Source organism: Alteromonas sp. S005, assembly GCF_036864475.1.
Lineage (GTDB): Bacteria > Pseudomonadota > Gammaproteobacteria > Enterobacterales > Alteromonadaceae > Alteromonas.
Genome location: NZ_JAZETN010000005.1, coordinates 57,672 through 115,342 on the forward strand (window position 1 = coordinate 57,672; position 57,671 = coordinate 115,342).

Here is a 57,671-nt window from a genome sequence, read left to right on the forward strand (position 1 = left end):
CCCTGTTGCTGTGCATTGTCTTTGGCGCGGCGCACCATCTCTGCTACACCCTCTATCGCTTGTACCCTAGCACCTGACTTAGCAATAGGTAAGGTAAAATTGCCCAGTCCGCTAAACCAATCGGCTATACGTTCGTTGGGCAGTGGGTTTAGCCAGTCTATTGCTTGGTTAATCATTTTTTCGTTAACCACTTTGTTTATTTGAATAAAGTCATTGGCACTTGGTGAAATAGAGCAGTCATTTACCGTGGTCATAGTTAAATCAGTGCCATGCCCTACACTTCGAATTTGCCCTGTTTTATTCTCAAGCTTTAACTCTACTTTACCGGCAGTGGCAAGAGAGTACTCATTAACCATTTCTTTCACTGCATCGATAAGCTCTGCCTCAAGGGCTTTAGTATGTTTAATAACAAGGTGCGAAGTGTTATCGCCAGCAACGAGGCTTAAATGCCCAATATGTCGAGCTGACTCAAACCCTGTGAGCGCGTCTCGCAAAGGGCCAATGATATTAGATAAAGGGTCAACCAAGATTGGGCAGGTATCCACATTGGTTACTTTGTTGCTGTTCGCTTCGCGAAAGCCTAACTTAATTTGATTTGGGTTGCGGGCATCGATAGCCAATCTTGCTTTTCTGCGATATTGAGGACGTGGCCCCACTAACGGCGCTTGCCAAACGTCTGCTTTCATTGCCAATTGACGTTCCATCATCACTTTAAGGGCATTATCTCTTTGCTTGAGGGCAGCATCGGGCTTTATATGCTGTAGCTGACACCCGCCACATGCATCAAACACAGGGCAGAAAGGCGCTTGTCTTTCATCACTTGGCGAATGAATATTTGTCGCTTTAGCGTTAATAACTTTCTTTTTGCTCGTTAGCACCTCAATGTCGCAGGTTTCACTAACTAGGGCACCTTCAACAAAGATCATGGGGTTGCCGCGCACTACTCCATGGCCCATCCAGTCGATATCTTCGATTGTAACCGTATTGGAATTTATCTTCTTACTGGCTTGAGAGGCTTTGTTAGCTTTTCCAAACCGAAGTCCTGCGACCTGCGCATTCGCACTGGCACTATCTTTTTTTGCACTGCCACCTAGGCGGGAAGACGTTTTGCCTTTTTGTTTGCTGCGTGATTGTTTAAAAAGGTTTGCCAAGTGTGACTCCGGTAACTTGCTTTGCGTGGTTTGATATTTGTAGCGTTTTTTATAAACGCAGGCCAGATAGGTGTAATCTACCTAGGCTAATTCGGTCTGCGTTTTAGTAAGCCGTGTTTTTGTAAATGACTAGGATTCTAGTATAACGGTGGCGACGGCATAATGCTGCTCATCTGAAATGCTGATCACGCTTCGGGTAATGCCCCTTGCCTTACACATAGCAGCAAATTCACCAGAAAAATGAAGTTCTGGCGCCCCTAGGTCGTTGTTACGCACTTCTATGTGTTGCCAACTAATCCCATTTCCAATACCCGTACCAAGGGCTTTCACCGCTGCTTCTTTCGCGGCAAAACGTTTTGCTAAAAAGCGTACTGGTGTAGCGTGCTCGCTAAACGTCTGCCACTCGGTAGGCGTAAGTACACGCTTTGCCAAACGTTCGTTAGCGCTCTCGCCTTTACCAAGGCGAGCAATTTCTACAATGTCAGTACCTAGCCCTGCAATCGCCACGCTGTATTTGCCTTTTTACGTTAAATGCCCGCGCGAGCTTCAAGCATAAGCTTACGCATATCAGCCACTGCTGTGTGAAGCCCGTCGAACGCAGCGCGAGCAATGATGGCGTGACCAATGTTAAGTTCTATTAGCTGAGGAATAGCGGCAATTGGCTTAACATTGTGGTAGTGCAGACCATGTCCCGCATTCACCTTAAGCCCTAAACTGTCAGCATACTCAATGCCTTCAACTAAGCGAGCCAGCTCTTTGTGCTGCTCATCTTCATTGGTAGCTTCTGCGTATTGGCCCGTGTGAATTTCAATATAAGGCGCGTTACATGCTGCCGCTGCATCGATCTGTGCTTTATCTGCGTCGATAAATAAAGACACTAAGATATTGGCATTAGCAAGTCGCTCACACGCGGCTTTAATATTCTCGAAATTGCCCGCTACATCTAGACCACCTTCAGTGGTTAACTCTTCACGTTTTTCTGGTACTAAGCAGCAAAAAACAGGTTTTACTTCTTCTGCAATGGCTAGCATCTCATCGGTGACTGCCATTTCCAGATTAAGTCTGGTGTTAATGGTTTGCGCCAAAATACGTACGTCGCGATCTTTAATATGGCGGCGATCCTCACGTAAGTGAACGGTGATGCCGTCTGCACCTGCGCGCTCTGCAATGTCCGCAGCGTGCACTGGATCTGGATAATGTGTACCGCGCGCATTGCGAAGCGTTGCGATATGGTCGATGTTAACGCCTAATAGAATCGTGCTCATTTCACCACCTAACCTGTAAGAGCGAAAGAAGATGCGTGCTCTTCATGTTTAATAGATTATTTGAAGGGCGCAAACACCCTTATTTAGAAAGTGGTGATTGTAGCAAACTTTTTTATAGAAGGTGCTGTTTAAGCATTTGAGTTAAGAGAAAATAATCTAAAGCTATTAGCGTTGATAGCAGCTCTTGTCAAAAGCAAGACGCGTGAATATGAGCACTATAACAAAAGGCGCTGCACCTCATTAGTGGCTGAACACATCAACGCACTAGCGATGTTTCGGCATAAATAGTTCGCGGCTTTTAAGTGGCTTGTCGCCAATGAGCGGTTTAAGCAAGTCGCGACAAAGCACTTTAGCGACCTTTTTGCTTAGCGGGGTAAACTCCCCCTGGGACAAACTAAGCAACGCTTGCCCGGGAAAGCCTCGCATGCCCCTTGCACCAGCCATATCTTCGGGAATAGGCACAAAGCCCGCATCTATCTGAAAGTTATAGCTGCCTGTTTCTTCTATTGGCATTTCGTATTCTACGTCAGTAGTAAAGTCGGGCAGTAGCCCCATTTCATCAAGTAGTGCAAATTCGAACTGTCGCAAGGTCACTTCTATATCGCTATTATCACGAAGGGACAGCAACGCGTTTTCATAAGCATTATGAACGCCATCGCTGGCAAGCCCCGCTGGCATAACGCGGTTTGTTAGCTCGTTTACATACATGGCGCAAAATAGCGCTGTGCCTACGAGATTGATGGATGGGGCGACGCTTTCAACGTGGCGTAAGTTTTTTAACTCTGACTTACCGCTTAACTGTAGGCGAAGATGTTGGAAAGGTTGAAGCAAGCTCTTTTTATCTGATTTACTGTTTTTCACGCCCTTAGCTACCGCGCTTACACGCCCCTCCTCTAGGGTAAAAAAGTCAACAATATAGCTGGTCTCCCTGTAAGGGCGTCTATGCAGTACATAGGCATTTAACCATTCATTATTCATTGTTGTTCACTATTGTTCAGCACCGAATCGGTAGCTATTTAGGTGCAAGTTAAAAGGTGTAAGTCAAAAAAGGTCTATTTTAGCGGCAAGGGCAAATGACTTATTAGCTGCGTTTAATTCTTACCACTTTCATGGTTTCAAATTCAATGCCAGCCACTTCTTCAACATGGCGATAATAAGTTACGTTTACCCGTGCCCCTTTTAAGCTTTGATACTGCTGTTTTCGCCGGTAAATAAAAGGGACTTCAATGCCCTCTAGCATAATGGTGTGGCGTATCCAATCACTGTCTTTTTCTTCACGCTGAACGTGAGAAACCACTTTAACATTGTCGGTTTGATTAAGCTGACTGTGCTTTTCCACCAGCTTCTGTCGTTCGCTTTTCACCCTTGCCTCTTTTTCTTACTTTTTAGTTCTTTAGCTCGTATCGCTTTTTGACTAGCTAGGTTTTAGAAGGCTCAATGCTGTACCTGAATTAAATTCGCTTAAACTGCTTCTATTTGCTCGATAATAAGCTGTACAGTTTCTTGCCCTCTGAAAACGTTAATATCAAGACGGTAAGCAATATGTACACGTTTTACCATAGCATTGGGCCATGCTTTCAAATCAACGTTAAACGCAATAGCGTCTACTTCGTTGGCGCCGTCACCTTTCAACACCATTTTAAGGTGCTTTTGTCCCACTAAGCGCTGATCAAGTAGCGTAAATTCACCATCAAATAACGGTGACTCAAAACCCTGCCCAAACGGACCTGCCTGACGCAACAAATGAGCAAAAGGCAAACACAACTCCTCTGAAGATAAATCACCGTCAGAGAGCAGTGCATGATTGCCATCAAGCTTTTCCGTATGGGTACGAGCTACATCAACAAAAGCTCGTTCAAAATCTGAAAGCTTTGCGACAGGTAAACTCAACCCAGCAGCCATTGCGTGCCCGCCAAATTTCTCGATAACCCCAGGGTATCGCGTATTGACTTCATCAAGTACATCGCGAATGTGCACACCAGGAATGGAGCGCGCCGAGCCTTTAATCACAATATCGTCTTGATGAGCGAAAGCGATAACAGGTTTGAGATATTTCTCTTTTAAACGCCCTGCCACAATACCAATCACGCCTTGGTGAAAGTCTTCGCGATAAACCACCAGTGCGCTCGGCATATCGCCTTCATCCAGCGCCATCTGATCTAGTACTGTTTCGGCTTGCGCTTTCATACCGGTTTCAATTTCGCGGCGCTCCTTGTTAAGGGCGTCGAGTTCTGCCGCAATCATACGTGCTTGAATGGTTTCATCTTCTAATAAGCAAGCAATGCCTTGCGACATATCGTCTAAACGACCGGCGGCATTAAGTCGTGGGCCTACTACAAAGCCCAAATCGGTGGAGGTTAGGTGCGCGCAATCGCGGTTTGCCACTTCAACTAGCGCTTTAATCCCAGGTCGGCACTGACCAGCCCGAATACGCTGAAGACCTTGGTGAACTAATATTCTGTTATTTTTATCTAAAACCACAACATCGGCCACTGTGCCGACAGCAACAATATCTAACAAGGAAGCTAGGTTGGGTGGTGCAATACCTACTTTCTCAAAATACCCTAGCTGCTGTAGCTTCGCTTTAAGCGCAAGCATGATATAAAAAGCCACGCCCACGCCAGCTAAATTTTTAGAGGGGAATTCACAGCCAGGTTGGTTAGGGTTCACTATCGCATCAGCCGGCGGTAATGTATCACCTGGCAAATGGTGATCGGTCACAACAACCTGCATACCTAAAGATTTAGCATGGGTTACACCGTCAATACAAGATATGCCGTTATCCACGGTTACAATAACCTCGGCACCTAGTTTGGCTGCCTCATCGACAATAGGTACGCTCAGCCCATAACCAAAATCAAAGCGGTTAGGTACAAGGAAATCAACGTTGTGATAGCCCATGGCTCGAAGCGCCAGTATACATACCGATGTACTGGTAGCGCCATCGGCATCAAAATCGCCCACTATGATAACGCGCTTATTTTGCACAACGGCATTGGCAAGGATTTGCGCGGCTTGAGGCATCCCTTTTAATACGTTGAAGTGAGTAAGCCCTTTTAGGCCATTCTCCAAGTCATCCATATTTGCAATATTACGACCGCGATAAATCCTATCGATAACAGGGTGTAAATCTGAACTTAACGAGGGGCCGGTAACTTCGCGGCGAACAATAGGCAAAATCATGAAATACCACTAACCAATACTGTAATTGCAGTTGTCGATGCCAGTTCAGATAGGCTTTAAATAAAAAGACTGGAGTCAGGACACTGAATAAGTTAGTGCAGATTCCAAGTAAACGCCCGTGTGAACTGCACAGCAAAACTGTACGAAAAAACGCTAGAAAATATGGAAACGAATGATACCTCAGAAAACAAAAAAACGCACAAAGCGTGCGTTTTTTGGTATTAAAAAATTAGGAGGCTAATTAACTACTCGGTTTCTTCCAAAGCTTTTGCAAGAAGCGCAGCTGGCTGGTAACCCGGAATCAATGAACCATCGGGTAACACGATATTGGGTGTGCCGTTAACTCCTAGCTTTTGACCTAGCATATATTGCTCAGCCACTTTGTTCTTACAGCTGGCACTTGCCACATTACTGCCTGCTTTTGCTTTAGTTAACGCGTTTTGTGGGTCTTTAGCGCACCACACTGACACCATATCTTCATAGTTCTGGCTATTTAGCCCAGAACGCGGGAACGCAAGGTAATGAACCGTAATACCCGCATCATTAAGTTCGTCAATTTCGTTATGGAATTTACGGCAGTAGCCACATGTGATATCGGTGAACACGCTTATTTCGTGCTTTTCGTTTTCAGCCTTAAACGTGATAGACGACGACTCCATTGATGCTACGCCTTCTTTGCGCAGGCCTGAAAGCGCCAACTCTGTTTCGTTGCGCATTTCTTCATCAATATTAAAAACGCGAGCCTGAAGCAAATACTGCCCGTTTTCACTTACGTAAAACAAGCCGCGGTTTGTCGATACCTGAACTAAGCCAGATACGGGAGAATCGGCAATGGTTTCTACATCTAGCCCAAGCATTGATGTTAATTTATCGCGTATAGCGGCTTCGTCAGCAGCTTGCGCGCTCAACCCTAACAGAGAACCTGCCGCAACAACGCTGGCTAACAATACTTTCTTTACTGCTTTCACTAAATACTCTCCATTTTGCCATTAAAGTTCGCTTATACTTACTGGCTTAACATGCAACTGCTTTAACAGGTATCTTTTCACTTAAAAGCAATTGCTAAAATTTTTACATTTATAACGTTCAGACCGTAAAAGTTAGCAAAAAATTGCACATTAAACGCTAATTTTCTTTTAACCTCGGTGAATTTAACGTCAACATTTAAACGCAGCCGCGTTAAAGCATTAACGGAAAATGTATTTTCTAGAACGTTTTGCTTGGCTCGTATCCTATCATAGACCTTTTTATTTTATATACGTCATCACTGAGCCTCGTCGTATACAGAGCCTATTTTATAGCATTTTTGTTCAATAGTTTTTTGTTGGTTAGCCTCGAGGGTGATGGCTATGAATAAGCGTCTGCAACCGCTCAGTCGCCACATGGGTATAAATTTGGGTTGTCGATAAGTCGCTATGACCTAACAACATTTGTACTACACGTAAATCAGCGCCGTGGTTTAACAGGTGTGTCGCAAAGGCATGACGTAATGTATGGGGAGATAAATGCTGTTCAATACCTGCTTTTACTGCATAGTACTTAATGCGATGCCAAAAAGTTTGGCGCGTCATCTTTTGCCCGCGCTTGCTAAGAAAAACCACGTCAGATGTTTTTGTTGCAAGAATAGGCCGCGCAGTTTTTATATAAGTTAATAACCATTCGATTGCGTCTTCCCCAAGGGGCACTAAGCGCTCTTTATTCCCTTTACCAACAACTCTAACCACGCCTTGCTGAAGGCTTATTTGATCCATTGTTAACCCAATAAGCTCACTTACACGAAGGCCGGTTGCGTAAAGCACTTCAAGCATGCTCTTATCCCGACATTCAATAGGGTCGTCTGTTAAGGGCGCATTCAGCAAATCTTCAACTTGTTGCTCACTGAGTGAAGAAGGCAAAGCTTTGGGTGTTTTTGGATTAGAGAGCGCGGAAACTGGGCTATCTACACGCACCTGCTTACTGATTAGAAAAACGAAAAAGGCGCGAATAGCGCTAAGCGCACGTTGTGTACTGCGAATAGACAAGCCTTTATCATGGCGATAGGCAAGATAATCCTGAAGCTGTTCAGTAGTTAGCACAGCAATATCCTTCACGCCTTGATTATTACTGAAAATGGCTAGCTTGGAGAGGTCGGTGCGATAGCTTTGCTGAGTATGTTCTGACAGCCCTTTTTCGAGCCACAACATTTCAATAAAACCATCAATATGTGCCTGACTTGCCGCAGGCACATAGGTTAACTCACGTTCAATTTTTGCCATTTAGAAGCCACGCTTTTGCTTAATCAACTCATAAGCTGACTGAATATCTTGTGCCTTCTTTTTGGCAATCTCCATTGCCTGTTCTGGTAAACCTTTAGAGACCAGTTTGTCTGGATGATGTTCAGCCATACGCTTTCTGTAAGCTCGCTTTATTACTTTCTCATCGTCAGATGCCGCCACACCTAATATGTGATAGGCATCATCTAAGCTTTGCTGTTCTGAGTAGGCTGATTGGCTGTGCTGACGTTGACCTGAGTGGGTACGTTGCCCGGCTCCTGAGTGTGCCCGCTGCCTGAATCGAATTTCAGCTTCATACATTGAAATAAGATAATCTAAATCACGACGCCTAAACCCGAGTGGTTTCGCTACTTTTTCAAGTACATTGTATTCTTCTTGGGAAAGCTGACCGTCGGCAAACGCGGCTTGAATAAGAATTTCTAAGAATACTTGAAGGATATCCCGCCGGCCGTGGCTGGCATCATAGAAACCTTTCAACGTATCGACTAAAGGAAAGTCCCGTGCTTTGCCCTCTCTGAATGCGTCCTGCGCTTCGCGGCGTGCATCACCTGACAGACGCATTTCGTCCATTAACGCTGTAGCAATTTGAATTTCTCTATCTGTCACCTTACCGTCAGACTTAGCAAGATGACCTAATGCACTAAACAAGCTATGAAAAAAAATGGCTTGCTGCTTTAAATTATCCTGATCAGTAAAAAAGCGCCCAAAGCCACCTAGTTGATTAAAATCTTGGCGATAGGCTTTATCAAAAAAGTGGCCTATTAGTAAACCAAAGATAGCCCCAATTATGTGTTTGAAAAACATAAAGCCGAACAGGGCGCCGAGGATTTTTCCCCAAATTGACATCGCGTCTTTCTCCATTGGTGCACTGTTTAGAAAGTTGAAGTTACTGTCGTTAATTCACGCCGTGCAAAGCGCGTTAATCATCATATCAAATACATAAGTTAATTAACTAGGGCTTAAGCAGAACGAAATCAAGCTTACTGCCGCTAATTACCTCTGTCTTTGATGTGTTGTGCATATAAAAGCGCATTTTTTTGCCTGAATGGTTGGTTATTGCGACAGAAGTGCTTAGAATTGACCGCTTATATAAAAAGTAATAGCCAGTGAGCACTCTGCCTTTTCTGCAGCCAAAAGAAATAACAAGTGCAAGACCACTGGTTTTTTTAAATCGTTATGTCGAACTAACCGAGACGCAAGTCGTCTTATTTGGGTTTAAAAGCAACATACAACAAAACAGGCCACCCATTTACGCATGAAAAACACCTGCGCCATGCTTGTTTCCGCGACTCTTTTGCCTACGGTCGCGTTTGCACAGGAAACGACAGCTTCAAATTCTCAGTCAGTCTCAGATGCAGCCCCTCTTGCATTCTGCTCGGTCGAACCCGTTACTTTTAGCAGCCAAGCATTGATGCCTAAAGGCCATGTAAAGGTTGAAGCTAATCGAACGGAAATTATTCAAGATGCCGTAGCACTGTTTTCTGGCAATGTAGACATAACGTCAGATACCGCAATAATTAGCGCCTCCCAAGCGCAAGTCAATGAAACAAGTAGTGGGCGAGACCTCATTGCCAAGGGTGATGTGACTTACCAAGACGCACAGCTCAAAGTGGAAAGCGATGCAGTTACCCTTCGTTCTGAAGAAGAGCGTTTAGAGATGCAAAACACCCACTACAAACTAACGGGCTTTGTTGGACAAGGTGCCGCCAAAGACATCGTATTAGATACTGACACGGGAATTGTGCTCAAAGAAGTGAGCTTCACGACTTGTCCCGAGGGCGATGAAGACTGGATGATCCGTGCCAGTGAAATCAGTTTGGAAAAAGGAACCGTGTGGGGTCAAGCCAAACACACGCGATTTTACATTGCTGACGTTCCAGTATTTTATTTACCGTATTTTGCGTTTCCGGTAAGTAATGAAAGACAAACGGGCTTATTATTTCCCGAACTGACCAGCTCTAGTCGAACTGGTGTGGATTACACCCAACCTTTTTACTGGAATATCGCGCCTAACTACGACATGACCATTTCCCCGCGCTTGATGACACTGCGTGGTCTACAGCTAAATACTGAATTTCGCTACCTAACAGAACGTAGTCAGGGAAAAGCCTACGTTGAGTATTTACCAAGCGACTCGGATATTTCAGGTAATCCAGACCGCTATTTTTACCGCCTTGAACATCAAGGGTTAATTGCTGATAACTGGCTACTTAATATCGATTTTAATGGCCTGAGTGATGACAACTATTTGGTAGATCTGGGCTCAGATTACTACAGCCGTGCAGATACACACTTATATCGGAACATTGGATTGAGTTATTACTCACCAAGTCTCTCGGTCAGTGTGCAAATAAAAGATTTTGAAGTATTAGGTGATACGGCAGACAGCTATCGCGCGGTTCCAGAGATTAAAGTTAACTACAACAAATCGCTGGGTAAATACGTTGAGTTCAACCTTGACTCAGAAGTCGCTCACTTTGATAACACGCTAAATACTGCACCAACGGCAACGCGATTCCATATTGCGCCAACTTTGGCAGTACCGCTTCGCGCGGCGTGGGGGGAACTTGTTGCTGAAACCACAGTATTTCAAACTGTATACCAGCAAGATAATGTGGAAGACACTGATTTAAAAAAAGATGTAGAGCGTACTCTTGGTCAGGCTCGTCTTTACGGTGCATTATACTTTGAAAGAGATACATCTTGGTTTAGTGACGATATGTCGATGACCCTTGAACCAAAAATTCAGTATCTTTACACGTCTTATGAAGATCAAACCGCCATTGGTTTTTATGACTCTACGCCACTGTTGACCGATGTGGAAGGCTTGTTCCGAGGCCAAGAGTTCACTGGCCTTGATAGAATTAGCGACAACAACCAGATTACCCTTGGTGCCACAACGCGCATGTTAGACAAAAACAATCGGGAACAATTCGTTCTTAGTGTGGGTCAGATATTCTACCTTGAAGATAACAAAGTGGTTGCGGCGACCAAAAATCAAGACCGTTCGGCTCTTGCCGCTGAGGTAGATTGGCGCTTTAATCAAAATTGGTTCTTCCATACAGATGTGCAGGTCACCACTGACACTGATAAAGTTGACTTGAGTAGCGTGGGCATTGAGTACCGTAAAGATGATGCCCGCTTTATTCAATTGAGTCATCGCTATGTTCGCGATCTCAGTGGTGAAACCATTAATCAAATTGGTATTTCAGCAAGCTGGCCTATTTCCGAAAATTGGCAGTGGGTTGGACGTACTTACCGTGATTTAGAGCGCAATCGAAGTGTGGAAACTTACGCAGGTATTCAATATGAATCTTGCTGCTGGGCAGTTAGACTGGTTGCTCAGCGCAGTCTGAACAACCGCTACAACGACAGTGGCGTCCAGACAACCGACGATTTTGACTCTGGTGTATCGCTACAGTTTATTTTCAAAGGCATTGGTTCGTCGGGAACCCAAAGAAGCATGCTTCAAGACGGTATGTTTGGCTATCGTCAGCCTTATAGTTTAAATTAACCCGCAGTTGAGCGCTTATCGGCGCTTAAAAGCAATTAACCAATAATAAAAGAGTGTGTATGAAGTTCATTATCCGTGCATTGATGTTAGGTGCCCTACTCTCGTTTAACAGCGTGGCGCAAGAAGTAATGCTTGACCGCGTTGCTGTGATTGTTGACCAAGGTGTTATACTTGAAAGCGAAATTGATGCCCTTGTAAAAGAAGTTAAACGCAACGCTGAAGCCAATAATCAGCAACTGCCTTCAGATCGTGCGCTTCGTACTCAGGCTATTGAGCGTTTAATTACGAAGAGCCTTCAGCTACAAATGGCTGAGCGCATGGGTATTCGTATTAGCGATCCCCAGCTAGAACAAACCATTGGTAATATCGCATCTAATCAGAATGCAACCATTGAGCAACTTCGCGCACAATTAACTGCTGAAGGCATTGCATACGAAGACTATCGCGAAGACATTCGTGAAGAGATTATCATGGGTGAGGTTCGCCGCGCTAACGTACGTCGCCGTGTTTATATCACGCCACAAGAAATAGACACGTTAATTGATTTAATGGAACAACAAGGTGCAACGCAGGCAGAGTACCGCTTAGGTCACATCCTTATTGGCTTCCCTCCTGAACCAACAGACGAAGATATTCAGGCAGCACGAGAGCGCGCAGACAAAGTTATCTCTTTATTAGAATCGGGTTCTGATTTTGCTAAAATTGCCATTGCGTCATCATCAGGTAACGAAGCGTTAGAAGGCGGTGATATGGGTTGGCTAAACATCAATGCCATGCCTACGCTATTTGCTGAAGCGATTCAAGACAAAGATAAAGACGTCCTTGTTGGCCCCATCCGAAGCGGTGCTGGTTTTCACATTCTTAAGGTACTAGACACGCGCGGTATTGAGAAAGTAACGGTTGAAGAAGTCAATTCTCGCCATATTCTGGTTAAACCATCAATTATTCTAAGCGAAGAAAAAGCGAAACAGATGCTAGTGCGCTTTAAAGAAGAATTGCAAAACGGTGAAGCAGATTTTGCAGAGTTAGCCAAAGAGCACTCAGAAGACCCAGGTTCAGCCCTTCGCGGCGGTGAACTAGGTTGGTCTGACCCAAGCAACTATGTTCCAGAATTTAAAGATGCACTGTCACAACTTGAGCCTGACGAGTACAGCGACCCTGTTCGCACAGTTCACGGCTGGCACCTAATCCAACTTATCGACCGTCGTATGGACGACGCAACAGACAAGCGTAAAGAAGATAAAGCATATCAGCTTATCTTTAATCGTAAATTTTCAGAAGAAACCGAAAACTGGTTACGTGAGATGCGTGATGCCGCTTACGTCGAAGTAGTCGAATCTTAATAATAAGTTATTCATGAGCACACCTATTAAAATAGCAATAACACCGGGCGAGCCGGCAGGTATTGGGCCAGATTTGATCATTAAACTGGCCCAAGAAACATGGCAAGCCCAGCTTGTCGTGTTTGCCGATGGCGACATGCTAAAAGCACGAGCGAGCGCCTTAGGGCTTCCGTTGACGCTAATCGATTACGATGCAAATAACCCGCAGATACAAGCTGCGGGTTCGTTGTTTATAAAGCAGATAGACAAAACCGCTGACGTTATCCCCGGAACCCTGGATAGTGAAAACGGGCTTTATGTGGTTGAAACCTTACGTCAAGCGTGCCAAGCCAATATGGACGGTGACTTTGATGCCGTTGTGACAGGTCCAGTGCACAAAGGCATTATCAACAAAGCAGGTGTATCCTTTAGTGGCCATACAGAGTTTTTTGCTTACCAATCTAATACCATTGATGTGGTTATGCTGTTGGCAACTGAAGGGCTCAATGTAGCGCTTGCTACAACGCATATCCCCCTTGAGTACGTAGCAAAAGCTATCACTCGCGAGCGCCTGCACAAAGTTATTCACATTATCAATACTGACCTGAAACTAAAGTTTGGCATCAAAGAGCCACACATTTACGTATGCGGATTAAACCCGCACGCGGGTGAAGATGGCCATATTGGTACTGAAGAGATCCATACTATCGTCCCGGCGTTAAATGAACTGAGAGACGAAGGCCTTAAAATTACGGGTCCCCTTCCTGCTGATACGATCTTTCAGCCTAAATATTTAGAAAATGCCGATGTTGTCTTGGCTATGTATCACGACCAAGGCTTACCCGTGCTAAAATATAAGGGTTTTGGGGCGTCAGTGAATATCACATTAGGCTTACCTTTTGTTCGCACTTCAGTCGACCACGGTACTGCATTAGATTTAGCAGGTACTGGTGAAGCCGACGCCGGTAGTTTCAGAAAAGCATTGGAAAAAGCCATTGAGCTTGCACATCATCAACAATGAGTAAAACACACTTAGGCCATACGGCCAGAAAGCGATTCGGACAGAACTTCCTACACGATGACTACGTGATAGGTAAGATTGTTGCAGCCATCGCACCAAAAAATGAGCAAAACTTGGTAGAAATTGGGCCGGGTTTAGGCGCACTTACCGATCCTGTTTGTGAAGAGGTTGACGCACTAACGGTTATTGAACTTGACCGTGATCTTGCCAAGCGACTGCGACACCATCCATTTAACGGCGAAAAACTAACCGTTATCGAGCAAGATGCGATGACAATGGATTTCGGCGCACTATGCAAAGAAATGCCACTAAAAGACAAAAAGCTTCGGGTGTTTGGTAACTTGCCTTACAACATTTCTACGCCGCTAATGTTCCATCTTTTTGACCATGCTCACTGTATTGAAGACATGCACTTTATGCTTCAAAAAGAAGTGGTTAATCGACTAGCCGCGGGGCCAGGCTCTAAAAATTACGGCAGACTTTCAGTAATGGCGCAGTATTACTGCCACGTGATCCCTGTACTGAACGTTCCGCCCGGTGCTTTTAAGCCACCACCGAAAGTAGATTCTGCCGTTGTAAAGCTAGTACCGCATCAATCTCCACCCGTTGATGTTGAATCAGTGAACACGCTGGAACGTGTCTGTGCCCAAGCTTTCAATCAGCGCCGCAAAACAATTCGCAACTCACTGAAAGATAGCTTAGGTGAGGAAGAAATCCGTGAATTAGGGATAGACCCAACGTCTCGCGCAGAAGTGCTATCGCTTAACGATTTTGCCACTATAGCCAACGCTGTATCGGCGAAAGAGCACCAACAAGAGCTATAAGTTTCTCTATGGATGTACTTGATATAAAGGTACGGGTGAAAACCCGTCACCTTCCTGACCACCTCCCCTCTGACTCAAAGCAGTTTGCATTCGCCTACCACATTACTATTGAAAACAATAGTGAGCATACGGTACAGCTGCTAAGTCGCTACTGGAAGATAACCGATGCTAACGGTAAAACGTCAGAAGTAGAGGGCGATGGAGTGGTTGGGAAACAGCCAATAATGAAGGCAGGTGAAAATTTTGACTATACCAGCGGAGCAGTCATTGACACACCGGTTGGCAATATGGAAGGCTACTATGTAATGGAACTAGAGAGCGGCGAGCGTTTCCGCGTTCCTGTAAAAGTATTTCGCCTAGCCATTCCAAGCATTCTTCATTAAGGTTTTTATGTCCAAAGGTAACACCTACGTCATTGGCGATATTCAAGGCTGTTATGACGGTCTTCGCCGCGCATTAGATAAAGTCGAATTTGATGAGGCAAACGATAAGCTGTTTGCCGTCGGTGATTTGGTTGCACGAGGAGAAGATTCGTTAAACACATTACGCTTTCTGAAATCTCTTGGCAGTCAATTTAGCAGTGTGTTGGGTAACCACGACCTACACTTACTCGCTGTTGTTAACGACATCCGCAAAGCCAAAAAATCAGATAAATTAGCGCCACTACTTAATGCTTCAGACTTAACCGAACTTATTGATTGGTTGCGTCAATTCCCGCTGGCACTGAAGTTAGACGAACAATCATTAATGGTTCATGCAGGGCTCTATCCTAAATGGTCTATCGATAAGTGCGTTTCACTGAGTGATGAAGTTAGCAATATCCTAAAATCCGATGATTACCCTACTTTTCTTTCCAACATGTATGGGGATACACCTGACAATTGGTCAGATAATTTTGAAGGTGATGAACGACTGCGGTTTATTGTAAATGCCTGTACCCGCATGCGCTTCGTTCACATAGATGGCACACTCGATTATGAGAATAAGTCTCACCCTGGTGCGGTATCACACAGCACCAGTAGCACGCTGAAACCATGGTTTGTGGTTGAGAATAAAAAGCTTGGTGATAATCAACGAGTAGTATTTGGGCATTGGGCTGCTCTGTCTGGCGAGACAAATAGTTCTCGGTTTATTGGCTTAGATACGGGTTACGTGTGGGGGCAAAGTATGACGCTACTCAACCTAAACACATCATCGCTCGTAAGTATTTCAGCATAACGCTTCTATTTACTACCGCTAAACGCTAAAAAAGCACTATTAGTGAGGGTGTTCCTTTCCTTGAACTGGTTGTACCAGTGAGAACATTAGTACTTATGTGATAAATAAAATAAACATTAAGTTATTGTCGCCGATACATTTACTTGTGATAGTAACGATGATGTTTCGTTATCCACTCAGTATTTGAACAAACACGCGCGCATAAGCGCTATATTTTGTTAACTGAGACGGGTAATATCGTTAGGGAAAAAAATAAAAAACACTCATCCAGGAGTTCCGATGAAAATAACGGTAGCCACACGCGTAATCGGGGGATTTGTAGCGATTAGCGCACTTCTAATCGTTATAAGTGTTGTTTCACTATATAACCTCAATTCTATAGGCTCTGCGACTGAAGAAGTAAACGACGTTGCTCTGCCCACTGTAGCCGGCAGTAATGCGCTCAAAGCAAGCTTCCTGAATATGGGTCGACTTACCTTCGAAAGCTACATCGAAGAGGACTTAAATGATCTTAAAGATAAAAGAGCATCATTTAATTCTGCCAAAGATACCTTTGAAAATGAGTATCAAAAGCTGGCGCAAGCTGTTAGTAACGAGCCAGAGTTGAGAAGTACGCTCAAGAATGTCCGTGAATCGTATGATGCATACATCACCAATGTTGAGGCCATGTATAAGAATCACCAAATGTACCTCGACCTGCGCAACAACATTCAAGATAGACTGGGTGATGCTGAAGATAATGCAGACGATGCCTCTACCTACCTTCTGGATTTTTCGGACTTAGATTCAGTACAGCGCGACCCTAACCTTAGACGGGCTGCTGAAATTGGTGGTCAACTTGAAACTTCACTTCTTTCTCTACTTACCGTTTCATACGAGTATATAAAGACCCAAACCCTAGTGCGTTCGCAGACACTCGGTAACGAGGTCGATCTCGTAGTTGAAAAAGTGGTTACCCAGCTAAGTGATATGGTCGAGGCAGCAGGTGGTCGTGATGATTCAGGAACACTTGATGATATTAACGACTTGGTTAACGATGCCATCAACGCCGTTAAAGCTAATGATGGCGTTGTGCAGCTACATGTCGATCGCCTAGAGCGCAGAAATGACGCTGAACAGGCACTTAATGCTTCTGATGCAAACATTACGCAGGGGGTTGTAGCGCTTGAAAACCTTCTTAATCTTGCAGATAAAAAAGCATCTCACATAGAAAACCAGGTTAACGGTGCCATTACAACAGGCAACACGTTCGTCATCGTGGTCGTTATTATCTCTATTGCAGTAGCGGCCTTCATTGGATACGTAACCGTTCGCGCTATCACACGCCCACTTTATCGCGTAAATGAACTACTTACGGTTGCTTCATCAGGTGACCTTACACATCGTTTAGATGATTCTGCACAAGACGAATTTGGTCTTTTAGCCCGTAACTGTAATACACTTATTGGTAACTTGAAGGAACTTATCACCGCCATTAACGTTCGTGCAGAACAGTTGGCGGCAGCTTCAGAGCAGACGTCTGCGGTAACAGCGCAAACTACCCATTCAATTCAGGATCAAAAGTCTCAAATTGGCCAAGTGGCAACAGCAACCACAGAAATGCATTCTACGTCACAGTTGGTTGTTCAGAACGCAGAAGATACGCTTAGCCAGATTCGCCATGCAGATGCTGAGGCCGAAAACGTTCGTCAAATCTCGTTAGAGAACAAGAACACTATTGAAATTTTGTCTCGTGATGTGCAAGAAGCAGCCGACGTTATCAACAAACTTCATCAAGATAGCGCAAGCATTGGTGGTATTCTTGACGTAATTCGCGGCGTTGCCGACCAAACCAACTTGTTAGCTTTAAACGCTGCTATTGAGGCAGCACGCGCCGGTGAACAAGGTCGAGGTTTCGCGGTTGTTGCAGACGAAGTAAGAACCCTCGCTAGCCGTACACAAGAATCGACACAAGAAATTAATGCCATGATTGAAGTGCTTCAAGCAGGCGCGGAAAAAGCGGTGTCGGTGATGAATCAAGGTAAAGATCAAACCGCCGCATGTGTTGCGCAAACGGAAAAAGCCACGCAAGCACTGGATATCATTACCGATGCGGTTCACAAAGCCCATGACGTGAGCTCTCAAATTGAGCAGTCAGCTCGTGAACAGAATACGGTATCGCAAGAAATCAGTGAAAAGCTTGAAACTATTGTGGGTATCGCTGAAGAGACGACAGCTGGTGCACAGCAAACGTCTGAGTCTAGCCATGAAGTGGCGCGACTTGCTGAAGAGTTACAACAGTCTATCAGACAGTTTAAAGTGTAACGCTTTATACAAACCTGTTTTAAGAAGGGGCTTTTAGCCCCTTTTTTGTGCCTGTTCCAAAAACACTTAGCAACGCTAAACTGAGCATTAAGTGGCTTTTTTACGTATGAGCATTACAAAAAACAAACTTTAAAAAACCTATGCTTACTAACATTTACCGCCTGTCACTTTTTATTGCTACGATACTGATATCCACCATGAGCCAGTCTGAACCAACGTATTACAAAGATACAGAAACACTGCCCTACTCAGTTATCAAAACACTGGCTGATAATATAGAAATCAGACATTACAACCAAGCTGTGGGCGTTCTGTCTAAGGGAAACGAAGATTCAGGGGCATTTAACTTACTTTTTAACTATATCTCTGGTGAGAACAAGACGAATAGTGATGTTTCTATGACTTCGCCAGTAGAAGTTAGTAAGGGTTCACGAGAGATTGCGATGACTTCACCTGTTGAAGTTTCGTCAGAAACTATGATGTTTTTCTTACCCAGTAAATATGACATGCAAAGTGCGCCAATACCCACTAACAAAAATGTATCTCTTGTTGTCGTACCTGAGAGAACCGTAGCGGCTATCCGCTATTCAGGCTTTAGTAGCGATAGTGATAAAGAGGAATATACCCGTAGACTGCGCAAAGTTTTGGAAGAAAACAATATCGAAACGGCTGGTTTACCTAGCTACATGGGTTACGACTCACCGTTTACTCTGCCTTGGAATAAGCGCCATGAAATTATTATTCCAGTAGAAGCGCCCTAGCTACTTGTGCTTAACTCAAAACAAAAACGGCCGCTTTAAATGCGACCGTTTTTTTTATAGCAGTAGGTACTACAGTAATTATTCAAACAATGCCGAGTGCAGCTTACGAACCACGTCATCACTATCAGTCTCGTTAACCAAGAACGACAAGTTATGTGGGTTTGCACCAAAGCAAATCATACGCAGATTAAAGTCTGATACTGCCGATAAAATTTTAGATGAAACCCCAATAGCCGTTTGCATGTTGTTACCTACAACGGTGACAAGGTCGTAACCTTTTTCCACTTTAACGTCACAGATGGTTTCAAGCTCGGCAATGGTCTCTTTATTCAAACGCTGGGCTACAGAATTCGCGGGATTATCAAGGGTAAAAGATACAGAAATTTCCGACGTTGTAACCAAATCAACACTCAGCTTGTGCTTGGCGATAATAGCAAATACCTGCTGTAGGAAGCCTTGCGCATACATCATCTTCGGTGTTTTCACTGTCACCATTACCTGCTCTTTACGGCGAGTAATAGCACGATACGGTGGTTCGTGCTCACAATCACGCACAATCCATGTACCGCCCTTTTCTGGCTCCTTACTAGAGCCTACAAACACCTTTATGTCCTTGCGAAGTGCAGGCTCCATAGTGGCAGGATGTAGCACCTTGGCACCAAAGGTGGCCATTTCCGCCGCTTCTTCAAAGCTGAGTTCAGGTAACGGATGAGCAGCTGGCGTGATGCGCGGGTCAGTTGTGTACACCCCTGTTACGTCAGTCCAAATCTCACACGATTCGGCTTCAAGCGCTTCAGCAAGTAGCGCCGCCGTAAAATCAGAACCACCACGACCTAGCGTTGTAGTGCGGCCTTCCTCGTCAGCACCAACAAAGCCTTGAGTAACCACTATCGCGTCTTTAATTTCAGGTGCCAGTAATTGTTTAGACAGCTTTTCGATTTCTTCGATTTGCGGCGCACCTTCTCCAAACTCACTGTCCGTACGTAACACCTTACGTACGTCAAAGTTCATGGTTTTTACGCCCTGCTCTGCAAGCACTGAAGAGAACATCAGCGATGACATCCTCTCACCCATTGAAAGCAGCTGATCTTTTAAATCATCACGGTGAAGGATTTCTTCGTGAAACGCTAAGCTTCGCATTTCATCTAACAAGTCGTTGAGTTTTGGCTCAACCGCGTCTTTATCTTTCAACTTGTTAAGAATGGCAAGCTCAATATTGATAATGGCCTGACAGGTCTCTTCAATTTGCTGTTGCGTCATAGGTGTGTGCGCTAAGCTTACCAGGTGATTGGTTACACCTGCCGCAGCGCTCACTACCACAATACGCGTTTTGTCATTACCGGCAACAATTCGGGCGCAGTTTTGCATTACTTCGTAATTCGCAACGCTAGTTCCACCGAACTTAGCTATCGATAAGGCATTTGTCACTATATTTAACTCCAGAATAAAACTAGCATTTCGCTAGCAGCAACCGCGCCTTTTGCGCGGTTAATCAATCGTTATTTGGTCGCCTACTTTAATATTATTCTCGGCAAACCACCCTTGGTTCATTTCCAACGCGTAAAGTACCTCTTTCGATGATCCGACCGACTCCAAACTATGAGGAGTGAGAGGTTTTATATCCGTTATTACGCCTTTTCTGTCGATAAATGCTACGTCTAGAGGAACAAAGGTATTTTTCATCCACATGCCCGCAAACTTTGGGCTAGAAAACTTAAAAAACATACCGCAGTCTTCACACAAGGCTTTGCGAAACATAAGGCCCTGTGCGCGTTGTTCAAAGGTTTTGGCATACTCAACTTCATAGTGCTTGCCGCCAATCTCAAGTGAAATGGATTCAAAGTCCACTGAATTCAGCGACGATACAGGGTCTACCTGCGCTTTTGCACACCCTAAGGTTAATACAAGTGCAGCAACAATAAAGAAAGATTTTCCCATTAGACATTCCTTTTCGCCATAAAAAAAGCCGGTCACCTTAACGGTCACCGGCTTTGTAGTTTATACACTATTTTAAGCAACATTCAATGTTGGAATAATGCGCGCTTTTGCTTCTTCCTCAGCCTTTTTAAAGCTAGGCATTTTGTCGAAGTTTAAGTAGCGGAATACTTCACCCGACATCGCGTTAATTTTGCTAGCGTATTCCATGTATTCTTCGGCAGTTGGAATGCGCCCAACAATGGCCCCCACCGCAGCAAGCTCTGCTGAGGTCAAATATACATTCGCCCCATCGCCCAAGCGGTTAGGGAAGTTTCGAGTAGATGTTGAAAGCACGGTTGTGCCCGCATCCACCCTTGCTTGGTTACCCATACATAGTGAGCAGCCCGGCATTTCAGTACGCACACCCACACGACCATAAATGTTGTAATAGCCCTCTTCCATTAACTGGGCTTTGTCCATTTTAGTCGGTGGTGACATCCATAAACGGGTGGGCAGTGTTTTATTGTATTGCTCAAGCAATTTGCCGGCTGCCCGGAAGTGGCCAATGTTTGTCATACACGAGCCAATAAAGACTTCATCTACCTTATCACCTGCAACGTCAGATAGGGTTTTCGCATCGTCGGGATCATTAGGGCAGCAAACGATAGGCTCTTTAATGTCGTTAAGGTCAATTTCGATAACCTCGGCATATTCAGCATCCGCATCGGCGCGCATTAATTCTGGATTAGCAAGCCACTCTTCCATTTTCTGCGCGCGGCGCTCTAGCGTGCGAGGATCGCCATAACCTTCATTAATCATCCAGCGAAGCATAGTAATATTTGAACGCAGGTATTCAGCAATCGACTCTTCTGAAAGGTTGATAGTACAACCTGCAGCTGAACGCTCCGCCGATGCATCCGATAGCTCAAACGCCTGCTCTACGGTTAAGTTCTCTAGCCCTTCGATTTCTAAAATACGGCCAGAGAAGGCGTTGATCTTGCCTTTTTTCTCGACCGTTAGTAGGCCTTGTTTGATGGCGTACAGCGGTATGGCGTGTACTAGGTCGCGTAGCGTAATGCCCGGCTGCATTTCCCCCTTAAATCGTACCAATACCGACTCGGGCATATCTAGCGGCATAACGCCAGTAGCCGCAGCGAACGCGACTAGGCCTGAACCTGCAGGGAATGAAATACCTAATGGGAAACGGGTATGCGAGTCACCACCCGTGCCTACTGTGTCAGGCAGCAGCATGCGGTTCAACCAGCTGTGTATAATGCCGTCGCCAGGACGAAGCGATACGCCACCGCGGTTCATTATAAAATCAGGAAGCGTGTGCTGCGTTTCTATATCTACCGGCTTTGGATAAGCGGCTGTGTGACAGAATGACTGCATAGTTAAATCGGCAGTAAAGCCTAGGCAAGCTAAGTCTTTAAGCTCATCGCGGGTCATTGGCCCTGTGGTATCTTGCGAGCCCACGGTTGTCATTTTAGGTTCGCAGTAGGTGCCTGGGCGAATACCGTCAACACCGCACGCCTTACCCACCATTTTCTGTGCTAGCGAGAAACCTGCGCCGCTGTCTTTTGGCTGTTCAGGCGTACGGAATAAATCCGTTGGCCCTAAGCCTAATGTTTCCCGAGCTTTTTCGGTAAGGCCACGACCAATAATCAGGTTGATGCGTCCGCCGGCACGAACCTCATCTAAAATAACTTTCGATTTATAGCTGTATTCAGCAAGAAGCTCACCGGTTTCGTGGTTGGTGATTTTGCCTTCAAACGGGTAGATGTCTATCACATCACCCATGTTCATTTTTTCCACATCGGCTTCAAACACCAATGCACCGGCATCTTCCATGGTGTTAAAGAATATAGGCGCAACTTTTGAACCAATGCACACACCGCCGCCTCGTTTATTAGGTACACCCGGTAAGTCTTCACCAAAGAACCACAACACAGAGTTAGTGGCCGACTTACGCGAAGAGCCTGTACCTACTACATCACCAACAAAAGCTACGGGATACCCCTTACCTTTGACTTCTTCTATTTGTGCCATTGGGCCTTTAACCCCAGGTTCTTCCGGCTCTAAACCTTCGCGGGGCATTTTGTAAGCTGCTAGGGCGTGCAGAGGAATATCTGGGCGAGACCATGCGTCTGGGGCTGGCGACAAATCATCGGTATTGGTTTCACCTGTAACCTTAAACACCGTGTAAGTAATTTTATCGTCCATTAACTTGCGCGACGTAAACCACTCACCCTCAGCCCAAGATTTGATGATGTCAGTGGCATGCTCGTTACCCGCTTTGTGCTTCTCTTCCACATCGTGATAAGCATCAAACATTAAAAGGGTATGTTTTAGTTCTTTGGCCGCCAATGGGGCAAGTGCTTCATCGTCAAGTAGCTCTACTAAAGTGGCAATGTTGTAGCCACCGTGCATATTTCCTAGCAGCTCAACGGCTTTTTCTTTAGAGATAAGCTCACAACTGTCTTCACCTTTTGCAATAGCACTTAAGAAACCCGCTTTGACGTAAGCCGCTTCATCAACACCAGGCGGCACACGCTCTGAAAGCAGTTCTAAAAGAAAGTCCCCTTCGCCTGCTGGCGGGTTCTTTAATAAATCAACCAAGCCAGCTACCTGTTCAGCGTTAAGCGGTTTAGGTGGAATATTTTGAGCGGCACGTTCTTCAACGTGATTGCGATAGTCTTGTAACACAGTCTCTTCCTCTAAGTTAGCTTGCGCAATGGGAGTAAACGGTCTTGTACGCACTTGACGCAAGGAGTGTTTATTTAATCATCAACAGTATAACTTCACGGGCCAAATTTTGAAGTTTTTAGCCTCTATTATCCGTTTATAATCGCTATTCATAACATTACTTTTGAACGTTAAAAGCGATTAAAGGGCAATGCATAAAGTGACAAAAACAATTACTGGTTAACTACGTTATAGGGTTTTATATTTTGAAGACAAGGGGGGTAGCTCTATGTGAAGGTTATTCAATTGAAGTGCATCGTAAAGGATAGATAACAGTTAATTAAAGGCTCGATATTGAGACTATTTCGCTAGTTGATAACCGTACTATTTTGATAAGTCAAAGTCGGGTCTAGTGCGAAGGTAGCTGGCAAATTTTGGCTTACCGTTTTTCGTTACACCGTAAAACTTAAAGGTTACCCAGCTACCTACAGCCGGAGGCGCTTGGCGCTCTTTGTTAGAAAATCCCGTTCCCAGTTTAAATCGAGTGCCGTCAGATGTTTCTACCAGCAGCGAACCCATCATGCCTTTAAATCTCCCTTTTCCTGGAAGTTGAGCTAACACTTTCGCTTCAGCATCTTCAAAGTATTTTACCTTTAGTAAATTGTCACTACGCTTTGTCTGGTAAAACGCCTTCCCGTGATGAAGCATCAGCCCTTCACCGCCGTTTTTGGTTACTTGTTTAAGTTTTTCTTCAAGGGCGGTTAGAGACAAAAGTTTAAATTGAGGGATCACGGCAAATGTAGGGTTGGGAGTACCCTTTTTAAGGCTATTAAGCTTGTTCAGTCGGCTGTCAAAAGGCTGCCCTGCTACAGGCATGTCGAAGGCCATAAACCTAATCTTAGCCCAGCGTCTTTCTGATATAGACGCTGCTGCAATGTTGCCGGCGGTAGTTTCGGCCCTAGACCAAGAGTTAGCGACAAGGTGCGACTTCCCTTCCTTTAAGTTAGAAAGCACGATTGAAGCAGTAAGTTCAAATTGCCCTCTTTCTATCCAAAGTTCACCGTCGATGGTCGCTTTAGGCCAATTGGCGGTAAACCATGCTGGTGCAAATATCTTGTTGTTGTTTCGGGTCCTAAGTTCAGTGCCATCCCATCGTGCCCGAATACCATCTAACTTTTCGCTCACCCAGTAATCGGTGATATTTATATCTTGGCGGCTGTGTTCATACTGTTTGGCAAGCTGCAAACCGTCGACAATATCAAGCTTGCTCTGGGCACAAACCTGAGTAACTGCGGTAATCAAAAACAAACAGATAGATGTCAGAATATAACGCATTGGTTCTTTCCATAAGTTATAAAACGGAGTCCGTTCAAGTCATTAGAAAGAGACTAAAACGACAAAGGCAGAGTAAGTTACTCTGCCTTTGAACTTTTTTTAACTGTACGTAAGAAGGTTTTTACTTGGCTTAAATAGTCTTAGTCAATGATGATATCAAGAACAGAGATAAGCATATCCTCAGCCAATGCCTCACGAAAAGTTCTTTCTTCGTCACGTCTCTTTTGGTAGGTCTCTAAACATGCGTTTAGCCGCTCGTCGACAGTATTCACTTCATAAACTTCAGCGCGATTAGCTTGCTCAATACAGTGTTCAGTCTGCGCTGTCGAAACCGTACTGCATCCGCTCATTACAGCGCAAATCCCAATCATAAAACAGTAGCAATACCGTTTATACAATTAATTTTGCTTTGGTATTTCAAAGTAGCTTACTCATTCAGTAAATCATGCAAACGCTTTTGTCTATCTGTATAAACTTGGTAACCATCGTGCTGCGGTGTCGAAAGCTCCAAAGCCTTGTTTATACTCTCAAGTGCTTTTTTATACTCACCCATTTGCTCGTAACCATACGCTATGCCGTTATACGGGTCGGGCATTTCGGGGTACTTAGCTATATCGTGCTTAAACAACTCAATAGCCTTGTCGTAATTTTCAGAACGCACATAATGATAACCTAATTCTCGAATAACCCATTCAGGCGCCTCTAATTTTTCCCCGCGTTGCTGTGAAACGCGATCGTAATATTTGCCAATGCTTTGAATATCACCATCGAACTGTTCAGGCCTTAAATAAGCCGAAAAGAACAAGTTGTGATAAGCACTAAAAATAGACGCTGCCGTAACCAAGTTGTGCCGAACACCGGCATAGGCATCATTTACCCACCTCAAACCAGCAGGTTGGTTTGCCCGCATACCCAAAATCATATCATCATAGTAGGGTCGCATTGGCGCCGGTTCGTTGCCTATAGACGTATAGATATAGTGTTCCAATTGACTGGAGGATTTAAAAAACGCAACCGTTCTTTTTGCCGGCGCGCCATAGTTCCACCACACCGCAGGACTATAGGCAATCACAGCATTAAAGAGCTCAGGGTTTTGAGTGAGCGCATACAACCCGAATACACCGCCAGCGGAACCCCCGGCTATCACCCGAAAATCATGCACTCGGTATTTATTTTCCACCATTGGGATAAGTTCAGTGGTTATAAAAGACAAAAAGTTTGCTCCGCCCCCACCATAACCTACAGGACCGTATGGATCTTCATTTGCCGTAGGGAAAAGATCTCGAAAACGATCGGTATTTTCAATGGCGACTATAATTACTTCTGGCGCAGCATTTTCAGATTGAAGTGATTCAAGTACCGCATTCATTATAGGTAGATAAACCGCACCATCTAACCGATAAATTACAGGGTACTTCTTATCAAGGTTTTCTGCGTAGCCTTTAGGAAGTTGAACAACGACTTCTCGTTCTTCCTTCAACACTTTAGATTCGAATTTCTCTACTTTCAGTTCGTAGTTTTTTGCTTCTTCGTTAGATTCAGCTTGAATTGACGAGCTAGCAAACAAACACGCTAATATAGTTAGCGTAATACGCTTGAATAACATGAGGGCTAAGTCCTTTTATTTGAGAGCACCTTATCTAGAGCTATGCTAAACGCTTAAATAGGCAGCTTTTTATGGATGAGTTAATTATTCAGGTGAGCTTTTAGTTAACATTACTTGGTATACAAATTTTAAGCAACAAACAAAAAGAGTTGCCTTCGCTCACATCTTTATTAGTTGCTATCTTCACCATACTAAGGTTGTCCATATTTAGCGTTCTTGTTGGCTCGAACTTTGCCATAACTCTGTCATAGTGTTTAATTGAGACTGTTCCGATAGCTATTTATCTCAATTACATATAGTTCTCGCTCATCAACCGCACCACATTGGTGCACATAATAAATTAAATAAGGTCAATATGCGCTTAAGTAGTTTTGTTTTATTCGTGTGTATATCGCTATCGTCTCTAGCAAATGACGATACTAGTCAGTACGGTCCAAAAGATTTTTCCAACGTAACAAACAAATGGACAGCCGTGGTTGCTGCTTACGAGCCAGAGATTGAAGCCATTGACGCCGCGTTTGCGACTATGGACGATGCTCAAATTACGCAAACGGTTTATATTAAAGGGGTTAAATATCAGTTAGGCACGTATAAAGGTGAGCCGATTGTTGTATTTAGTACGGGTGTCAGTATTACCAACGCAGCAATGACCGTGCAGATGGCGTTGGATTACTTCCCTATTGATAAGCTGGTTATGATGGGTATTGCAGGGGCCATAAACCCGAAATATACACCAGGCGATATCGCAGTGCCTGAACGCTGGTACTTCCATGACGAATCTGTCTATATCAATCCGAAGACAGGTGACGCTAACACCTATGAGCTACCTGACTATTACGCTAAACAACTCGAATATTACAAAGAGCGACGCGATACAGATAAGCATTCGCCAAACTATAAAAACATTGGTTTTATTCATCCTACTGAAGTGGCAGTAGTTAAAGAGGGTTGGGACACTCGCAAAAGAATGCCCTATTTTACTGCCGATAAAGCATTGTTAGACATGGCAAAACGCGCGCTCAAAAAAATTCCGCCTATCACTATGCCATCTGGTAAGGAAATACTGGTTGATATAGGTGGAAATGGAGTAACAGGTTCGGTATTCGTAGACAACGCTAAATACCGTGAGTGGCTGCGTGACGTTTACACCGCTGATGTTGCAGAAATGGAATCGGCAACCGTCGCACAGGTGAGTTTTGTTAACGACGTAGACTGGTTAATTATCCGCTCAATTAGCGACTTAGCGGGCGGTCAGCACGGTAAAAATGTTGAAAATGTATTTGACGCGATAGCCTCTGGCACCGGCACCAAGCTGCTACTTGGCATACTCGACGAACTCGTAGCCACCGCCCCCAAATAACAAATAAATGGGGTCAGTGTACATTTCTTCGAATAAATGGGGTCAGTGTACATTTTTCGGCAATTAAGCAGAGTAGGTTTAAAAGAAATGTACTCTGCCCCCCAATCTTTGTAGTTAATGTACTCTGACCCCATTATTTCAGGTATAAAAAAAGCCCCAACCTTGGTTGGGGCTTTTTAATGCTTTATTTAGCGGTAAGTGCTTATATGCGCTTAACTGCTACGTCCGCTTCAAACTTTGGTGCTACAGCCAAATCTTCTGAAGGTGGAGCAAACTTAGTTAGGTCGATGCCTTCAACTGCTTGCTTGTATTCTTCAGTTGTTGGGAAACGACCAAGCACGGTTGAAAGTACTACTAGCGGCGTAGAGCCTAGTAATGATTCACCTTTCTTCTCAGCAGAGTCAGCTACAACACGGCCTTGGAAAAGACGTGTTGATGTAGCAATAACGGTATCGCCCGGCTCAGCTTTTTCTTGGTTACCCATACATAGGTTACATCCAGGACGCTCTAGGTAAAGAATGTTCTCGTACTTAGTACGCGCAGCTTCTTTAGGCTTAGCATCGTCGAATTCAAAGCCTGCGTATTTCGCAAGTACTTCCCAGTCGCCTTCTGCTTTTAGCTCGTCAACGATGTTGTATGTAGGTGGCGCAACAACAAGTGGCGCTTTGAACTCTACAGAGCCGTTAAGCTTCTCTAGGTTACGCAGCATTTGTGCGATAATTTGCATGTCGCCTTTGTGCACCATACAAGAACCCACGAAACCTAGGTCTACTGGCTTACCATCGTAGTAAGAAACTGGACGGATAACGTCGTGGGTATAACGCTTAGACACGTCTTCGTTGTTTACGTCCGGGTCAGCAATCATTGGTTCGTCGATTTGATCTAGGTCGATAACCACTTCTGCGTAGTACTTAGCGTTGTCATCTGGTGCAAGCGCTGGTACTTCGCCAGACTTGATTTCAACAATACGCTTGTCAGCAAGGTCAATTAGACCTTGAAGCATGTTAGCTTCGTTATCCATACCCTTGTCAATCATGATTTGGATACGGCTCTTAGCAAGCTCAAGTGACGCAACCATAGTCTCATTGTCAGAGATACAGATTGACGCTTTCGCTTTCATTTCTGCAGACCAGTCAGTGAACGTAAACGCTTGGTCAGCAAGTAGAGTACCGATTTGTACTTCAATTACGCGACCTTGGAACACGTTCTCGCCAGAGAACTGCTTAAGCATTTGCGCTTGAGTAGCGTGAACTACGTCACGGAAGTCCATGTGCTCTTTCATGCTACCTTTAAAGGTCACTTTCACAGACTCTGGAATTGGCATTGCCGCTTCACCTGTCGCAAGCGCTAGTGCTACCGTACCTGAGTCGGCACCGAATGCTACGCCTTTTGACATACGAGTATGCGAGTCACCACCAATGATGATGGCGCGGTCGTCTACAGTGATGTCGTTAAGCACTTTGTGAATAACGTCAGTCATTGAGTGATAAACACCTTTAGGGTCACGTGCTGTGATTACGCCAAAGTTGTTCATGAATGACATTAGTTTAGGAATGTTAGCCTGTGCTTTCTTATCCCATACTGACGCCGTGTGACAACCAGACTGGTATGCACCGTCAACAGTAGGTGAAATAGTTGATGCCGCCATAGACTCTAGTTCTTGGCAGGTCATTGGGCCAGTGGTGTCCTGAGAGCCTACAATGTTAACCTTAACACGAACGTCAGAACCTGCGTGAAGCGGCGCATCTGAATTTACGCCTACCGCATTGCGGTTAAAGATTTTTTCTACAGCAGTAAGGCCTTGGCCTTCGTGTGAAACTTCTTTCGATTGCGCGTAAACTGCTGGCGCTTCAACACCTAGTGTACGTGCAGCAAAAGATTGTAGCTGCTTACCGAATACAACGGCGTAAGAACCACCCGCTTTCATGAACTCCATTTTCTGAGGAGTGAATGAGGCAGATACGTCAGCCAGTTCTTCTGAACCGTTGAAAAGCTTCTTCGCTTTAGTATCGATAGTCAGTACCGTACCCGTTGCTACAGAGTAAGCTTCTTCAAGCACTGGGTCGCCGTTTGCATCGCGCACTACTTCGCCGTTTTCGTCTGTTTTCTTAACCCAGTTTTTAAGGTCAAGACCAATACCACCGGTCACGTCTACAGTAGTAAGGAAGATGGGTGCGATACCGTTAGTACCAGCAACAATTGGCGCTTTGTTTACAAAAGGAATGTAAGGGCTTGTTGGCTCACCGGCCCAAAGTGCAACGTTGTTCACACCAGACATACGTGAAGAACCTACACCCATTGTGCCTTTTTCAGCAATAAGCATAACTTTCGCGTTAGGGTGCTTTTTACCTAGCTCGACAATTTCTTGCTGCGCTTCAGGTGTAATCATGCACTGGCCGTGAAGTTCACGGTCTGCACGAGAGTGCGCTTGGTTACCTGGAGAAAGAAGGTCCGTTGAAATATCACCTTCAGCAGCGATATAGGTCACTACTTCAATTTTCTCTGGTACTTCAGGAAGCTTGGTAAAGAATTCAGCTTTTGCGTAGCTTTCTAGTACGTCTTTAGCAATGGCGTTACCCGCTTTAAATGCTGTTTCTAGACGTTCAGTATCAGCTTCGTATAGATAAACTTGAGTCTTCAATACTTCTGCAGCTGGCTTTGCAACTGCTTCATCATCAGAAAGAGCAAGATCTAGAAGTGCTTCTACAGACGGACCACCTTTCATGTGTGAAAGTAGCTCAAGTGCAAACTCTGGCGTGATTTCTTCTACTTTTTCTTCGCCAAGTACAATTTCTTTCAAAAATTGTGCTTTAACACCAGCAGCAGGCGTAGTTCCTGGCAAGGTGTTATAGATAAAGAATTTTAGAGAGTCTTCGCGGTGCTCGTTTGTTGTATCTTTAATTTGAGCAATAATTTCAGACAGCAGTTCTGCACTGTCAATTGGCTTAGGGTTAAGACCTAATTCCGTTTTACGGGTTTCGATCTCTGCCAGATATTCTGAATACAAACTCATATAGTTCTCTCGGTCTTAGTTTTACTTGGGCGTAGTGTTAAGTCGGTCTTAGCTATACGCATATAAAAATGAGGGATATTTTAACTGATTTTTAGCAGTTACGTAATGACTGAAAGTGATCAGTTGGTTATGCAACTGCTCAAACCAAAGTTAAATCAACATCAGCAAGCATAGATGCAAAAAATGACTTTTTGTCGAAAATAATCTTTAACTCTTAATTTCAGTCACTTATAAAAACAAAGATTGAAATACAGAATCATTTTTGAAGAGAATGGTTTGACCAATAAAGATAAATAATAGTGTTGTATTTATGACAAAGATTCATTCTATTTATGGTGCTACCAGTACAAATTACCATCAACTTTAAAGCAAAATTTCAGTTTATTGGTTTTTCATTGTGCTTTGTTCTGTTTAGGTGAAACTTTTACCACCTTGGCATTCTCACCGTCTGTTAGAAGAAGTAGGTTGCCTTGATGATCAACCGCTATATCTCTCAACCGCATTTCTAGTTTGTCAAAAACCTTCGTAGAAACATACGTACTCGAAGTTTTATTGACCGCATATAACACCTTCGCTTTCAAACTGGTAACAAGCAAGGTATCGGTCAGCATTGGATATTGATCATGTGAGTAGTAAATCATAGATGATGGCGCGATGGATGGTGTCCAATTGACAATGGGGTCTGTCATACCCGGGTAGGTTGAAAAAGGTGAAATTCTCGCACCTGAATAGTCTTTTCCTAGCGTAACTACGGGCCAACCATAGTTCGCCCCCTTTTGAAGCAGGTTCACTTCGTCGCCGCCATCGGGGCCGTGTTCATGCATGAATATTTGCCCATGAGGTCCCTGCACTAACCCCTGTGGATTTCGATGTCCCAAAGTGTATACGTAAGGGTTTTCTGGAAAAGTTGGGTTCATTAATGGTTTACCCGCTATTGAAAAACCAAGTACTTTTCCTAACTGGGAACTAACGACTTGCGCTTGCTCTCGATAATCGAATCCGTCACCAGTAGTGACTAAAAAGCTCGGTGCTTGGCTTACGTCGCTTCTTTCCAACTGAAGAAGCTTCCCGCCATAGTGTACAGGCGTATCTTTTGTTTGCTCCACTTCAATTACGGGTTCGATGTCAGTAATACCGGAAGAAAGAGAAAACTCGCCTTTAACTACTGCAAGACGGTTTGCATCATCACGTCCCTTAGAATAACTGATTAGCACAGTGCGGCTGGCGGGGAACTGAGAAGGGATAAGAATATCTAGCACACCTCCCTGCCCTTTTGTATACAAGTTATCAAGAGCCAAAGAGAACTTAGATACTTCACCGTTATTATCGACAACAACGAGTTCACCGTCTCTTGTTACTATCAATATGTGCGTTGTTGCTTTCTCTTGGTCTACAAGAGTTGTCATAGCCTTCGGAAAGCCTAGCGAGGTTACAAAGTTCTCTGTTACTACGTTATTAGCAAAACTTTTTAAAGAAGCCGGGACATCGCTTGTAACTGTCTGTTTTTCAGTACTACGCGCGATTTCGATTTCAGTGTCAGCAACGAGACTTGACGCCAGAGGGTGCGAAATCGCCCCGCTGGCTAGCGCGAAAACCAAAAATTTTTTCATAATACGCACCGACTTCATTGTGATTGTCCTCGCTTATCTTTGCTAATCTAATTTAAGCTATAAAGATGTGCTTAGCTATTAGTCGCAATATAACTACATTTAGTGTTCTTGTTGCGGTTTGTCGATAGTTAATACATGGTAATAACAGACGAATCTTGGAATGTAATACATGAGAAACCTAACTCGCCGCGCAATTTTTCATTTTGTCCCATCTTGGGCAGTCGGTTTCCTACTTGCAAGTGTATTTCATTCAATTTCTGTTTTAGTGGGTCTGGTGCAAATTGGCGTCGAGTTGAATGTTAGTGATTGGCTTTTCATGATACGCCAGGACGCCTTAGGCCTTTTACCCACTTACGGTGCTATTATCGCCGTAACTTTACTGCTGGCTTTTCTAATAACGCACTTTTTGGTCAACCGCCTAAGCCTTAACGAAGTAAAAGACACGAGCAGCGCTACACGATTCATTCTTTTTGCTGCTGCAGGCGGCCTTTCTTTCCTATTGATGCTGCTAGCCATGCAGCCTATTTTAAATGTCACCCTTATTGCAGGCGCTCGCTCGACGCTAGGACTAATAGCACAGTGTTTTGCTGGCTTCTGTGCAGGATACTTTTACAGCTACTTTAGTGATAGTTCCAGCTATCGTTAATAAGTAGGACTTATACTATTAAATAAGCCAACTCTGATGTAAATAAAAAGTTAAGTTTGCTAATGTAAGGAGTATACCCTATACCCTTTGCCTTACTAGGAATAAGCAATATGATAACTTACCCTGATAATGTGACATGCCTGGCCGACTATATCGAAAGTGTTTTTGAGAAGTTCGCTGATAAACCTGCATATACGGCCCTAGGGCAAACTCTCACCTTTGCCGATATCGACAGTAAGTCGTCTGCGTTAGCGCGCTATTTTGTACACGAAGCAAATCTGACTCCTGGTACAAAAGTGGCCATTCAGCTTCCTAACCTTATCCAAAACCCTATTGTCGTTTATGCCGCACTACGCGCTGGACTCGTTGTAGTTAATACAAACCCGCTTTACACCGAGCGTGAAATGAAGCATCAGTTTACCGATAGCGGTGCAAAAGCCTTAGTTATTTTAAGTGACTTACTTCCTAAGTTTACCAAAATTAAAGATGATACTGGTATCGAGACTGTCATTACGACATCGGCAACAGAGTTGCTAGACCCTAGTACAGCGCCAACGCTAGACGGGACGGTTTCTTTTAGCAAAGCAATTGAAAAGGGAAGTGCACTGCCCTCATTCTCTCGCCCTTCAATAAAATTAGACGAACTCGCCATGCTGCAATACACCGGCGGCACTACTGGCGTTTCTAAAGGGGCTGCGCTCAGCAATAAAAACGTATTGGCTAACTGTATTCAGATGCTTGATCGCATAGGTGAAGGTTTTAAAGACGGCGAAGAAGTGTTGGTGTGCCCGTTGCCGCTTTATCATATATATGCGTTTACGGTCGGTATGATGGCGCTATTTGCGAAAGGCACGCACATTATTCTTATCCCGAATCCAAGAGACATCGACGGTTTCATTCAAACACTTAAGCCTCATAAAATATCTGCCTTTATGGGTATAAATACGCTTTTTGTTGGTCTTGGTCGACATCCAGAGTTTGCGAAGCTCGATTTTTCTAATCTTCATCTGACTATGTCTGGCGGTACAGCGCTCACACAAGCGGCTGTATCAATTTGGCGAGATGTGACGGGCAATACTATTACCGAGGGCTATGGCCTGTCTGAAACCGCCCCCGTGGTTTCATTCAACATTCCAGGAAAAGAAGAAATAGGCACAGTCGGCCATGAGCTAGAGGACACTGAGGTAGCCCTGCTCGATAGCTACGACAAACCTGTGGCAGAGGGGGAGTCTGGGCAAATAGCGGTGCGCGGACCGCAAGTTATGATGGGCTATTGGAATCGGGATGATGAAACCGCAAAGGTAATGACCGAAGACGGCTTCTTCAAAACCGGTGATATCGGTATTCGCACAGAATCTGGCGCAATTAAGATTGTAGACCGCTTAAAAGACATGATTATTGTTTCAGGCTTCAACGTTTATCCAAACGAAATAGAAGATGTGCTAACGTCGCACCCCAGCGTGATGGAAGCCGCCGTTGTTGGCAAGCCCGATGATAAGACAGGAGAGCGAGTATGTGCTTATATTACGCTTTCAGGGGATGTATCGACAGAAGTTCTAGTCGAACACTGTAAAACCCAATTGACCAACTACAAAGTGCCAAAATCGATAACGATACTAGAGGAGCTCCCCAAATCTACAGTGGGTAAAATTCTTCGCAGAGAGCTTCGCAGTGCCTAAACAACCAAAGCAACGGCCGGCCGGTTTTACTTGCCAGCCGTTTTTCTTTATAAATCAGTTTATTGCTACGAAAGGATAAGGTACCGACATTGTAAATAGGCGTGCTTCCTACTATAAATTAGGAATGCCGCCATTAAACTTTGTCCATCATGCTTTCAAAGACGTTTTTTTTTAATAGTGTAGATGAGCTGATATCGCAAAAAGACGCATTAAAAGCGTTCGCCCCTTCCCTGCTTATTGTTTATGCCTCGGCCCCATTGCTTACGTCTTCCCAGCTTCATCATACCTTAAATGATGTATGCATTAACTGCGTTGGCTGTAGCACTGCAGGTGAGATTTCAGCGAATAGAGTAGCTACTAATGGTATTTCTATTGTTGTGGTGCGTTTTCAATCTGAGTCATCAGTAAAAATCCACCAAACAACCTTACCCGATATGCCATCGTCGTTTGATACGGGTCATTCCCTTGCAAGTATGATTGAACTGCGAGGGTTGAAAAGCGTTTATTTGTTGGCTCCGGGTGTTGAAATAAATGGTTCAGCCTTGCTTGAAGGTATGATGACGCGCTTACCACAACACATAGGAATAAGCGGCGGCCTTGCAGGCGATAACGGTGCGTTTGAACAAACATACATATTGCACCCCGATGGAATTGATAGCCGCAGCGTTGTCGCTGTTGCTTTTTATGGAGACTATCTTACTTTCGACTATGGCGCACGCGGGGGATGGCGTTCGTTTGGACCCGCTCGGAGAGTGGCGTCGGCAGAAGCAAATCTTCTATTCGAACTTGACGACAAGCCGGCACTGGAAATATACAAAGCTTACTTAGGCGAATACGCAGATGATTTGCCGGCGAGTGGGCTCCTGTTCCCTTTTGAAGTGCTGAATGAAGAGGGCGAGCCAACAGGAATTATCAGAACGATTCTAGGAGTCGATGAGCAGCGCAAAAGCTTAGTATTGGCTGGTGAGGTCAATGAAAATCAGTACTTGCGCCTGATGAATGCATCCACCGAAGACCTTATTAGCGGCGCCATAGAAGCGATCGCGCCTATCTCCCAAAAAAATATTGATGATGATTCACATTGTCTAGCCCTAGTGACGAGTTGTGTGGGAAGAAAGTTAGTCATGGGTGACCGCGTTGAGGAAGAAATTGAAGAGGTAGCGCGGCAACTAAACAATAATACGACTATTGCTGGGTTCTATTCTTACGGAGAAATAAGTCCATCATGCAATGAAACGCAATGTGAACTGCATAACCAAACCTTAACTCTCATGTTAATGAGGGAAAAACATTGAATTCACTATTAGAGCGTCAGTTGCGCCGAGCTTTTCAGCTTAACGACAACGTATCGCTAAAAGCTTGGCTGAACAGCCTCAGCGACGAGAACGACAATAGCACAAGCCCCAGTCAACAATCTCTCAAGCGTGGACTTGCTGCCCTTATTCCTCGAATTGATGAGTCGTACACATTTAACGAGAGAGATATCAAACTAAGAGATAGAAGCTTACATATCAGCTCTGAAGAACTTATTGCTGTCAACAGAAAGGTGCGAGAGGAATTTAACGAACAGAAGGCCGTTGTCGAAACCTTGAGGTTAGCAGTTAACCAACTTCTAGAAGAGCGTAATAAGCCTCTTATAGATGAGCAATTTACTAACTTATCAGATCTTTCTTCGCTCATGTATGAGCTCATACGGGAGCAGCAAAACGCTAATAATGAGCTACTGTTACAGCGCAGAGCAATGGATAAACACGGTATCGTGGCGACCATCGATCTCCAGGGGACCTTGTTATCTGCAAATGATAAATGCTGTCAGCTTTCTGGTTATTCTCGTGATGAGTTGATAGGGCAAAACACGTCTATTTTTCGCCTTCACAATATTTCGAACGCTGAACAAGTCAAAATATTAGAAACCCTGATTAAAGGTGAAATTTGGCAGGGAGAACTAAATAGCTTTACTAAAGATAATAAGCCTTGGACAGTGTTTGCAACCGTCGTACCTATCGTCGAGTACAACCAACGGGTAAACCGTCTCGTCGTCATTTGTACTGATATGTCGGAACAAAAACGTCTTTCTAGAAAATTAAAAAAGGATAGAGCTTTCCATCAGAGCATTACCAATAGTATAGGTGAAGGTGTTTACGCGGTTAACGGTGAAGGTAAAACACAATTTCTCAATCCCGCTGCATCACGCCTATTAGGCTGGACGTTAGACGAATTGAAAGATAGACGTTTTCACGACACCGTTCACTACCAAAACGGCGATGGTACCTTACTTCCAAGAGAACAGTGCCCCGTTAATCTAACGATCAAAAGCGGTAAGCCCTATACCTCTTATGAAGATTTTTTCACCGATAAACGGGGGCGTCTATTCCCTATTTCTATCGTTGCCGTACCGCTACTCGATAAAGAAGGTAAGCCAGATGGACATGTAGGCGTTTTTAACGACATTAGTAGCCAAAAAGCCATCGAGCACAAACTGCAGAAAGCCTATAACGAAGCGCAAGGCGCAAACAAGGCAAAGAGTGATTTTCTCGCGACGATGAGCCATGAAATCAGAACGCCAATGAATGCCATTATTGGGTTAACCCACTTAGCACTCGAGTCAAATGATAGCGACCAGCAGCAACAGTATTTAGAAAAAGTTCAAAACAGTGCTAACGCACTGCTTGAACTTATCGACAGTATCTTGGACTTCTCAAAAGTAGAAGCGAACAAAATCGACATTGTTGATGAGCCTTTCACGTTAACAAGAATCATCGAAAAGTTAGCACAAGTATTTCAAGTTAAAGCTCAACAAAAGCAACTTCAGCTTCTTTTCGACATTCGCTGTAGCACGAGTATTCCCTGTCATGGTGATAGCGAAAAAATCTATCAGGTACTGCTGAACCTTCTTAGTAATGCTATTAAGTTTACTGACAGAGGATGCGTAACACTTATTGTGGAGCCGAAAGACGCCATGCTGATGTTTAGGGTATCGGACACTGGAATGGGGATAAGCGATGAAGGAAAGTCTAAGCTATTTAATGCTTTTGTTCAGGCTGACGCTTCAATTTCAAGAAAATTCGGTGGCACAGGTTTAGGCCTAACTATCTGTAAGCGATTAGTAGAACTAATGGGAGGAGAGCTGCTCCTAGAAAGCAAAGTAAATGAAGGGAGCAGCTTTTCATTTACTTTACCTGTTTGCCGTAGCGATAAAGACGTACCCAATCCACTATTACCTGTCTCATTACCTAAAAACATCATATGCATTAAGACACATGAGAGCGTAAGTTCAGCGTGTGAAGTACTCGGCAACACATTAGAGAGACTCGGCATTCATTGTCAGGTAGTGGATGAAAGCAGCGACAAGCTTCCAGACAATATGCCTTTAAGCGTTGTATTTTTGGCCGAAGATCGAGACAGCTGGAGGCGATTCTCTAATAACCTAGAAGCCGGCGAATACAACAATATCAACATGCGTGTACTGTTAAGCTCATTAAGCCGTCAGGAAGTAAAGAAAAGATTGGGAAATTCATTACCGTCACACATCAATATTGTTGAACTTCCGTTTGTTGATAGCGACATTATTTCTGCCCTTTCGCCGCTGCAAACTTCTACCAAGAAGCAGTTAATAGACGGTCTAGAAAGCAAAAAGTGGCGAAGTATCCGGTTAGCTTCCAAACAAGTATTAGTGGTTGATGACGACCCCATAAGTGTAGAAATCAGTCAGCAAATACTTAGCGACTTAGGAATGACAGTGGTTACTGCCGCCACAGGGAATGAAGCCTTAGCGCTTTGCGAAACCTCAAGTTTTGACGCACTTTTACTAGATTGTCACCTTCCGGATATTTCGGGATACGAGATAGCAGAAAGGCTTTCTCAGCAATACGGCTGGACAATTCCTATAATTGCATTAAGTGCCGATGAAACGCCGGAAGCTTCAGAAACGGCGCTGGCATCAGGTATGTGTTTTCACCTAGTGAAACCGGCCAAAGCTGATGAGATAATCCATACAATAGATACGAACATACACGCAGGTTACATTGAGGTGACCTCTCCTGACGAGCCAAGCCCTTTTATTTCTTCTTTGATGACTTTTTACAATAAATACAGTCAGCAAAGCGTAATGTCAGATTTACTTAACATATTCCACACACCGTCTGTCGACAACTTGCTATTGAAACAATTATATGACGATGCACAACTTATTGGTGCCACCACTCTTGCTCAATGCCTCCACCTACTTATTAGCAAAGATGAAAGACCGGACGCAATCAAAGCAAAACATGTCGCTACACTGTCGTTTGAGCTTGATGCAACGCTTCGCCTCATTGCGCACACGGTAAACAAGGCCACATTAATTGCCGATACACAATTACATGACAATGTAGATGAGACCTCCTTTCTATCGAGTTTGGACGCTATACAGAACGCACTAGAAACCTACGATGCCAAAGCCCTTGAGTATATATCAAGCTTTGCAGCACAACAGGCAGAGTCACGCCACTCTCATGAAATAAATAGAATAAAGCAGCTTGCAGCCGTTTATGATTTTGAAGGTGCTTTAACGTTAATTAACCAATTGAAAGACTATATTTGTAATGAACAAACCGAAGCCGACAAATAATAGATTCAGCGTACTTGTTGTCGATGACGAGCCAGCCAACATTGACATACTGCTTGGCATACTCAGTCCCTATTACGATGTTAAGGTCGCGCCATCTGGCGCTGTTGCTCTGAAAATAGTGCAGCAGTTTACGCCGGACCTAATACTGTTAGACATTATGATGCCAGAAATGGACGGTTTTGAAGTTTGCAAGCAGCTAAAAACAGACAGGCTATTAAGTCAAATCCCAGTTATTTTCGTTACCGCATTGACCCAAGGAGAAAGCGAGGAAAAGGGGTTTAAACTTGGCGCTGTCGACTATATCACTAAACCGGTATCACCGAGCATTACGCTTGCGCGCGTGAAAACACATATAAGCCTTGCTCATCAAATGCGTATCACCGAAAACTTAGTGACAAAGCGGACTGAAGAGCTTAGCAAAAGCCAGCAAAGTGCCATTACTATGTTAGCGACAGCAGGCCATTATAATGATACAGATACTGGGCATCACATTTGGCGCATGGCCGCTTACAGTAAATGCTTAGCGATTGCGTGTGGCTGGTCCTATGACGACGCGTGCTTGCTGGCACAAGCAGCGCCTATGCACGACACCGGTAAAATAGGTATTCCTGACGCTATCTTAAAAGCGCCTCGCCGATTAATAAATAGCGAAATGGAAGTGATGCGCAGTCACGCACAAATCGGTCATAAAATCCTTTCTCAATGCGATACCCCGCTCTTTGCTCTTGCTGCAGAAATTGCCTTATGTCATCACGAAAAGTGGAACGGTACGGGTTATCCCGAGGGTTTAGCTGGAGAAGGTATCCCCGAAAGTGCTCGTATTGTTGCCATTGCTGATGTTTTCGATGCGCTAACGATGAAGCGTCCTTATAAAAAAGCATGGTCTGACGATGAAGCATTTGAACATCTCAAGGAGGGAGCCGGGAAACATTTCGACCCCAAACTGGTGGAGTGCTTTATTTCAATCAAGAAGGAAATATTAGAAACTAAAAACCATTGGAACCAGCTAGAAGCGGAGGGACAAATGGCATCAGTGGCTGATTTGGTTCCCCAATCACGTATAGACTTATAGTCACTACAAAACACTATCTGACAAACCGAATAATTCGCGACTTTTAATTTAATACCAGTCCGCATAGATAATTATCCATGAAGAAATAAAAAAAGGTCGATATTTTATCGACCTTTTCAATTAACGTTTCAACTTAAATGTTAGCTTTAACTAGCACCAAGTTCGGTAGCGATGGCATCTGCCTGACGCTTTTCACCCTGCACAAACTGCTTCCACTGCTGTGCCATAGCGCGGCTTTTCTGATGCTTTTCTGCCTCTGCAAGCTGATTAAGTGCTAGTGCATACTGCTTTTTATTATACAGCGCCATGCCTTTAATCAAGTAAACCAGACCAGGGTTTCTTAAGTCACCTTTTTCAACCGCACGGTCGGCTGCAGCGATGGCATCGTCAAAGCGCTCTTCGTTAAGAAGAATTTGCGCTAACTGTGCATCTAACTCACCGTCTTCAGACAGTTCAGCCGCTTGCATCATAACGGGAATGGCTTTGTCCTGCTCTTTAGCAAGTGACCAGCTTTGACCTAAAAACTTAAGGTTGCGCAAGTTTTCCTCAAGCACACCGTCGTTCATTGCCTGCTCCATCAACTTAGCACCTTTATAAGGTACACGATGATAGTAATAAAGCTGTGCCATGTTAAACACGTCAGCAGACGTATTAACAAACCCGCGCTGGTAAGCAGTTTCCATGATGGCTAACTGCTTGCGCTCTTCACCTAGCTCACCGTACATCCCGGCTAGCTGGATCCAATATTTAGGCTCGTCAAACAACTTCACCATTTTAATAAGAACGTCTTTAACCTTTTGAGGCTGCTTGAGTTCATAAAAAATAGCACGCTGAAGAATTAACCACCCTTCATCAGGGATCATGCCTTCAGCTTCGTGGTCAGCCACCGCCTCAGAAATCCACATTGCTGCTTCGTCGTACTGTTTATTTTGGTAGTACGCCTGGGCTTTTATCACTTTGTTTTTAACCGGAACAGGGCCTGTATTTAGACTTTCCCAACGCTCTAGATAAGTGATGGTGTCGTCGTAATTACCTTGCATAAGGTTAAGCTGAGCCAAACTGAAAAGTGTGGTCATTTCGAACTTTTCAGGAATAGGCTGCTGCTCTACCACCTTAGCAAACGATTCCAGTGCTTTTGCATAGTCTTCGTTGTTGTAATAAATGAAACCGAAAAAGTTATACATCATGGCTTTTTCGTAGGCATTCATAGAGTCGGCCTTATCTTCTACTTCTTTCAAAATAGAAATAGCTTCTTCTACATCGCCAGCTTCATCTGCCGCTGTTTGTGCGCGAGCTAACTGCTCATAGACTTTGCCGCGAAGTGTAGGTACACGTCGGGTTTTCTTTTCGCTCGCTTTTTGCTCTTGCGCTACTGCGTCGTTAGCAACCAACATAGTAGGTACAGATACTGTGGCCGATGCAAATGCAAACGCCAGTGCACTAAGCAAGGTATTCGTCTGTTTTCTCATCATGTTCTGTTACCCATCAATTTGGAACCTAATACGGTTTTGAATACCCGACACTTCTGTTGCTTCACCGTTAACCACGCGAGGCTTATATTTGAATTTCATAGCAGCATCAATCGCTGCTTGTTCGAATATACCTTCTGGGTTCGCTTCTACAACAATTGGGTCGCGCACCGCACCTTGCTTAGTTACTGTAAATTCAACAATAACAAAGCCTTCAATACCCCGCTGAAGTGCACGTCGTGGGTATACCGGCGCAACCTTAACGATTGGAAGGTATTCACCGTCACCTGACTCAAGGGCCAAGCCTCCATCTAAAGAGATGTCGTCTCCCACTTCGGCCCCGAAATCCATCGACGTACCTTCTGCATCAGGAGAAGGCGAGTCCATTTGAGGTTGCTCCATTGGCGGAGGTGGCTCTTTTGGCTTAGGTGGCTTCTTCGGCTTACGATCTTTTTTCTCAACCTGTTCATCCTGCTTAACCCTTACAAAGTCAAGCACGCTTCCCTTGGGCGGCTCAGTTAGAGCGCTGCCACCCATCTTGATAAGCGATTGCATCAAGAAGAACAGGCCTAACGTGATCGCAAGGGAAATAACAAATGCGATTAAATATCGTGGCATGATTTATTGCTCTTGGGCTGCAATCGAAACATCGTAAACGCCTGCTGCTCGCGACGCGTCCATAACCTTGATCAAGGTTTCTGTTGTGGCCTTTTTGTCAGCCTGAATAACAACAGTACCCTGAGGGTTTTCAGCGTGTAAGCGCTCAATATTCGCCTGCACTGCGCGAACGTCGATACGACGTTTGTTAATCCAGATTTCACCTTTATCTGAAATAGCGATAAGGATATTAGCGCGGTCCTTTTTCACAGCAGTGGCTGCTTCAGGGCGGTTAACATCAATACCGGCTTCTTTCACAAATGACGCAGTCACGATAAAGAAGATCAACATGATAAATACAACGTCCAGCATGGGCGTCATGTCGATGGCTGCTTCTTCTTCATCGACTAAGTTTTGAAAGTGCTGCTTCATAATAAATACCTTACCTTAACGCTTAGCTAGCATTAACGTTGAATAATTAATGCATCCTCAAGATGCGTGCGTTCTGATTTCACCATACGAGTTAACCAGGTAGCGGCGAATACGCCTGAAAGTGCGCCAACCATACCCGCCATTGTCGGAATAGTGGCTTTCGATACACCTGAGGCCATTGAACGAGCGTTACCTGAACCCGCAATCGCCATCACATCGAACACTTCAATCATACCGGTAACCGTTCCCATCAAGCCCAGTAGCGGACAAAGTGCTACCAGCGACTGGATTATTGGGATGCTGCCGTTGAGGCGCATGGTTAACTGTGAAATTGTTTTCTGACGAACTTGCTCAGCGAACCAAGAAGAGCGATCGGCACGTGCAGTCCACATTGCTACCGCTTCTTTCTTAGCTTGCTTGTGCCAAACCATCAGGTACATCGCACGCTCGAGGATCAAAAGCCACATAACGAATATCAGCAGACCGATGACCAGGAGAACCTGGCCACCTGTTTCTGTGAAATCGCGAATTGCTTCTAGAAACTCGATCATGATTAGCCTCGCTCAGCGCGCTCTGCAATTACGCCAGACGCCTGTTCTTGTAGGATGTACACAATGTTCTTAGAACGTGTGTTAAGCATTGCATAAAGCAGTGTCATTGGAATCGCTACAACTAGACCTAGTACTGTTGTTACAAGTGCTGTTGAAATACCACCTGCCATCAGTTTCGGGTCACCTGTACCAAACAAGGTAATTGCCTGGAAGGTATTAATCATACCGGTTACTGTACCTAGTAGACCCATTAGCGGTGCAACTACTGAGATAATCTTAATGATAGTTAGGTTACGACCTAGCTTTGGTACTTCGCCCAAAATCGCTTCTGTAAGGTGAAGCTCAAGTGCCTCTACATCTGCGTTTGGATATTCATCACGAACTTTAAGTACACGGCCAAGCGGGTTGTTAGTGTTAACTTCTTTGCTCTTAAGCTGCTTGTTCACTTTCATGCGCGTTAGTGTAAGTGTTACTAAGCGCTCAAGTGCAAGCAGTAGACCAAATGCACCAACGATAAGAATGATATAACCTACAACACCACCCTGCTCTACGCGCTCTTTAAGATTTGGCGCTTGAACTAGAAGCCCAAGGATAGAGCCACCTGTTGGGTCGATTCCGAACTGAACTAGCTCACCATTTGATGCTTGTAGTTCTGCAGCAGAGTCCATGTAGCGGTCAGCAGGCTGACGCACTAATTCAGATACTGTACCTGTTACGCCGTTGTAGTCTAAGTATTTGCCGTCAGCAACTAGAGCAAATGGACCAACGCGTACTACCGACTTATTCACTTTCTCACCGCCAGCTTCAACAACATCGGTTGTGAAGGTCGTGACTTTGCCTGACTCAGTCATTTCGCGCTGCATTTCAAACCAAACGCGCTCAATTTCTTCAATTGATGCAAGCTTAGAGCTTGAACCCATATCTTGCGCCATCTGGTCTAAGAACTCAGAACGGCCTTGAATTTGCGCAGAAATTACTGAGTTATAGAATTTATTTTTGGTGTCGCCAGCGATTTGCTGAAGCACACCGAATAACTCTTTTAGTGAACCAAGACGTGTATCAAGTGCACCGTTTAAGTCTGCCAGTTTAAATTCGTTTTCTTCAAACTGTGTTTCAAGCTGTTCGGATTGCGCTAGCATCTGGTCACGCTTTTCACGGGTTTCGCGAAGAATGCGATCTTGCTCTGCACGTTGCGCTTGGAAATCACGCTCGCGCTGTTTGTTTTGCTGAGACTGTGCGAACTGCCCTTCTTCTAATTGCTTAAGAAGTGCGTCTAAGTCCATTGCACGGTCGCTTTGTGCGAAAGCACCAACGCTGATGCTAAGGGCTGCTAGACCAACAGCGATACGTTTTACTGTGTTAAACATTCTCATCAACCTCTTAGTCTGTAATTGCCACTGGCAGCATTAGCAAGTCTGGTGCAAGTTGCTTCTTCGCCATGCGCAGACCTTTTGTAATTTGTGTACGGTAGCTGCTATCAAGCTCTTCCCACTGACGAGTTTGCTTGTTCCAAACACCCTGCATGCTTGCATCACGTGTTTGATAAATTAGCGCTGTACGACCAAGGCGTAGGAATTCAACGTCACGCTCTTGACCGTTAATTGAATGAATACCGCTGTACGCTTCCATAGTGCGGCCGTAGTCCATTTCTACTTGGTACGCTTCCATTACGCGGCGGAATTTTTCAGACGCTGCAACGTCAGCGCGGTCCATCATGGCGCGAAGGTCAGCTACGCGATTCGCGCGCTCTTCTGGAAGGAAAGGTACGTCTAAAGCAACGAACTGCTCTAGGCCGTCAATCATGCGCATCATTAGTGGCGTGATTTGACGCTCAACAACAGACACTTCATCGATAGCAGCATTTAGGTCTGCCATTTCTTGTTCTTGGTTATTGATTTGCTTACGAAGCTGAGTGTTATAAACCTCAAGGCCTTCGATTTCTTTCATCAATGTTTTGAACTGTTGAAGTTTGCTGTCAATTTGGTCGGTAATACCGTTAATTTTTTCTTGCGATTTCGCCGCTGACTCATTTATTTTCGCTGCCTCATCGACAACGGGTTTTAAGACTTCATCGTCTTGTGCAAGTACGGGTGTCGCTGCTAGCGCACCTGCTACAAGCAAAGCATTGATAAGCTTCATACATTCAAACCTTTAAAGTTAAAAGAAATCGGTTGTATCCGACTATAAATTTCTGCGCGTAGGATAGGAGTTTTCTGTGACAGTTTTATTACGGAACTGTCATAAATAGACCAAAAGTGTCATCTATGGCATATAAAAAAGGCCGCTGTTTAGCGGCCTCTGTAGTAAGTTCAGGTTTAGAAGTCGTATTTAAATGACAACCTTATACCTGTACCTCGTGTCTCAGACCTAAGCAGAGTATCGTTGAACTCAATTTCACGATCTTCGCCAAGGATATTCTGAACACGTAATGTGACAGTGCTATTAAAGTCTGGGTAGTACTTGTACACCATATCAAGTGAATGGAATGGTTGTTCGAAGTTATCATCGAAACCATCGATACCCGGAATTAGAATACGCTCACCAAATACGTTGTACACGAGAGACGCAGTGTGTTCACCATTGTCTGAGTCGTAACCCAACTGCATGTTCAATACATACTGAGAGTGACCCGTCATACGTCGCTCAACGTTTGTAATGGCCGCAGACACACCAGTTTGCTCTACAATATTCTGACGATCTAGTACAATTTCTGAGTCACTCACGGTAATGTTACCCGTGGTAAACAAGTTGTCCCAAATACCGTCACCAATAAAGGCTAGGTCCTGTAGGAATTCAACTTCAACCCCGTACACTTCGCCAGATTCAGCATTAGCAATACGAATAAGCGGAGGACCATCCTGAGCCGGAGACTGCACTGATTCGATAGGTGCTTCCATATCTTTGTAGAATAAACCTACCGATACGTTGTTACCTGCTTCACGGTACCATTCCCAACGTAAATCGTAGTTAATTATATCCGTAGTACTAACACCAGGAGTACCCGCGATTGGGAAGTTAGTTAACGGGTCTAGGTAAGTAGCTGATGATACTTCACGAAGATCAGGGCGAACTACCGTTTGACCAATGCTGGCTCTTAGCTGCATATCGTCTTCTAGGAAGTAAGTCACTGCAAGCGCCGGATAAAAACCATCTTCTTGGAATGCCAGTTGAGAGCGGTCTGCTTCGTCACTTAAATCGAACTGGTTAGTACGCGGATCTAAAGGCGCCACTACCTGACGGAAGTCTTCATAACGTGCACCACCAGTGAATCGCCATTTGTTATCATAGAAGAAATCGGCTTCAAAATAGTAAGCATCGACTTTTTGACCAGCAACGTAATCATCGCCCGCAATGGTTGTATCACGGATAATCGGGCGACTAGACAAAGATAAAGTGTCTAAAACACTGTCGCTGAAGATTTCGCTGAAGTCGTTACCGTCTAAAACTGAACGGTCTTCAACACCAAGCGTATTAATGTCGAAACGACGGTTTTCAGCACTACGTGTTTTTGTGACGAAGCTTGCACCCACTTTGTACTCAGTTTCCCACTTACCCATTGTCATGGGGTAAGTAACGTTATAGCCAAAGTTCTCCAAGCGGTCGTGAAGGTCTTGAAACGTATATCGAGCCGCGGTCTGTGCATCAGATAGGAAGATTTCATTTTCATCGTCAAAGATGCCATCTTCATTCACATCTTCCATAACGAAGCGTGCGTTAAAGTTACCTGGCGCATGACGTACAGAACGGCCTAATGAGTAAGTCCAGTCAATACCCATGAAATTTAGTTCTGGGATAGTGTGCTGACCTTTAAGCTGATTGGTATATAGCGAGCGCTCTTCATACTGAACGTCGATATCTCTAATACGCAAGCCTTCTGCTTGGTTCAAATTTTCTGTGTTACCAAACATCTCGCGAATTTCATCGCGCGTATCGTTTAGTACAATAAGACTATAATCGATACGATGCTGACGGTTATAGTCTACACCAAGAGTTAGCAACGACGACCAAGTCACTGTTCGTTCGGTGCCCTGAATATCGTCGAAGAAGCGAACATTAATAATGTCGTCGCCCACTAAGTCAGGGTCTTGAAGTTCATATTCTTCTGATGAACGTGTTTGCGCTGAATAACGAGAAGTTACTAGGAAGCCAAAACGCCAGTCTTCATCGTAGTCGTAACTGTCACCATAGGTCACGTTAAAGCGCATATCAGGGTCAGCCGACGTTCTTTCAAGGCCATATTCTCTGTTAGTGCCTTTAAATAACTCTAGTGCCTCTTCTGGCTCTAGATCGTCCAAGAAGTTCTTTGAATCCCAACGCTCTTGGATTGCAGCAGAGGCTGCACGAGTACCGTCGTCTTCACCTGTCCAGTCGCGACCGCCACCAGCATAATCCAGGACATCGCCAGAGTTTTCCGTATCGATACCAACCGCAGCTGATACGTTGAAAACACGCTGTGTAGGTATAGATTTCAATCGGATATTTACGTTACCGCCACCGAATGCCGCAGGCATAGACGGTGAATACGATTTTTGAACCGCAAGGCTTTCAATAATGCTCGACGGGAACAAGTCGAGAGGTATTACGTTACGCGTTGGATCTGGGCTTGGCACGATTGCGCCGTTTAATTGTGTTGATGAGTAACGCTCACCAAGACCACGAACGTAGATGAAACGACCATCTACCAGTGTTAGACCAGTTACACGGCGAAGTGCACCCGCAGCATCACTGTCACCAGTACGAGCTATCTGCTCAGCACCCATGATGTCAGCTACGAATGCTTGATTTTTTCGTTCTTCCATTACTGCCGTTGCCGTGCCCTTAAGGCGCGTACCGGTAGCGACAACTTCCTCAATCACTTCTTCTTCATTTGATTGAGCGAAAGCCATAGACGTTGGAAGCACAATGCTCGCTGCAACGGCTAGGCTGATGGGTTTTAGAAGAAACCTGTTAGCAGGTCTGTTCATGATGAACCTCTTTAGAAAGGAATACATTCACGAAAATAATTCGTGTCTTACAAACTTAAAAGCAAGTGCGCCACTGTTGCAACGCACTTGCTTATTTTTAGCTATGCGAACTGGGTCTTATTCAAGACCAACAGTCCATCCCGCAGTCCAGTCGTTATCAGCGTCTTTAACTGCGCCGATAAAGTCTACTGAAGAAAAGAAGCTGTCTAGCGTCGATACGTCAGTCGCTACAGTTGCATCTACTGTGTAGATACCGTCAAGTACTGTTGCAGTGTTATCTAGCAGACTGTTACCTGTTTGAGCAGTGAACCACGCTTCTTGGCTGAAGTCGCCAGAATCTTTGATATTTTCTGCACAAGCTAATACAGACGTTTCAAAAGTAAGCTGCGGTGTATTAGTGCCATCCATGTTAGCAAGTAGCGTGGTATCGCCATCGCTTAGGTCAGCTTCGAAACACTCGCCCATACCCGCAGGACCGGTTACAACAAAGTTGTAAAGCTGAGCATTTGTTTGGTCGCGAAGTAGAACACCCTCTGAATCAGCGTTAGCTGTATCAAACTCATTACCAATAATCGTCATGTTAGCGACCATAGGATTTGAGAATGCAAGGCCATCACCGCCGTCACCGTCGCCTTCAATTGCGCGGTTAGCATCTGAGTTATCGTCTGCATGCTTAACAAGTACGAACTGAAGCTTACCTATGTAACCGTTATCCCAGTCGACAGAGTCATCTTGGATGCCTGTTAGCGTAAGATACTTAACGTTTACTGCGCCGCCGAAGAACTCAACACCGTCATCTGCGTTTTTGTGTACTTGAACATACTCAACAGTAGTACCAGAACCTACGCCACCAAACGTAATACCGTTAAGTTCGTTATCAGGTGCAATTTCGAAACCACCATGCATAACGCGAACATAGCGAAGTGTACCAGAACTATCTGTGTTATCCGTACCACCGAATACTGCACCTTCTTGCGCACCTTCAACTTGTAGTGAACATGAAGTGCCGTCTTGTGGACACTTAGTTGATTCGCCGTTACCTAGAACAATCATGCCGCCCCATTGGCCCGCTTCACCTGCTTCAAGACCACCGACAACGTGGTCACGTGAAGTGAATGTAATTGGGTTTTCGGCAGTACCGTTTGCATTAATCTCTGAGTCACGGCTAATTACTAGGTAATCATTGCCTGATGCGCCGTAAACCGTTACGCCAGGCTCGACAGTAAGGGTTGCGCTGTTTTCTTTGTCGCCACCTACGAATACTGCACCTGAAAGCGCGTAGAAGTTACCTTCTGTAAGTGTTAGGTCAGACGTGATAGTGCCAGATACTTCGCACGTAGTAGTCGAACCATCTACTGGAGTGATTGACGTTGTACCTGATGGGCAGCCAGAGGCCGTTTCTACTAGCTCGATGTTACCGCCACCGAAACCGAATGCCCAGCCTTGACGCCAGTCATCTTCGCCAATAGCACCAACGAATGTGTTCGCTTCAAAGAAAGTATCAAGCAATGTAGATGCGTCGCCACCTGCGGTAAGCAGTTCGCTTTGCGCAGTTAGTGTACCGTCAGGGTTAAGACCAAGGTTTGCACGGTCTTCAAACGCGATTAGCTGGTTGCCTTCTTGACCTGTAAACCATGCTTCTAGGTCAACTGCACCTTCAGGAGTGTTAAACGGTTCAGAGCACGCTATGGCTGAGTAAGTCATAGTTAGGTCGCCGTCAGAAAGGTTAGCTTGAACCGTTTCGTCGGTGTCCATCTCTAGACATTCACCCATACCTTCTGGACCAGTGATAAGGAGGTTCATTAGGTTTGCGCCAGTCTGGTCGCGCAGTAGAAGGCCTTCAGAGTCAGCGTCAGCTGTGTCGAAAGTGTTACCAATAACTGTCATGTTAGCGATCATTGGCTTAGAGAACTCTAAACCGTCACCGCCGTCGCCGTCGCCTTCAATACCGCGGTTCGCGTCAGAGTTGTCAGCGGCATGCTGAACATAAACATACTGAAGCTTACCTTTATAACCGTTGTCCCAGTCTACTGAGTCATCTTGGTTAGCGGTTAAAACTAAGTGTTTCGCGTTTACCGCGCCACCGAAAAATTCTACACCGTCATCAGCGTTGCTGTGCACTTGCACATAGTCAACCTCTGTACCTGAACCAACACCACCGAAAGTAATACCGTTAAGTTCGTTGTCTGGCGCAATTTCAAAACCCGCGTACTTAACTACAACGTATTTAAGGATACCAGAGCTGTCAGTATCGTCAGTACCACCGAATACTGCACCTTCTTCTGCACCTTCTACCTGAAGCGCACAGTCAGAACCGTCTTGTGGGCACTTAGTTGACGTACCGTTACCAAGAATAACTACGCCGCCCCATTGGCCAGCGCCAACTTCATCACCAACAACATCGTTAAAAGATGTCATGATGATAGGCGCTGATGCTGTACCTTCAGCTTCAATTTGTGAATCACGGCTTACTACAAGATAGTCAGCGCCAGTACGACCAAAGATCACTGTGCCTTCTTCGATTGCAAGTGTCACGCTGTCAGCTTTGTCGTTACCGATAAACACTGGACCTTCAAGCGCCCATACTTTGTCGTTGGTTAGCGTGATAACGCCTTGGTCGTCAGCATCGTCAGCTGTTAAGCGACCAGAAAGAACGCGTACTTCAACCGTTTGGCCGAACGCATCAGAAACTTCACCACTTAGGAAAGAGCTTACTTCACCAGGCGCTGTATCAGTTGAACCTGTATCGCCACCAGTGTTGCCGCTATCAGTGTCACTACCATTATTGTTTGTTGTATTAGTAACGCTGTTATCAATATCGCCTTCGCTAATATTGATGTCGCCGCCACAGCCTGCTAGCACAAGAGCAGTAGCAATAGCTGAAGCTTTGAAAAGTTGCTTAAGTTCCATGTGTTTCTCCAAGTACGGTATAATTATGGATTTTGAAAACGCGGAAACTTTACCTAAGGTAGATGACACATTTGTTACATTACTGCGCTGTAACAAAAGTTTCATAGAAAAAGTTCAATTTTGGACTAAAAAACACACATCAAACGTCTGATACGAAGTATATATCCGTTTTTTCGTCTATTTTTCTATAGCTTACCAGCATGACGATTATATGACCTCAATGAATGCGGGCATGATATTGCTTAGGTACCTCCTTTTTCCAACTGCAATTAGCAGGTCAATTGCGATTATAACTCTTTAATTTGTGACGTTAATATGACAGCAAGAAGCGGTATGGGAAGGGTTTCATACCTGCTCTCAGTGACGAGAAAACAGTAAGTTAAATGTACATCGTTGGACGTGAGTCAGTCGTTAAGGTTTAACACATTTCATTCACCAAGTAGTCGGCGTTGGCGAACCAGTACGTCTTCACGAATGGGGAAATATCCGTCTCTTAACACCTGCTGCTGCCCTTCCTGTGACAAGATATAGCGCAAAAACTCCCTTTCTAAGGTAGGTAAAGGCTCGCCGGGCTTCTTATTTATCACCAAATAAAGAAACCGTGCAAAGGGGTAGGTTTCGTTACGCACCGTATCAATAGAAAGAGGAATTAAGCTATCTAGCGACTCACCTAAAGGCAGAGCACGAACACCTGCGGTTTTATAGCCGTATGCGGCATAGCCAATTGCGCCAGTGCCGCTCGCCACAGACAGTACTACAGAAGCAGAACCTGGTTGCTCATTTACTGTATTTTTGAAATCACCATCGCACAGTGCCATCACCTTAAATAAGCCGTAAGTACCCGATACTGAATTTCGACCGTACAGCCTGATAGGAGAGCGGTAGCCCATATCATTAACGCCAAGCTGAGACCAGTTGGTAATAGCTGTATTGCTGCCACAGAACTGGGTTTCAGAAAATACAGCATCAACTTGTTCAAGGGTCATACCCGGAATCGGGTTGCGCCTATCTACAAAAATGGCGATGGCATCCATTGCTACTTTTAATACCGTAGGCGGGTAACCGTGAACTCGTGTGAAGTCGCGTATTTCACTAGGTTTTAATTCCCGGCTCATAGGGCCTATGGTAGCCGTACCTTCAATCAGCGCAGGCGGAGCGGTAGATGAACCAGATGCCTGTATTTGGAAGCCGACCTGAGGATAAAGAGTTTTGAACTCCTGTGACCAAAAAGTCATTAAGTTTGCCAGCGTGTCAGAGCCTACTGAGGATATTTTCCCTGCCACACCAGGCTTGCGTTCGTAGGCCGGCACTTGATACGTGCTTGGAGCTGATGAAGCACTTTGAGCTACCTGCGGTTTAGCGAGTATTTTTAGTGGTAACAACAGGCTTACAGCCAACAATAAACTTATAACACCGCGGTATAGTCCATTCACTATGTTATGACACTTGCTCACCAAAGTTGACTGCCTCTTAAAGTTACAGCTGTTCTGCAATTAACTCGTTATCCAGCACGAAAGAAAAATTACTGCCCTCGCCCAACATACTGCTTATTTCAAGGCGGGAATTATGATGGCTTAGCACGTGTTTTACAATCGATAGCCCTAAGCCCGAACCACCGGTTTTACGGGAACGTGCTTTATCCACACGGTAAAAGCGTTCTGTTAAGCGATTAAGGTGATTCTGTTCAATGCCATCACCATTGTCTACTACAGAAAACTGGGCGCCGCTCGCACTGCGACGCCAATATACATTGATTTCACCACCAGCAGGGGTGTAGTGAACGGCGTTAAACACCAAATTAGAACAGGCACTACGCAGTTCGGTTTCTACGCCAAAGACAAACAACTCTTCGTCAATGTGAAACTTAATAGTGTGGCTCTTTTCTTTATTAAGGGCCTGCGCTTCCCTTTCTACTTGAGAGAGCACAGCAGGAATATTTACTACATTTTCGTAAATACGTTCTGAACTTGCTTCAATACGCGATAGTACTAGCAAATCTTCTATTAAGTTTTGCATACGTTGCGTTTGCGATGTCATTTCTTTCATCGCTTTGTGCATAAACGGGTCTGACGCTTCATCAACAGGAAGGATTTCTAAATACCCATTAATAACCGTAAGTGGCGTTCGAAGCTCATGAGATACGTTTGCCACAAAGTCTTTACGCATTTCTTCAAGTTGAGACACTCGCGTTATATCTCGCGCAATTAAAAGGAGGTGCTCATCTCCATAAGGCATTATTCGATATTCGAAGGTTTTATTGGGGTTAGTCGGCGACGGTACTTCAATAGGGTATTTGTAGTTACCCGCGTGAAAGTACTGAATAAATTCAGGGTGACGTAGCAGGTTGTCTATACGCCGGCCTGAATCTTGAGGCCATTTTAACCCTAGATCTAAGCGTGCAAGGCGATTACACCAAATAATACATGCCTTTGAATCAACCACTACCGCTGCATCCGGTAGGGCTTCCGAACCCTCTCTAAAGCGTTTTACTAACTCGCCAAGTTCTTTACGCTTGTTGCGGTTTCGACGCTGAAGATAGTAAATACCTTCATAAATATGCTCCCATACGCCTCGTACAGTAGGGGGAGACATCTTGCGGCTGTGCCACAGCCAGCGATTCAGCTTATAAAGGTGCCAGTAGTTAAACAACAGCAACAAAGTCGCGCCAATGGCGACAGCGAATAACATATCATCCAGATACCACCCTACCAGCGCAAAAACCACAAGGAATAGCACTAAGCGCAAAGTACTTCTCAACCAAGAGAACGGGTAATACATGAAATAGCTCGCGTTGTTGAAAATGGAAAAAGGGGCGCGTTAAGGTGGCGCACAGGCGTGAAGGAAATGGCGTCATACCACTCCCTAAACACTACGTCTTATTAAAGCTTAGTAGAAAAACGATAACCCGCACCGCGTACGGTTTGGATCATAGCATCATGTCCGTGGCGAGAGATAGCTTTGCGCAAGCGTCGTATGTGTACATCTACCGTTCTATCTTCAACGTAAACATTGGTGCCCCACACGTTATCAAGAAGAAGTTCTCGGCTATATACTCGCTCTGGATGAGTCATGAAAAAGTGTAATAGCTTAAACTCTGTCGGCCCCATATCCAATGGCTCTTCATTAGCCATAACGCGATGGGATACAGGCTCAAGTTTAAGTCCGTTAAACTCAATCGGCTCTTCGTTTGATGTGGGCGTAACTCTGCGCATTACTGCTTTAATTCTTGCCACTAGTTCCTTCGGCGAGAAGGGCTTAGTCACGTAATCATCGGCTCCTGCATCCAGGCCGCGAATTTTATCTTCTTCTTCGCCACGGGCGGTAAGCATGATGACGGGAATGTCACGAGTAAACTCGTGTTGTTTTAAACTTTTAGCTAGCTGAACACCGCTTCCCCCCGGTAGCATCCAATCCAGTAGGATTAAATCTGGGTAAGGCTCGCAAATTTTTTCTTGCGCGATGTCGAAATCTTCGGCTTCAATAATATTAAAACCAGATTGCTCAAGTACAAACTTAAGCATCTCACGGATAGGCGCTTCGTCCTCAACCACCAACACTGTACGAGACATCGTAATATTCCTGCTCATTTATAAACGCCGTTATTATTAATGTGGTCTGTGACAGTTTTATTAAAACGATTACATTAATGTGTCAAGTTTAATACGTTTATAAAACACGCTTCGTCCAAAGTTTATACATAGAATCTTGTTTATTCATAAAATTGCGCATATTCTTGAATTGTCAAAAATATCTACATTTATGTCATTTAAAATAGTGCTCTTGCCATAAGTGTGATTATCATAAAAAGTCTGAAGTAACAGGGGTGTGTTTTTCTATGGCTGCGGTCAAGACAGGGTTATCAAGGAAGCTCTTAGCAAGGGTATTGTCGGTATACTTTGCGCTCACGCTTCTTGTGACTGTAGGACAGATTTTCACTGAATACCTCAGCACGAAAAATCACGTCGAAAGCGAGCTTCAAACGTTAAAAAACACCTTTTCCTCTAGCCTAACTCGCGCGCTGTGGGAGCTGAACAATGATCAAGTACGTGCCATTTCCGAAGGGTTAATGTCACTGCCTATCGTAGAGGGGCTTCAAGTTCGAGGTGAAAATGGCAACTATATTGCGGAATACGGCATTCGAGTTCAGCGCTCTCCAGCGCCCGTCGATCAAGAGCTAATCGAGGATCATTCCGGTGGCGTTTTTAGCTATAGCTTTCCATTAGTTTTCAAATTCTCTGGCCGAGAGTCCACCGTAGGCGATGTTACTTTATACTCAAGCTTCGATACTATATTTAGCCGTATTGAAGTGGGTGTTTTCTTTCTTATCGGCAACGCGATAGTGAAAACAACCTTCCTCGTTTTCTTGTTTATGACAGCCTTTCGCACCATGCTCTCTGAGCCCTTACAGTCCATCACTGAGCAAATGGGCAATTTTGACCCACAGCACCCCGCAGAGAGTAAATTCAACATCAAATTGGATGATGACAACGAGTTGTTGCAACTCAAAGAGTCATACAACAATGTTATTGACGATCTTATCGTTTCAAATGACAAGCTTAAAGATGCGCAAAGCGAGCTAACGCTTGCCAATAAAAAATTAGATGATCAAAACCTTATTTTAGAGCAGGAAGTTGCAAAGAAAACTGCGTCATTGTCACAAATCATGCTGGATTTAGAACAGCAAAAAGACGAACTTATTGCCCACCAGCGAGAACTTCGCCAAGAAAATGAAAATCGCCAGTACATAGAAGCAGAGCTTCGCAAACGTAACCAAGAACTCGCGAGTTCAATGGACACCCTTAACCAAGCACAAGAGCAGCTAGTAGAGTCAGAACGCATGGCTTCACTTGGTGGCCTTGTGGCCGGTATTGCACACGACGTGAATACACCGTTAGGCGTAAGCGTTACCGCAGCCAGTTTTCTGCAAGAGCGACTAAACAACCTGAAGACTGATTTTGAAGATAAAAGCCTGACCAGTAAAAATATGGCAAGCTTTATTGACGAAGCCGAGCAGACTGCGCTTTTACTCTTAAGTAACCTAGAGCGCGCATCAGACCTTATCGCCAGCTTTAAGCAAGTGGCTGTTGACCAAACTAGCGAAACCGAGCGTGAGTTCGTGTTAGGCGAATACATCAACGAAATTATTCAATCTCTAAAGCCAAGTTTTAAGCATACAGACCATCAGATTAATCTGACCTGCCCGGATAACTTAATTGTAACCTGTGCCCCTGGAGCTATTGCTCAGATTGTAACAAATATGGTCGTTAATTCGATTACCCACGGCTTTGAAAGCAAAAATGCCGGCAAGATTACTCTCGATGTAAAAGAAGAAGGCGATAATGTTGTTATTTACTACAAAGATGACGGCAGAGGCTTAAGTGAAGAAGAATTAAGTCAATTATTTGATGCTTTCTTTACCACCAAACGAGGACAAGGTGGCAGCGGTCTTGGCACACATATTATGTATAACTTGGTTACCCAGTCGCTGCAAGGCCACATTGAAGCAGATAGCACACTCGGCAATGGCTTGCAGTACACCATTCGTTTTCCCAAAAGAAGTGCGTAACCTTTTTAGTATTTTTAATCTGGGAAGCACTTAACAGCTTCAAGTATCTAACAACCTTTTATTCAATTGCGCCGCAAGCCTTACGTTGGTACGCTTGCGCCCTATTTTTATCAAGAGAATGCTTACACTATGTGGTTTAAAAATGTAAAAGCCTATCAAATTACTCAGCCGCTATCGCTAGACGAGGGTGATTTAGAGCGAGTCTTAAACGAGCATGCTTTCCGCCCGTGCGGCAGTCAAGATTTGGCAACCATGGGATTTGCCTCTCCGTTTTCACAGGCTGGTAAGCAAGGCACTATGTTTCATGTTGTTCAACAGCGTTTTTGGATAACGCTGAAGAAGCAAGAAAAGATCTTGCCCAGTGCTGTGGTCAATGCCGAGCTTGACGAAATGGTAGCTAAAATTGAAATGGAAACGGGTTCACCAGTTGGCAAAAAAGCCAAAGCAGACCTTAAGCAAGAAATCCAAACCCGCCTGCTGCCACAGGCCTTTACAAAGAACACCTACACCCACGGTTTTATCTCACTTGCCGACAACTTGGTGGTGGTTGATGCGTCATCTGACGGCAAAGCCGAAGCTTTTCTGGCTATGGTCAGAAAGGCCATAGGTTCACTTCCAGTAGTACCCTTTACGCGCAGAAGTCTTCAAAGCGAACTTACGCACTGGGTTACTGAGTCAACACCAGAAGGCGTTGGACTACTTGAAGAAGCTGAACTTAAGTCTACCGATGATACAGGTAGCGTTATTCGTTGTAAGAACCAGCCGCTAGATAGCGAAGAAATTAGTATTCACCTAGATGCCGGTAAACTGGTAC

At 44.6% G+C, this 57,671-nt stretch carries 44 protein-coding genes (2 of these 44 cut by a window edge); 16 read left to right on the top strand and 28 right to left on the bottom strand.

The genetic code is table 11. The features are described 5' to 3' along the window. From rlmD to djlA, 9 genes are all read right to left on the bottom strand, one after another. Positions 1-1,151 carry the 5' portion of a 23S rRNA (uracil(1939)-C(5))-methyltransferase RlmD gene (gene rlmD, locus V7R55_RS08295; protein WP_334059001.1) on the bottom strand. 310 nt of this gene lie to the left of the window's left edge, so the window shows 1,151 of its 1,461 coding nt (coding positions 1-1,151); the start codon lies at positions 1,149-1,151; its stop codon lies beyond the left edge, outside the window. A gap of 129 nt (positions 1,152-1,280) precedes the next feature. Next, positions 1,281-1,658: a holo-ACP synthase gene (acpS, locus tag V7R55_RS08300; RefSeq protein ID WP_334059002.1), complete on the bottom strand. Its 378-nt coding sequence runs from the start codon at positions 1,656-1,658 to the stop codon at positions 1,281-1,283. 20 nt (positions 1,659-1,678) lie between these two features. Next, a complete protein-coding gene (pdxJ, locus tag V7R55_RS08305; protein ID WP_334059004.1) occupies positions 1,679-2,416 on the bottom strand; it encodes a pyridoxine 5'-phosphate synthase in 738 nt (245 codons plus the stop codon). Between the two features lie 264 nt (positions 2,417-2,680). Beyond that, positions 2,681-3,394 (bottom strand): DNA repair protein RecO, encoded by a 714-nt coding sequence (recO, locus tag V7R55_RS08310; RefSeq protein WP_334059006.1) that lies wholly within the window; start codon positions 3,392-3,394, stop codon positions 2,681-2,683. A 103-nt stretch (positions 3,395-3,497) separates the two neighbouring features. Continuing rightward, a complete protein-coding gene (locus V7R55_RS08315) occupies positions 3,498-3,779 on the bottom strand; it encodes a hypothetical protein (RefSeq protein ID WP_334059008.1) in 282 nt (93 codons plus the stop codon). A 98-nt stretch (positions 3,780-3,877) separates the two neighbouring features. Continuing rightward, positions 3,878-5,599, bottom strand: coding sequence for a single-stranded-DNA-specific exonuclease RecJ (gene recJ, locus V7R55_RS08320; RefSeq protein WP_334059011.1), 1,722 nt, complete (start codon positions 5,597-5,599; stop codon positions 3,878-3,880). Between the two features lie 245 nt (positions 5,600-5,844). Then, entirely contained in the window at positions 5,845-6,567 is a 723-nt protein-coding gene (gene dsbC / locus V7R55_RS08325) for a bifunctional protein-disulfide isomerase/oxidoreductase DsbC (RefSeq protein ID WP_334059012.1), read from the bottom strand. Between the two features lie 360 nt (positions 6,568-6,927). Beyond that, on the bottom strand, positions 6,928-7,854 hold the full coding sequence (gene xerD, locus V7R55_RS08330) for a site-specific tyrosine recombinase XerD (protein WP_334059015.1): 927 nt from the start codon (positions 7,852-7,854) through the stop codon (positions 6,928-6,930). Beyond that, entirely contained in the window at positions 7,855-8,718 is an 864-nt protein-coding gene (gene djlA / locus V7R55_RS08335; RefSeq protein WP_334059017.1) for a co-chaperone DjlA, read from the bottom strand. Between the two features lie 409 nt (positions 8,719-9,127). On the opposite strand from djlA, the gene V7R55_RS08340 reads away from it, so the two are divergent. From V7R55_RS08340 to V7R55_RS08375, 8 genes are all read left to right on the top strand, one after another. Beyond that, the gene (locus V7R55_RS08340; protein WP_334059019.1) at positions 9,128-11,386 is read left to right on the top strand and encodes an LPS-assembly protein LptD; all 2,259 of its coding nucleotides are present in this window, start codon (positions 9,128-9,130) and stop codon (positions 11,384-11,386) included. A 53-nt stretch (positions 11,387-11,439) separates the two neighbouring features. Continuing rightward, positions 11,440-12,729 (top strand): peptidylprolyl isomerase SurA, encoded by a 1,290-nt coding sequence (gene surA / locus V7R55_RS08345; RefSeq protein ID WP_334059021.1) that lies wholly within the window; start codon positions 11,440-11,442, stop codon positions 12,727-12,729. A 13-nt stretch (positions 12,730-12,742) separates the two neighbouring features. Continuing rightward, positions 12,743-13,729 (top strand): 4-hydroxythreonine-4-phosphate dehydrogenase PdxA, encoded by a 987-nt coding sequence (gene pdxA / locus V7R55_RS08350; RefSeq protein ID WP_334059023.1) that lies wholly within the window; start codon positions 12,743-12,745, stop codon positions 13,727-13,729. After that, positions 13,726-14,553, top strand: coding sequence for a 16S rRNA (adenine(1518)-N(6)/adenine(1519)-N(6))-dimethyltransferase RsmA (rsmA, locus tag V7R55_RS08355; protein ID WP_334059025.1), 828 nt, complete (start codon positions 13,726-13,728; stop codon positions 14,551-14,553). Before pdxA ends, rsmA begins: the two co-directional genes overlap by 4 nt. 8 nt (positions 14,554-14,561) lie before the next feature. Beyond that, entirely contained in the window at positions 14,562-14,936 is a 375-nt protein-coding gene (gene apaG, locus V7R55_RS08360) for a Co2+/Mg2+ efflux protein ApaG (RefSeq protein ID WP_039219726.1), read from the top strand. Between the two features lie 7 nt (positions 14,937-14,943). Next, on the top strand, positions 14,944-15,771 hold the full coding sequence (locus V7R55_RS08365) for a symmetrical bis(5'-nucleosyl)-tetraphosphatase (protein WP_334059027.1): 828 nt from the start codon (positions 14,944-14,946) through the stop codon (positions 15,769-15,771). Between the two features lie 279 nt (positions 15,772-16,050). Continuing rightward, complete coding sequence (locus V7R55_RS08370; RefSeq protein WP_334059029.1) at positions 16,051-18,075, top strand: HAMP domain-containing methyl-accepting chemotaxis protein; 2,025 nt, start codon at positions 16,051-16,053, stop codon at positions 18,073-18,075. A 197-nt stretch (positions 18,076-18,272) separates the two neighbouring features. Then, positions 18,273-18,836 (top strand): SOUL family heme-binding protein, encoded by a 564-nt coding sequence (locus V7R55_RS08375; protein WP_334059031.1) that lies wholly within the window; start codon positions 18,273-18,275, stop codon positions 18,834-18,836. 78 nt (positions 18,837-18,914) lie between these two features. Here the strand turns inward: V7R55_RS08375 and lysC are convergent, their stop codons facing one another. The 6 genes from lysC to V7R55_RS08405 all read right to left on the bottom strand — a co-directional run bounded on the left by lysC (position 18,915) and on the right by V7R55_RS08405 (position 26,379). Continuing rightward, entirely contained in the window at positions 18,915-20,264 is a 1,350-nt protein-coding gene (gene lysC / locus V7R55_RS08380; protein ID WP_334059033.1) for a lysine-sensitive aspartokinase 3, read from the bottom strand. Between the two features lie 60 nt (positions 20,265-20,324). Then, positions 20,325-20,774 (bottom strand): DUF192 domain-containing protein, encoded by a 450-nt coding sequence (locus V7R55_RS08385; RefSeq protein ID WP_334059034.1) that lies wholly within the window; start codon positions 20,772-20,774, stop codon positions 20,325-20,327. Between the two features lie 72 nt (positions 20,775-20,846). After that, positions 20,847-23,459: a bifunctional aconitate hydratase 2/2-methylisocitrate dehydratase gene (gene acnB, locus V7R55_RS08390; protein WP_334059036.1), complete on the bottom strand. Its 2,613-nt coding sequence runs from the start codon at positions 23,457-23,459 to the stop codon at positions 20,847-20,849. 363 nt (positions 23,460-23,822) lie between these two features. Continuing rightward, entirely contained in the window at positions 23,823-24,773 is a 951-nt protein-coding gene (locus V7R55_RS08395) for a DNA ligase (protein WP_334059038.1), read from the bottom strand. 140 nt (positions 24,774-24,913) lie between these two features. After that, positions 24,914-25,144 (bottom strand): DNA ligase, encoded by a 231-nt coding sequence (locus V7R55_RS08400; RefSeq protein ID WP_334059040.1) that lies wholly within the window; start codon positions 25,142-25,144, stop codon positions 24,914-24,916. A gap of 56 nt (positions 25,145-25,200) precedes the next feature. Continuing rightward, positions 25,201-26,379: an alpha/beta hydrolase-fold protein gene (locus V7R55_RS08405; RefSeq protein WP_334059042.1), complete on the bottom strand. Its 1,179-nt coding sequence runs from the start codon at positions 26,377-26,379 to the stop codon at positions 25,201-25,203. A 355-nt stretch (positions 26,380-26,734) separates the two neighbouring features. Here V7R55_RS08405 and V7R55_RS08410 point away from each other — a divergent pair, with 355 nt between their 5' ends. Further along, on the top strand, positions 26,735-27,739 hold the full coding sequence (locus V7R55_RS08410) for a 5'-methylthioadenosine/S-adenosylhomocysteine nucleosidase family protein (RefSeq protein WP_334059044.1): 1,005 nt from the start codon (positions 26,735-26,737) through the stop codon (positions 27,737-27,739). 202 nt (positions 27,740-27,941) lie between these two features. Here V7R55_RS08410 and V7R55_RS08415 read toward each other — a convergent pair whose 3' ends face one another. Together V7R55_RS08415 and V7R55_RS08420 are read right to left on the bottom strand one after the other, a co-directional pair. Further along, a complete protein-coding gene (locus V7R55_RS08415) occupies positions 27,942-30,752 on the bottom strand; it encodes a bifunctional aconitate hydratase 2/2-methylisocitrate dehydratase (RefSeq protein ID WP_334059045.1) in 2,811 nt (936 codons plus the stop codon). Positions 30,753-31,144: 392 nt separating this feature from the next. Next, positions 31,145-32,362 (bottom strand): PQQ-dependent sugar dehydrogenase, encoded by a 1,218-nt coding sequence (locus V7R55_RS08420; protein ID WP_334059048.1) that lies wholly within the window; start codon positions 32,360-32,362, stop codon positions 31,145-31,147. A 169-nt stretch (positions 32,363-32,531) separates the two neighbouring features. Between V7R55_RS08420 and V7R55_RS08425 the strand changes: the two genes are divergently transcribed. The 5 genes from V7R55_RS08425 (at position 32,532) to V7R55_RS08445 (ending at position 40,368) form a co-directional block, all read left to right on the top strand. Then, positions 32,532-33,008: a hypothetical protein gene (locus V7R55_RS08425; RefSeq protein ID WP_334059050.1), complete on the top strand. Its 477-nt coding sequence runs from the start codon at positions 32,532-32,534 to the stop codon at positions 33,006-33,008. 110 nt (positions 33,009-33,118) lie between these two features. Then, on the top strand, positions 33,119-34,687 hold the full coding sequence (locus tag V7R55_RS08430; protein WP_334059052.1) for an AMP-binding protein: 1,569 nt from the start codon (positions 33,119-33,121) through the stop codon (positions 34,685-34,687). A 149-nt stretch (positions 34,688-34,836) separates the two neighbouring features. Continuing rightward, positions 34,837-35,982, top strand: a complete 1,146-nt coding sequence (locus tag V7R55_RS08435) for an FIST signal transduction protein (RefSeq protein WP_334059055.1) — start codon at positions 34,837-34,839, stop codon at positions 35,980-35,982. Next, on the top strand, positions 35,979-39,296 hold the full coding sequence (locus V7R55_RS08440) for an ATP-binding protein (protein WP_334059058.1): 3,318 nt from the start codon (positions 35,979-35,981) through the stop codon (positions 39,294-39,296). Before V7R55_RS08435 ends, V7R55_RS08440 begins: the two co-directional genes overlap by 4 nt. Next, positions 39,271-40,368, top strand: coding sequence for an HD domain-containing phosphohydrolase (locus V7R55_RS08445; protein ID WP_334059060.1), 1,098 nt, complete (start codon positions 39,271-39,273; stop codon positions 40,366-40,368). Before V7R55_RS08440 ends, V7R55_RS08445 begins: the two co-directional genes overlap by 26 nt. A gap of 146 nt (positions 40,369-40,514) precedes the next feature. Here the strand turns inward: V7R55_RS08445 and V7R55_RS08450 are convergent, their stop codons facing one another. The 11 genes from V7R55_RS08450 to phoB form a co-directional block, all read right to left on the bottom strand. Then, positions 40,515-41,840, bottom strand: coding sequence for a tetratricopeptide repeat protein (locus V7R55_RS08450; protein ID WP_334059061.1), 1,326 nt, complete (start codon positions 41,838-41,840; stop codon positions 40,515-40,517). Between the two features lie 6 nt (positions 41,841-41,846). Then, a complete protein-coding gene (locus V7R55_RS08455; protein ID WP_334059063.1) occupies positions 41,847-42,455 on the bottom strand; it encodes an energy transducer TonB in 609 nt (202 codons plus the stop codon). Between the two features lie 3 nt (positions 42,456-42,458). Further along, positions 42,459-42,866, bottom strand: a complete 408-nt coding sequence (locus V7R55_RS08460) for an ExbD/TolR family protein (protein WP_071817097.1) — start codon at positions 42,864-42,866, stop codon at positions 42,459-42,461. A 32-nt stretch (positions 42,867-42,898) separates the two neighbouring features. Beyond that, entirely contained in the window at positions 42,899-43,417 is a 519-nt protein-coding gene (locus V7R55_RS08465; protein WP_025256525.1) for a MotA/TolQ/ExbB proton channel family protein, read from the bottom strand. 2 nt (positions 43,418-43,419) lie between these two features. Continuing rightward, positions 43,420-44,784, bottom strand: a complete 1,365-nt coding sequence (locus tag V7R55_RS08470) for a MotA/TolQ/ExbB proton channel family protein (RefSeq protein WP_334059065.1) — start codon at positions 44,782-44,784, stop codon at positions 43,420-43,422. A gap of 13 nt (positions 44,785-44,797) precedes the next feature. Continuing rightward, positions 44,798-45,556, bottom strand: coding sequence for a DUF3450 domain-containing protein (locus tag V7R55_RS08475; protein WP_014948287.1), 759 nt, complete (start codon positions 45,554-45,556; stop codon positions 44,798-44,800). A 176-nt stretch (positions 45,557-45,732) separates the two neighbouring features. Beyond that, on the bottom strand, positions 45,733-48,381 hold the full coding sequence (locus tag V7R55_RS08480; RefSeq protein WP_334059067.1) for a TonB-dependent receptor domain-containing protein: 2,649 nt from the start codon (positions 48,379-48,381) through the stop codon (positions 45,733-45,735). 117 nt (positions 48,382-48,498) lie between these two features. After that, a complete protein-coding gene (locus tag V7R55_RS08485; protein ID WP_334059069.1) occupies positions 48,499-51,291 on the bottom strand; it encodes a hypothetical protein in 2,793 nt (930 codons plus the stop codon). Between the two features lie 428 nt (positions 51,292-51,719). Beyond that, positions 51,720-52,724 carry a PstS family phosphate ABC transporter substrate-binding protein gene (locus tag V7R55_RS08490; protein WP_438823586.1) on the bottom strand — a complete coding sequence of 335 codons (1,005 nt, stop codon included), beginning with the start codon at positions 52,722-52,724 and terminating at the stop codon, positions 51,720-51,722. Positions 52,725-52,767: 43 nt separating this feature from the next. Next, the gene (gene phoR / locus V7R55_RS08495) at positions 52,768-54,069 is read right to left on the bottom strand and encodes a phosphate regulon sensor histidine kinase PhoR (RefSeq protein WP_334059070.1); all 1,302 of its coding nucleotides are present in this window, start codon (positions 54,067-54,069) and stop codon (positions 52,768-52,770) included. Positions 54,070-54,170: 101 nt separating this feature from the next. Next, positions 54,171-54,860 (bottom strand): phosphate regulon transcriptional regulator PhoB, encoded by a 690-nt coding sequence (gene phoB / locus V7R55_RS08500; RefSeq protein WP_118490259.1) that lies wholly within the window; start codon positions 54,858-54,860, stop codon positions 54,171-54,173. Between the two features lie 266 nt (positions 54,861-55,126). On the opposite strand from phoB, the gene V7R55_RS08505 reads away from it, so the two are divergent. Next, positions 55,127-56,857 carry a sensor histidine kinase gene (locus V7R55_RS08505; RefSeq protein ID WP_334059073.1) on the top strand — a complete coding sequence of 577 codons (1,731 nt, stop codon included), beginning with the start codon at positions 55,127-55,129 and terminating at the stop codon, positions 56,855-56,857. A 129-nt stretch (positions 56,858-56,986) separates the two neighbouring features. Continuing rightward, positions 56,987-57,671: the 5' portion of a recombination-associated protein RdgC gene (gene rdgC / locus V7R55_RS08510; protein ID WP_334059074.1), read on the top strand. The gene runs 227 nt beyond the window's last position; the window shows 685 of its 912 coding nt (coding positions 1-685); the start codon lies at positions 56,987-56,989; its stop codon lies off the right edge, out of view.

Coding starts and splice junctions, on each gene's coding strand:
- pdxJ (WP_334059004.1), bottom strand. CDS start 2,416: ATGAGCACGATTCTATTAGGCGTTAACATCGACCATATCGCAACGCTT.
- recO (WP_334059006.1), bottom strand. CDS start 3,394: ATGAATAATGAATGGTTAAATGCCTATGTACTGCATAGACGCCCTTAC.
- recJ (WP_334059011.1), bottom strand. CDS start 5,599: ATGATTTTGCCTATTGTTCGCCGCGAAGTTACCGGCCCCTCGTTAAGT.
- xerD (WP_334059015.1), bottom strand. CDS start 7,854: ATGGCAAAAATTGAACGTGAGTTAACCTATGTGCCTGCGGCAAGTCAG.
- djlA (WP_334059017.1), bottom strand. CDS start 8,718: ATGTCAATTTGGGGAAAAATCCTCGGCGCCCTGTTCGGCTTTATGTTT.
- V7R55_RS08340 (WP_334059019.1), top strand. CDS start 9,128: ATGAAAAACACCTGCGCCATGCTTGTTTCCGCGACTCTTTTGCCTACG.
- pdxA (WP_334059023.1), top strand. CDS start 12,743: ATGAGCACACCTATTAAAATAGCAATAACACCGGGCGAGCCGGCAGGT.
- rsmA (WP_334059025.1), top strand. CDS start 13,726: ATGAGTAAAACACACTTAGGCCATACGGCCAGAAAGCGATTCGGACAG.
- apaG (WP_039219726.1), top strand. CDS start 14,562: ATGGATGTACTTGATATAAAGGTACGGGTGAAAACCCGTCACCTTCCT.
- V7R55_RS08365 (WP_334059027.1), top strand. CDS start 14,944: ATGTCCAAAGGTAACACCTACGTCATTGGCGATATTCAAGGCTGTTAT.
- V7R55_RS08370 (WP_334059029.1), top strand. CDS start 16,051: ATGAAAATAACGGTAGCCACACGCGTAATCGGGGGATTTGTAGCGATT.
- V7R55_RS08375 (WP_334059031.1), top strand. CDS start 18,273: ATGAGCCAGTCTGAACCAACGTATTACAAAGATACAGAAACACTGCCC.
- V7R55_RS08385 (WP_334059034.1), bottom strand. CDS start 20,774: ATGGGAAAATCTTTCTTTATTGTTGCTGCACTTGTATTAACCTTAGGG.
- V7R55_RS08395 (WP_334059038.1), bottom strand. CDS start 24,773: ATGCGTTATATTCTGACATCTATCTGTTTGTTTTTGATTACCGCAGTT.
- V7R55_RS08400 (WP_334059040.1), bottom strand. CDS start 25,144: ATGATTGGGATTTGCGCTGTAATGAGCGGATGCAGTACGGTTTCGACA.
- V7R55_RS08405 (WP_334059042.1), bottom strand. CDS start 26,379: ATGTTATTCAAGCGTATTACGCTAACTATATTAGCGTGTTTGTTTGCT.
- V7R55_RS08410 (WP_334059044.1), top strand. CDS start 26,735: ATGCGCTTAAGTAGTTTTGTTTTATTCGTGTGTATATCGCTATCGTCT.
- V7R55_RS08415 (WP_334059045.1), bottom strand. CDS start 30,752: ATGAGTTTGTATTCAGAATATCTGGCAGAGATCGAAACCCGTAAAACG.
- V7R55_RS08420 (WP_334059048.1), bottom strand. CDS start 32,362: ATGAAAAAATTTTTGGTTTTCGCGCTAGCCAGCGGGGCGATTTCGCAC.
- V7R55_RS08425 (WP_334059050.1), top strand. CDS start 32,532: ATGAGAAACCTAACTCGCCGCGCAATTTTTCATTTTGTCCCATCTTGG.
- V7R55_RS08430 (WP_334059052.1), top strand. CDS start 33,119: ATGATAACTTACCCTGATAATGTGACATGCCTGGCCGACTATATCGAA.
- V7R55_RS08435 (WP_334059055.1), top strand. CDS start 34,837: ATGCTTTCAAAGACGTTTTTTTTTAATAGTGTAGATGAGCTGATATCG.
- V7R55_RS08445 (WP_334059060.1), top strand. CDS start 39,271: ATGAACAAACCGAAGCCGACAAATAATAGATTCAGCGTACTTGTTGTC.
- V7R55_RS08450 (WP_334059061.1), bottom strand. CDS start 41,840: ATGATGAGAAAACAGACGAATACCTTGCTTAGTGCACTGGCGTTTGCA.
- V7R55_RS08455 (WP_334059063.1), bottom strand. CDS start 42,455: ATGCCACGATATTTAATCGCATTTGTTATTTCCCTTGCGATCACGTTA.
- V7R55_RS08460 (WP_071817097.1), bottom strand. CDS start 42,866: ATGAAGCAGCACTTTCAAAACTTAGTCGATGAAGAAGAAGCAGCCATC.
- V7R55_RS08465 (WP_025256525.1), bottom strand. CDS start 43,417: ATGATCGAGTTTCTAGAAGCAATTCGCGATTTCACAGAAACAGGTGGC.
- V7R55_RS08470 (WP_334059065.1), bottom strand. CDS start 44,784: ATGTTTAACACAGTAAAACGTATCGCTGTTGGTCTAGCAGCCCTTAGC.
- V7R55_RS08475 (WP_014948287.1), bottom strand. CDS start 45,556: ATGAAGCTTATCAATGCTTTGCTTGTAGCAGGTGCGCTAGCAGCGACA.
- V7R55_RS08480 (WP_334059067.1), bottom strand. CDS start 48,381: ATGAACAGACCTGCTAACAGGTTTCTTCTAAAACCCATCAGCCTAGCC.
- V7R55_RS08485 (WP_334059069.1), bottom strand. CDS start 51,291: ATGGAACTTAAGCAACTTTTCAAAGCTTCAGCTATTGCTACTGCTCTT.
- phoR (WP_334059070.1), bottom strand. CDS start 54,069: ATGTATTACCCGTTCTCTTGGTTGAGAAGTACTTTGCGCTTAGTGCTA.
- phoB (WP_118490259.1), bottom strand. CDS start 54,860: ATGTCTCGTACAGTGTTGGTGGTTGAGGACGAAGCGCCTATCCGTGAG.
- V7R55_RS08505 (WP_334059073.1), top strand. CDS start 55,127: ATGGCTGCGGTCAAGACAGGGTTATCAAGGAAGCTCTTAGCAAGGGTA.